50 protein-coding genes and 1 other annotated feature (1 of these 51 cut by a window edge) are annotated in these 57,671 nt (G+C 53.2%); of the genes, 35 read left to right on the top strand and 15 right to left on the bottom strand.

The window, feature by feature from the left end:
• The first annotated feature begins 19 nt into the window (after nt 1-19).
• From serB to SGR01S_RS10375, 4 genes are all read left to right on the top strand, one after another.
• Complete coding sequence (gene serB / locus SGR01S_RS10390) at nt 20-997, top strand: phosphoserine phosphatase (RefSeq protein WP_061807398.1); 978 nt, start codon at nt 20-22, stop codon at nt 995-997.
• Nucleotides 998-1,059: 62 nt separating this feature from the next.
• Complete coding sequence (gene radA, locus SGR01S_RS10385) at nt 1,060-2,445, top strand: DNA repair protein RadA (RefSeq protein WP_020825123.1); 1,386 nt, start codon at nt 1,060-1,062, stop codon at nt 2,443-2,445.
• 56 nt (nt 2,446-2,501) lie between these two features.
• Nucleotides 2,502-3,776, top strand: coding sequence for a multifunctional transcriptional regulator/nicotinamide-nucleotide adenylyltransferase/ribosylnicotinamide kinase NadR (gene nadR, locus SGR01S_RS10380; RefSeq protein WP_061807397.1), 1,275 nt, complete (start codon nt 2,502-2,504; stop codon nt 3,774-3,776).
• 126 nt (nt 3,777-3,902) lie between these two features.
• The gene (locus tag SGR01S_RS10375; RefSeq protein ID WP_061807396.1) at nt 3,903-5,375 is read left to right on the top strand and encodes a glycosyltransferase family 39 protein; all 1,473 of its coding nucleotides are present in this window, start codon (nt 3,903-3,905) and stop codon (nt 5,373-5,375) included.
• Here the strand turns inward: SGR01S_RS10375 and SGR01S_RS10370 are convergent.
• Nucleotides 5,369-6,370 (bottom strand): zinc-binding alcohol dehydrogenase family protein, encoded by a 1,002-nt coding sequence (locus tag SGR01S_RS10370; RefSeq protein ID WP_061807395.1) that lies wholly within the window; start codon nt 6,368-6,370, stop codon nt 5,369-5,371. The genes SGR01S_RS10375 and SGR01S_RS10370 overlap by 7 nt on opposite strands.
• Before the next feature lie 98 nt (nt 6,371-6,468).
• Here SGR01S_RS10370 and SGR01S_RS10365 point away from each other — a divergent pair, with 98 nt between their 5' ends.
• The gene (locus tag SGR01S_RS10365) at nt 6,469-7,380 is read left to right on the top strand and encodes a LysR family transcriptional regulator (protein WP_061807394.1); all 912 of its coding nucleotides are present in this window, start codon (nt 6,469-6,471) and stop codon (nt 7,378-7,380) included.
• A 30-nt stretch (nt 7,381-7,410) separates the two neighbouring features.
• On the opposite strand, the gene ettA is transcribed toward SGR01S_RS10365, so the two are convergent.
• The 5 genes from ettA to SGR01S_RS10340 form a co-directional block, all read right to left on the bottom strand.
• Nucleotides 7,411-9,078, bottom strand: a complete 1,668-nt coding sequence (ettA, locus tag SGR01S_RS10360) for an energy-dependent translational throttle protein EttA (protein ID WP_037420609.1) — start codon at nt 9,076-9,078, stop codon at nt 7,411-7,413.
• 269 nt (nt 9,079-9,347) lie between these two features.
• A complete protein-coding gene (gene yfiB / locus SGR01S_RS10355; RefSeq protein WP_037420612.1) occupies nt 9,348-9,845 on the bottom strand; it encodes an outer membrane lipoprotein YfiB in 498 nt (165 codons plus the stop codon).
• Nucleotides 9,846-9,882: 37 nt separating this feature from the next.
• Nucleotides 9,883-11,130 (bottom strand): diguanylate cyclase DgcN/YfiN, encoded by a 1,248-nt coding sequence (gene dgcN / locus SGR01S_RS10350; protein ID WP_061807393.1) that lies wholly within the window; start codon nt 11,128-11,130, stop codon nt 9,883-9,885.
• Nucleotides 11,127-11,741, bottom strand: coding sequence for a regulatory sequestration protein YfiR (gene yfiR / locus SGR01S_RS10345; RefSeq protein WP_037420614.1), 615 nt, complete (start codon nt 11,739-11,741; stop codon nt 11,127-11,129). Before yfiR ends, dgcN begins: the two co-directional genes overlap by 4 nt.
• Nucleotides 11,725-12,099, bottom strand: a complete 375-nt coding sequence (locus tag SGR01S_RS10340; RefSeq protein WP_130382482.1) for a hypothetical protein — start codon at nt 12,097-12,099, stop codon at nt 11,725-11,727. Before SGR01S_RS10340 ends, yfiR begins: the two co-directional genes overlap by 17 nt.
• Before the next feature lie 387 nt (nt 12,100-12,486).
• Between SGR01S_RS10340 and sltY the strand changes: the two genes are divergently transcribed.
• A complete protein-coding gene (gene sltY / locus SGR01S_RS10335; protein WP_037420619.1) occupies nt 12,487-14,415 on the top strand; it encodes a murein transglycosylase in 1,929 nt (642 codons plus the stop codon).
• A gap of 55 nt (nt 14,416-14,470) precedes the next feature.
• A complete protein-coding gene (trpR, locus tag SGR01S_RS10330) occupies nt 14,471-14,800 on the top strand; it encodes a trp operon repressor (RefSeq protein ID WP_037420622.1) in 330 nt (109 codons plus the stop codon).
• A gap of 17 nt (nt 14,801-14,817) precedes the next feature.
• On the opposite strand, the gene yjjX is transcribed toward trpR, so the two are convergent.
• Nucleotides 14,818-15,357, bottom strand: coding sequence for an inosine/xanthosine triphosphatase (gene yjjX / locus SGR01S_RS10325; RefSeq protein WP_061807392.1), 540 nt, complete (start codon nt 15,355-15,357; stop codon nt 14,818-14,820).
• A 110-nt stretch (nt 15,358-15,467) separates the two neighbouring features.
• On the opposite strand from yjjX, the gene gpmB reads away from it, so the two are divergent.
• Nucleotides 15,468-16,115 carry a 2,3-diphosphoglycerate-dependent phosphoglycerate mutase GpmB gene (gene gpmB / locus SGR01S_RS10320; protein ID WP_037420628.1) on the top strand — a complete coding sequence of 216 codons (648 nt, stop codon included), beginning with the start codon at nt 15,468-15,470 and terminating at the stop codon, nt 16,113-16,115.
• Here the strand turns inward: gpmB and robA are convergent.
• A complete protein-coding gene (robA, locus tag SGR01S_RS10315; RefSeq protein ID WP_037420631.1) occupies nt 16,112-16,981 on the bottom strand; it encodes an MDR efflux pump AcrAB transcriptional activator RobA in 870 nt (289 codons plus the stop codon). The two genes, gpmB and robA, sit on opposite strands and share 4 nt — an antisense overlap.
• A gap of 344 nt (nt 16,982-17,325) precedes the next feature.
• Here robA and creA point away from each other — a divergent pair, with 344 nt between their 5' ends.
• Nucleotides 17,326-17,805: a protein CreA gene (gene creA / locus SGR01S_RS10310; RefSeq protein WP_037420635.1), complete on the top strand. Its 480-nt coding sequence runs from the start codon at nt 17,326-17,328 to the stop codon at nt 17,803-17,805.
• 44 nt (nt 17,806-17,849) lie between these two features.
• Here the strand turns inward: creA and arcA are convergent, their stop codons facing one another.
• Complete coding sequence (gene arcA, locus SGR01S_RS10305; RefSeq protein WP_004949989.1) at nt 17,850-18,566, bottom strand: two-component system response regulator ArcA; 717 nt, start codon at nt 18,564-18,566, stop codon at nt 17,850-17,852.
• Between the two features lie 633 nt (nt 18,567-19,199).
• Between arcA and SGR01S_RS10300 the strand changes: the two genes are divergently transcribed.
• The 5 genes from SGR01S_RS10300 to thrC all read left to right on the top strand — a co-directional run bounded on the left by SGR01S_RS10300 (nt 19,200) and on the right by thrC (nt 24,933).
• Nucleotides 19,200-19,886, top strand: a complete 687-nt coding sequence (locus SGR01S_RS10300) for a tRNA/rRNA methyltransferase (protein WP_037420638.1) — start codon at nt 19,200-19,202, stop codon at nt 19,884-19,886.
• Nucleotides 19,887-20,080: 194 nt separating this feature from the next.
• Nucleotides 20,081-20,167, top strand: coding sequence for a thr operon leader peptide (thrL, locus tag SGR01S_RS23710; protein WP_073963430.1), 87 nt, complete (start codon nt 20,081-20,083; stop codon nt 20,165-20,167).
• Nucleotides 20,106-20,224 (top strand) — a sequence feature (Thr leader region). (Overlaps the previous gene by 62 nt.)
• Nucleotides 20,225-20,249: 25 nt before the next feature.
• The gene (gene thrA / locus SGR01S_RS10295) at nt 20,250-22,709 is read left to right on the top strand and encodes a bifunctional aspartate kinase/homoserine dehydrogenase I (protein WP_037420641.1); all 2,460 of its coding nucleotides are present in this window, start codon (nt 20,250-20,252) and stop codon (nt 22,707-22,709) included.
• Nucleotide 22,710: 1 nt separating this feature from the next.
• Nucleotides 22,711-23,640: a homoserine kinase gene (thrB, locus tag SGR01S_RS10290; RefSeq protein ID WP_037420644.1), complete on the top strand. Its 930-nt coding sequence runs from the start codon at nt 22,711-22,713 to the stop codon at nt 23,638-23,640.
• A gap of 3 nt (nt 23,641-23,643) precedes the next feature.
• Complete coding sequence (gene thrC, locus SGR01S_RS10285) at nt 23,644-24,933, top strand: threonine synthase (protein ID WP_061807391.1); 1,290 nt, start codon at nt 23,644-23,646, stop codon at nt 24,931-24,933.
• Between the two features lie 66 nt (nt 24,934-24,999).
• On the opposite strand, the gene yaaA is transcribed toward thrC, so the two are convergent.
• Both yaaA and SGR01S_RS10275 read right to left on the bottom strand, forming a co-directional pair.
• On the bottom strand, nt 25,000-25,773 hold the full coding sequence (gene yaaA / locus SGR01S_RS10280) for a peroxide stress protein YaaA (protein ID WP_061807390.1): 774 nt from the start codon (nt 25,771-25,773) through the stop codon (nt 25,000-25,002).
• Nucleotides 25,774-25,878: 105 nt separating this feature from the next.
• Nucleotides 25,879-27,303, bottom strand: a complete 1,425-nt coding sequence (locus SGR01S_RS10275) for an alanine/glycine:cation symporter family protein (protein WP_061807389.1) — start codon at nt 27,301-27,303, stop codon at nt 25,879-25,881.
• Nucleotides 27,304-27,683: 380 nt separating this feature from the next.
• Between SGR01S_RS10275 and tal the strand changes: the two genes are divergently transcribed.
• The 3 genes from tal (at nt 27,684) to SGR01S_RS10260 (ending at nt 30,807) form a co-directional block, all read left to right on the top strand.
• The gene (gene tal / locus SGR01S_RS10270) at nt 27,684-28,637 is read left to right on the top strand and encodes a transaldolase (protein WP_037420655.1); all 954 of its coding nucleotides are present in this window, start codon (nt 27,684-27,686) and stop codon (nt 28,635-28,637) included.
• 150 nt (nt 28,638-28,787) lie between these two features.
• Nucleotides 28,788-29,375 (top strand): molybdopterin adenylyltransferase, encoded by a 588-nt coding sequence (mog, locus tag SGR01S_RS10265; protein ID WP_037420658.1) that lies wholly within the window; start codon nt 28,788-28,790, stop codon nt 29,373-29,375.
• A 124-nt stretch (nt 29,376-29,499) separates the two neighbouring features.
• Nucleotides 29,500-30,807 (top strand): MFS transporter, encoded by a 1,308-nt coding sequence (locus SGR01S_RS10260; RefSeq protein ID WP_061807388.1) that lies wholly within the window; start codon nt 29,500-29,502, stop codon nt 30,805-30,807.
• Between the two features lie 47 nt (nt 30,808-30,854).
• On the opposite strand, the gene satP is transcribed toward SGR01S_RS10260, so the two are convergent.
• On the bottom strand, nt 30,855-31,454 hold the full coding sequence (gene satP, locus SGR01S_RS10255; protein WP_037420812.1) for an acetate uptake transporter: 600 nt from the start codon (nt 31,452-31,454) through the stop codon (nt 30,855-30,857).
• A gap of 61 nt (nt 31,455-31,515) precedes the next feature.
• Here satP and SGR01S_RS24175 point away from each other — a divergent pair, with 61 nt between their 5' ends.
• From SGR01S_RS24175 to nhaR, 5 genes are all read left to right on the top strand, one after another.
• Nucleotides 31,516-31,686: a hypothetical protein gene (locus tag SGR01S_RS24175; RefSeq protein ID WP_156479095.1), complete on the top strand. Its 171-nt coding sequence runs from the start codon at nt 31,516-31,518 to the stop codon at nt 31,684-31,686.
• A 92-nt stretch (nt 31,687-31,778) separates the two neighbouring features.
• A complete protein-coding gene (gene dnaK, locus SGR01S_RS10250) occupies nt 31,779-33,692 on the top strand; it encodes a molecular chaperone DnaK (protein ID WP_061807387.1) in 1,914 nt (637 codons plus the stop codon).
• Between the two features lie 106 nt (nt 33,693-33,798).
• The gene (gene dnaJ, locus SGR01S_RS10245; RefSeq protein WP_037420667.1) at nt 33,799-34,929 is read left to right on the top strand and encodes a molecular chaperone DnaJ; all 1,131 of its coding nucleotides are present in this window, start codon (nt 33,799-33,801) and stop codon (nt 34,927-34,929) included.
• Between the two features lie 235 nt (nt 34,930-35,164).
• The gene (gene nhaA / locus SGR01S_RS10240) at nt 35,165-36,331 is read left to right on the top strand and encodes a Na+/H+ antiporter NhaA (protein WP_037420670.1); all 1,167 of its coding nucleotides are present in this window, start codon (nt 35,165-35,167) and stop codon (nt 36,329-36,331) included.
• A 194-nt stretch (nt 36,332-36,525) separates the two neighbouring features.
• On the top strand, nt 36,526-37,425 hold the full coding sequence (gene nhaR, locus SGR01S_RS10235; RefSeq protein ID WP_037420673.1) for a transcriptional activator NhaR: 900 nt from the start codon (nt 36,526-36,528) through the stop codon (nt 37,423-37,425).
• A gap of 70 nt (nt 37,426-37,495) precedes the next feature.
• Here nhaR and rpsT read toward each other — a convergent pair whose 3' ends face one another.
• The gene (gene rpsT / locus SGR01S_RS10230) at nt 37,496-37,759 is read right to left on the bottom strand and encodes a 30S ribosomal protein S20 (protein ID WP_037420676.1); all 264 of its coding nucleotides are present in this window, start codon (nt 37,757-37,759) and stop codon (nt 37,496-37,498) included.
• Nucleotides 37,760-38,149: 390 nt separating this feature from the next.
• Between rpsT and ribF the strand changes: the two genes are divergently transcribed.
• The 5 genes from ribF to ispH all read left to right on the top strand — a co-directional run bounded on the left by ribF (nt 38,150) and on the right by ispH (nt 43,975).
• On the top strand, nt 38,150-39,088 hold the full coding sequence (gene ribF / locus SGR01S_RS10225; protein WP_061807386.1) for a bifunctional riboflavin kinase/FAD synthetase: 939 nt from the start codon (nt 38,150-38,152) through the stop codon (nt 39,086-39,088).
• Between the two features lie 155 nt (nt 39,089-39,243).
• On the top strand, nt 39,244-42,060 hold the full coding sequence (ileS, locus tag SGR01S_RS10220) for an isoleucine--tRNA ligase (protein ID WP_061807385.1): 2,817 nt from the start codon (nt 39,244-39,246) through the stop codon (nt 42,058-42,060).
• On the top strand, nt 42,060-42,569 hold the full coding sequence (lspA, locus tag SGR01S_RS10215) for a signal peptidase II (protein ID WP_037420684.1): 510 nt from the start codon (nt 42,060-42,062) through the stop codon (nt 42,567-42,569). Before ileS ends, lspA begins: the two co-directional genes overlap by 1 nt.
• Nucleotide 42,570: 1 nt before the next feature.
• Nucleotides 42,571-43,041: an FKBP-type peptidyl-prolyl cis-trans isomerase gene (fkpB, locus tag SGR01S_RS10210; RefSeq protein WP_061807384.1), complete on the top strand. Its 471-nt coding sequence runs from the start codon at nt 42,571-42,573 to the stop codon at nt 43,039-43,041.
• Complete coding sequence (gene ispH, locus SGR01S_RS10205) at nt 43,022-43,975, top strand: 4-hydroxy-3-methylbut-2-enyl diphosphate reductase (protein ID WP_061807383.1); 954 nt, start codon at nt 43,022-43,024, stop codon at nt 43,973-43,975. The genes fkpB and ispH overlap by 20 nt, the downstream gene beginning before the upstream one ends.
• A gap of 305 nt (nt 43,976-44,280) precedes the next feature.
• Here the strand turns inward: ispH and SGR01S_RS10200 are convergent, their stop codons facing one another.
• The gene (locus tag SGR01S_RS10200; protein WP_061807382.1) at nt 44,281-45,204 is read right to left on the bottom strand and encodes a LysR family transcriptional regulator; all 924 of its coding nucleotides are present in this window, start codon (nt 45,202-45,204) and stop codon (nt 44,281-44,283) included.
• A gap of 191 nt (nt 45,205-45,395) precedes the next feature.
• On the opposite strand from SGR01S_RS10200, the gene pvcA reads away from it, so the two are divergent.
• From pvcA to kefC, 8 genes are all read left to right on the top strand, one after another.
• On the top strand, nt 45,396-46,361 hold the full coding sequence (gene pvcA / locus SGR01S_RS10195) for an L-tyrosine isonitrile synthase (RefSeq protein WP_061807381.1): 966 nt from the start codon (nt 45,396-45,398) through the stop codon (nt 46,359-46,361).
• A 90-nt stretch (nt 46,362-46,451) separates the two neighbouring features.
• Entirely contained in the window at nt 46,452-47,315 is an 864-nt protein-coding gene (locus tag SGR01S_RS10190; protein ID WP_061807380.1) for a TauD/TfdA dioxygenase family protein, read from the top strand.
• 6 nt (nt 47,316-47,321) lie between these two features.
• Nucleotides 47,322-48,596 carry a glycosyltransferase gene (locus SGR01S_RS10185; RefSeq protein WP_502263831.1) on the top strand — a complete coding sequence of 425 codons (1,275 nt, stop codon included), beginning with the start codon at nt 47,322-47,324 and terminating at the stop codon, nt 48,594-48,596.
• Nucleotides 48,597-48,963: 367 nt separating this feature from the next.
• Nucleotides 48,964-49,785: a 4-hydroxy-tetrahydrodipicolinate reductase gene (gene dapB / locus SGR01S_RS10180; RefSeq protein ID WP_061807379.1), complete on the top strand. Its 822-nt coding sequence runs from the start codon at nt 48,964-48,966 to the stop codon at nt 49,783-49,785.
• Between the two features lie 470 nt (nt 49,786-50,255).
• The gene (gene carA / locus SGR01S_RS10175) at nt 50,256-51,404 is read left to right on the top strand and encodes a glutamine-hydrolyzing carbamoyl-phosphate synthase small subunit (protein ID WP_061807446.1); all 1,149 of its coding nucleotides are present in this window, start codon (nt 50,256-50,258) and stop codon (nt 51,402-51,404) included.
• A 16-nt stretch (nt 51,405-51,420) separates the two neighbouring features.
• Complete coding sequence (gene carB / locus SGR01S_RS10170) at nt 51,421-54,645, top strand: carbamoyl-phosphate synthase large subunit (RefSeq protein WP_061807378.1); 3,225 nt, start codon at nt 51,421-51,423, stop codon at nt 54,643-54,645.
• Between the two features lie 178 nt (nt 54,646-54,823).
• Nucleotides 54,824-55,381 (top strand): glutathione-regulated potassium-efflux system oxidoreductase KefF, encoded by a 558-nt coding sequence (gene kefF / locus SGR01S_RS10165; protein WP_061807377.1) that lies wholly within the window; start codon nt 54,824-54,826, stop codon nt 55,379-55,381.
• Nucleotides 55,374-57,227, top strand: coding sequence for a glutathione-regulated potassium-efflux system protein KefC (gene kefC / locus SGR01S_RS10160; protein ID WP_061807376.1), 1,854 nt, complete (start codon nt 55,374-55,376; stop codon nt 57,225-57,227). The genes kefF and kefC overlap by 8 nt, the downstream gene beginning before the upstream one ends.
• Nucleotides 57,228-57,269: 42 nt before the next feature.
• On the opposite strand, the gene SGR01S_RS10155 is transcribed toward kefC, so the two are convergent.
• Nucleotides 57,270-57,671: the 3' portion of a LysE family translocator gene (locus SGR01S_RS10155; protein WP_061807375.1), read on the bottom strand. The gene runs 213 nt beyond the window's last position; only the last 402 of its 615 coding nucleotides appear in the window; its start codon lies off the right edge, out of view — the gene reads right to left on this strand; it ends in the stop codon at nt 57,270-57,272.

The following is a 57,671-nucleotide window of genomic DNA, read 5'->3' as shown; positions in this document are numbered from 1 at the left end:
GTTTTTTCAGGAGTTAAGGATGTCGAATAGTCTGACCTATTGCGATCTCCCGGCAGAGATCTCTCAATGGCCGGGTCTTCCCCTTTCGCTGAGCGGTGACGAAGTGATGCCGCTGGATTATCGGGCGGGTCATACCGGTTGGCTATTATATGGCAGAGAACTGAACAAAACGCGCATCACCGACTTCCAGCGTAAGCTGGGTGCGGCGATGGTGATCGTGACCGCCTGGTGCGTCGAGGACTATCAGGTGGTGCGTCTGGCCGGTACTTTGACCGCACGCGCCAAGCTGCTGGCGGCAGAGAGCGGACTGGATGTGGCACCGCTCGGTAAGATCCCCCATCTGCGCACCCCAGGGTTGCTGGTGATGGATATGGATTCGACCGCGATTGAGATTGAATGCATTGACGAAATCGCCAAACTGGCCGGCGTGGGCGAGCAGGTGTCGGAAGTCACCGAGCGTGCGATGCGGGGTGAACTGGATTTTACCGCCAGCCTGCGCCAGCGTGTAGGCACGCTGAAAGGTGCCGACGCTAATATTCTCAAACAGGTGCGCGATGAGTTGCCGTTGATGCCGGGATTGATCAGCCTGGTGCGTAAATTACAGGCAATGGACTGGCATGTGGCAATTGCTTCTGGCGGTTTCACTTATTATGCCGAGTACCTGCGCGACACACTGAAATTAGTGGCGGTGGCGGCCAATGAACTGGAAATCCGGGACGGCAAGCTGACCGGTGAAGTTCTGGGGCCGATAGTCGACGCGCAGCTTAAAGCGGATACGCTGATTTCGCTGGCGGAAAAGCTGGGCATCCCAATACAGCAGACCGTAGCCATCGGCGACGGTGCCAACGATTTGAAAATGATTCAGGCTGCCGGGTTAGGTATCGCCTATCACGCCAAACCGAAAGTGTATGAGAAGGCGCTGGTGTCGATTCGCCATGCTGATCTGATGGGTGTGCTGTGTGTACTGACCGGCAGCCTGAAACACGAAGTTCGCTAAAATTGACCCTGATCCGGCGATAATGCCAGACAGCGGCAATGTGGTAAAAACAGAGGTAATACGTGGCAAAAGCAGCAAAACGGGCGTTTGTATGTAATGAGTGCGGGGCAGATTATCCGCGCTGGCAGGGGCAATGCAGCGCTTGCCACGCCTGGAACAGCATTACAGAAGTGCGTCTGGCTGCCGTGTCTTCTTCTTCTCGCAATGAACGTCTCAGCGGTTATGCCGGCGATGCCGGCATCAGCAAAGTGCAAAAGCTGTCGGATATCAGTCTGGAAGAGTTGCCGCGTTTCTCCACCGGTTTTCTTGAGTTTGACCGCGTGTTGGGTGGGGGAGTGGTGCCGGGCAGTGCGATCCTGATTGGCGGTAATCCCGGTGCTGGCAAGAGTACGCTGCTGTTACAGGTATTGTGCAAGCTGTCCGAACAAATGAAGACCTTGTACGTTACCGGTGAGGAATCCTTACAACAGGTCGCGATGCGCGCTCACCGTCTTGGTTTGCCGACCGGCGGTCTGAATATGCTGTCGGAAACCAGTATCGAACAGATCTGCCTGATCGCCGAGCAGGAGCAGCCAAAGCTGATGGTGATCGACTCCATCCAGGTGATGCACATGGCGGATATTCAGTCTTCGCCGGGCAGTGTGGCACAGGTGCGTGAAACCGCAGCCTACCTGACACGCTTTGCCAAAACACGTGGTGTGGCGATTGTGATGGTGGGTCACGTGACTAAAGACGGTTCTCTGGCCGGTCCGAAAGTATTAGAACACTGTATCGACTGCTCTGTGTTGCTGGACGGCGATGCCGATTCGCGTTTTCGTACCTTGCGCAGCCACAAAAACCGCTTCGGTGCGGTGAATGAACTGGGCGTTTTCGCCATGACTGAGCAAGGCCTGCGTGAGGTCAGCAACCCGTCGGCCATCTTCCTGAGCCGTGGTGATGAAGTTACCTCCGGCAGTTCGGTTATGGTGGTGTGGGAGGGAACACGACCGCTGTTGGTCGAGATTCAGGCGTTGGTCGATCATTCAATGATGTCCAACCCTCGCCGGGTTGCGGTTGGCCTGGAGCAAAACCGCTTGGCTATCTTGCTGGCCGTTTTGCATCGGCACGGTGGTTTGCAGATGTCCGATCAAGACGTCTTTGTTAACGTGGTCGGCGGGGTGAAAGTCAGTGAAACCAGTGCCGATTTGGCGTTGCTGATGTCGCTGGTATCCAGTCTGCGAGATCGCCCACTGCCGAACGATCTGGTGGTGTTTGGGGAGGTCGGTCTGGCGGGAGAAATTCGTCCGGTACCGAGTGGGCAGGAACGTATTTCTGAGGCGGCCAAGCATGGTTTCAAACGGGCTATCGTGCCGCACGCCAACGTGCCGAAAAAACCACCGGCCAACATGCAGGTGTTCGGCGTGAAGAAGCTGGCGGATGCACTGGACGTGCTGGAACAGTTTTATTAATTGCCACGCGGTGTGAAGATTATGCTATTTTGTTTAGCATACTAAACGGAGGGGCTATGCGGCAATTTGATTACCTGAAGGCGTCGATTAAGCAGAAGAGCTGCACTCTGCAGCAGGTGGCAGATGCCAGTGGCATGACAAAAGGCTATCTCAGCCAGCTATTAAACGATAAAATCAAAAGCCCGAGCGCCCAGAAACTGGAAGCGTTGCACCGCTATCTTGGCCTGGAATTTCCTCGTCGTGAGAAAAAAGTCGGTGTGGTGTTTGGTAAATTTTACCCTTTGCATACCGGCCATATCTACCTGATTCAACGCGCTTGCAGCCAGGTGGATGAACTACACGTGATCCTGTGCCACGACGAACCGCGCGATCGGGAGCTGTTCGAGAACAGCTCCATGTCGCAACAACCGACGGTCAGCGATCGGTTACGCTGGTTACTGCAAACCTTCAAGTACCAGAAAAACATCCATATTCATTCATTCGACGAACAGGGTATCGAACCCTATCCGCATGGCTGGAATGTGTGGAGCGATGGGATGAAAGCTTTTCTGGAACAGAAAGCCATCGTACCGAGCTTTATCTATTCCAGCGAAGCACAGGACGCCCCGCGTTACCGCGAACACCTGGCGATTGAAACTATCCTGATCGATCCCGAACGTTCATTTATGAATATCAGCGGTAGTCAGATCCGTCAGGATCCCTTCCGCTATTGGGACTATATCCCTACCGAAGTGAAACCATTCTTTGTCCGCACCGTGGCGATTCTCGGCGGCGAGTCGAGCGGCAAATCGACGCTGGTGAATAAGTTGGCGAATATCTTTAATACCACCAGTGCCTGGGAATATGGGCGCGACTATGTGTTCTCGCACCTGGGTGGTGATGAGATGGCGTTACAGTATTCTGACTATGACAAGATTGCTCTAGGTCAGGCACAATACGTTGATTTTGCTGTGAAATATGCCAATAAAGTGGCATTTATCGATACCGATTTTGTCACTACTCAGGCATTCTGTAAAAAGTACGAAGGGCGTGAACACCCCTTTGTGCAGGCGCTGATCGACGAGTACCGGTTTGATCTGGTGATTTTGTTGGAAAATAACACGCCATGGGTGGCGGATGGCCTGCGGAGCCTGGGTAATCCCAATGACCGCAAAGCCTTCCAGCAACTGCTGGAGGAGATGCTGCGTGCCAATAACATTGAGTACGTGCATGTGGAAGCCAGCGGCTATGACGAGCGTTTCCTACGCTGTGTCGACTTGGTAAAACAGTTGTTGGCAGCCGACGCCAGCCGTTTGATTACCGCGCCAGAAAATCAGCACGTCATTGGTTGATGTGCCCAATGTGTGATCACCCAGGCAGAAATAGCAGTTAAACGCTGGATTTCACTGTTGTTTAGTTAAGGTTCATTAACCATTTATTAAGTTAAGCGTTTCGTCGAAACAAATGCCCTAGAGACTATGACGCATCGCTTACTTGCTTTCTGGTTACTGTTCTATGCCGCTGCGTGGACACTTCTGACTGTTCATCTCGATCCAACCGTGCCTTATGATGCTGTCGAAGCATTAAACTGGGGCATCAATGCAGAGTGGGGCTCGCCGAAAAACCCGTGGTTAGTGGGGGTGGCGATGCACCCGGTGCTTTGGCAGCCCTGGTTGCCGTTGAATATTTATTGGTACGCGAGTCACTTCGTGGCAATCGCCATAGGTATGCTGGGCGTATGGCTTCTGGCGCGGCGTCTTAGCGGTAGCCCCCGGCTGGCTTGGTTGGCACTGTTGACGCTGAACCTTTCAGGCATCATTAATTTCGATATTATCCCCTATAACGATAACTATTTGCTGGTGATGCTGTGGCCGTGGATGATGCTGTTCTTTCATCTGGCGATTACTCGTTCGGCTAACTGGTGGCTGGCGTTTGCTGTCACGGCGGGTTTGGCGACGATGGCGAAGTATTCAACCTTTGCATTTGTTTATTTTGCTTTCCTGTCGACGCTGTTTGTACCGCATATTCGTCGCTGCTACAGGCAGCCTCAGTTTTACCTCGCAGTTGCTGTTTGGCTGGTTATCGTCGTGCCTAATCTGGTTTGGTTGTGGCAGCATGATTTTGCCGCATTCAAATGGGTCGACTCACAAGTCAAAATGCAGTTAAACCTGGATATGCTGCAATCGCTGCTGTTGGTGTTTTATCCGTCACTGTTCCTGTGGCTGATTTTACGACGAGCGGGGGCGGTGCTGGCATGGCCTGACGATACTTCGATGCGGGTACTGTTAGGCATTTATTTGTTGCCGTTAGGCATTATTACCTTCTGGTTTTCTTTCAATGTGGGCGGTCGATTGACCGAGTGGCTGCAACCTTTCTTCGTGCTGGCTCCCGCGTTGTTGGTGGGATGCGTGAAACAACCGCCTCACCGTTCATTGCGCGGCGCTGCAGTGGGAATGATGTGTGCAGCACTCGTTATTTATCTGGGTTATGCCGCCATCATGTTAGGCAACGTGCGTAACGCTGGGCAAAAGATGGTGGGTATCAAGGCGTTCAGTGCCGGGGTTGAACAGCGTTGGTTGCAACAGTACGGAACGGAATTGAATTATGTGGGGGGCGCTTATTTATCACAATGGATGACGGTGTATGCCGTTTCCCGCCCGCAGACGATTACGCGTTGGTCCAATCATGAGCGGCCAAACATTTATAACGCCCATATCAATTATGCGCAGATTGCACAGCACGGGGCCGTGCTGTTTGGTCATTTGGGGGAATCCTGCGAGCAAACGGATTTCGATGGGGCTCTGGCCAGTTGGCCCAGGATACGTATTGACGTGCAGCAGAGCTTGCAGTATCAAGCCGATCCCAACGCTACGCCGCAGCCGGTGTGCATTGCTTTTGTTCGACCGGAAAAGGCGCGTGACGCCTTAACGCCACGCGCTTTGCCTCAGTAAACAATTACCAATTTGCCCTGCATATGGCCGTCGCGCAGTTTTCCATGCGCGGCGGTCAGGTTGTCTACCGTCAACCCATGCAGCGTCTCGCTCAGGGTGGTCGTTAACTTCCCTTCGTCCAGCAGCTGTGCGACTTGCTTAAGGATCTCACCTTGCTGGGCAATGTCCGGCGTGGTGAACATGCTGCGGGTAAACATCAATTCCCAGTGCAATGCAGCACTTTTCAACTTTAGGGCGCTCTGATCCAGCGGTTGCGCATTTTCTACGATAGTGCAGATATGGCCCATCGGTGCGATCAGATCCGAAATGGCTTTCCAGTGACCATCGGTGTCGTTCAAACACAAAATATAATCCACATTTTCAATCCCTTGCTGTGCAAGGTTGGCCTTCAGATCGCGATAATCAACGACCAGATCGGCGCCGCGTTCCAGACACCAGGCTGCTGATTCTGGACGTGAAGCCGTTGCAATCACTTTTACCTGGCTGCGCTGTGCGGCAAAGGGGATCGCCAGGGAGCCAACACCACCGGCACCGCCGATAATCAATAAAGTTTTGTCTGGCGCTGCGTCCTGAATTTTCAGGTGTTCGAACAGCGCTTCCCATGCGGTCAGCGCTGTCAGTGGCATGGCTGCGGACTCAGCCCAGTTCAGGCTACGAGGTTTGTGGGCCGTGATACGCGAATCAATCAACTGATGAGTACTGTTGCTGCCCGGGCGGGTGATATCACCTGCGTACCAGACGTCATCGCCGGGCTTGAAACCGCTGACATTGCTGCCGACTTCAACCACCACACCGCTGGCATCCCAACCGAGAATACGTGGCTGTTGCAGGCCGCTTTTTTGCAGGCCGGCATGGACCTTGGTATCCACCGGGTTGACCGACACCGCTTTGACCTCTACCCACAGATCGTAAGGACCTGGTGCCGGTTTTTCTGGGCTGATTTCAATGAAGTTTGCCGGGTTTTTCGGGTCTACGGCAATGGCTTTAATTGGCATGACTGTGCTCCTTTCAAGTGAATAACCACAGTGTAGACCTCTTGGTGGTGAGTGATAAGATGGACAATAACTAACTAAGTGTTCGTTTGAGGTGAACAATGCGGTTTAAACAGTTACAGGACATGGCGCTGTTTGCACTGGTGGCTGAGTGTGGCAGCTTTACCGCTGCTGCCAGGCGTGCAGCATTGCCTAAGTCCAGCGTCAGCCAGCGGATCAGCCAATTGGAGCAAACGCTGGGCCTGCGGTTACTGAACCGCACCACCCGCCAGCTCAATCTGACCTTTGCCGGTGAACGTTATTTGGAACATTGTCAGGAGATGTTGTCCGCTGCCGAACGGGCCGATCTGGCTCTGCAACGGTTGCGTGATAACCCCAGCGGTCGGTTACGTATATCGACCCCCGCAGGCTTAGGGGCAACCCTGTTGCCGCGATTGACTGCGGATTTTCAACGTCAATATCCAGATGTCTCATTGGAGGTGTCGGTGTCTGATGCCATGGTAGATATGGTGCAGGAAGGGTATGACGCAGCACTGCGGACCGGCAAACCGCAGGACTCTTCACTGATTGGCCGTCGTTTGGGCCATGCGCCCCGCTATTTGTTGGCATCATCGGCTTATTTGGCGCAGCATCCACCAATCCTTCACCCGCAGCAGTTGCAGCAGCATCGCTGTATTGCACACAGTTCTTGGCCAGCCTGGAACCTGCGCCGGAGTGATGAGTATTTCCGTTGGCAACTGCCGACGCGGCATATTACCGATAATCTGTTGTACGCGCGTGAATGTGCGATTGCCGGGGCTGGGATAACCCTCTTACCAGCATTTCTTAGCCGTGAGGTGGTAGCGCAGAAACAGTTGGTGGAAGTGTTGCCGGAATGGCAGGCAGAAGGGAATGAGCTGTATCTGGTCTATCCGAGCCGCAAGCTGAATTCGCCGGCGCTGGCCTGTTTTATCGACGTGGTGTTGCAGCATCCGGTGTTTGACGATTATGCCCGCGAGCTGGCGTGGGAATAAAAAAAGCGCCGCATGCGGCGCTTTCCGGGATTACTTGGCGATTCGTTTGTACTTGATACGATGTGGCTCAAGTGCTTCGGCACCAAGAGTACGTTTTTTGTACTCTTCGTATTCGGTAAAGTTACCTTCGAAGAACTCCACATTGCCTTCATCCTGGTAATCCAGAATGTGGGTGGCGATACGGTCAAGGAACCAACGGTCGTGCGAGATAACCATCGCGCAGCCTGGGAACTCAAGCAGGGCGTTTTCTAACGCGCGCAGGGTTTCGATATCCAGGTCGTTGGTCGGTTCATCGAGCAGCAATACGTTACCGCCAACTTGCAGCAGTTTGGCCAGGTGCAGACGGCCACGCTCACCACCGGACAGTTCGCCAACACGCTTGCCCTGATCAACACCCTTGAAGTTAAAGCGGCCGACGTAGGCACGGCTTGGCATTTCAGTGTTGCCGATACGCATGATGTCCTGACCACCGGAGACTTCTTCCCAGACGGTTTTGGCGTTATCCATGCTGTCACGGAACTGATCGACCGAGGCCAACTTGACGGTATCGCCCAACACGATGCTGCCGGAATCAGGCTGTTCCTGACCGGACATCATGCGGAACAACGTAGACTTACCGGCGCCGTTCGGACCGATAATGCCCACAATGGCCCCTTTTGGTACCGCGAAGGTGAGATCATCAATCAGCACACGGTCGCCGTAAGACTTACGCAGGTTGCTGACTTCAACGACTTTATCGCCCAAGCGTGCGCCAGGTGGGATAAACAGTTCGTTGGTCTCGTTACGCTTTTGGTATTCAGTGCTGTTCAGCTCTTCAAAGCGGGCCAAACGAGCCTTGCCTTTAGACTGACGGCCTTTAGCGCCCTGACGAACCCACTCCAGCTCTTTCTCAATGGATTTGCGACGAGCGGCTTCGGAAGAGGCTTCCTGTGCCAGACGAGCGTCTTTTTGCTCCAACCAAGAAGAGTAGTTACCTTCCCATGGAATACCTTCACCGCGGTCAAGCTCGAGGATCCAGCCGGCCACGTTGTCGAGGAAGTAACGGTCGTGCGTGATCGCCACAACGGTACCTTCGAAGTCGTGCAGGAAGCGTTCCAGCCAAGCCACGGATTCAGCATCCAGGTGGTTGGTAGGTTCGTCGAGCAGTAACATGTCAGGTTTTTCCAGCAGCAGACGGCACAGTGCTACGCGGCGACGCTCACCACCGGAAAGGTTGGCGATTTTTGCGTCCCATTCTGGCAGGCGCAACGCATCAGCGGCACGCTCAAGCTGGGTATTTAGGTTGTGACCATCATGAGCCTGAATGATCTCTTCCAGGCGGCCCTGTTCAGCGGCCAGCTTGTCAAAGTCAGCGCCTTCTTCAGCGTACAGTGCGTACACCTCATCCAGGCGTTTCAGAGCACCAACCACTTCCGCCAGCGCTTCTTCGACTGACTCGCGGACGGTATGCTCCAGGTTCAGCTGTGGTTCCTGTGGCAGATAGCCGATTTTAATCCCTGGCTGCGGGCGAGCTTCACCTTCGATATCGGTATCGATGCCGGCCATGATGCGCAACAGGGTGGATTTACCCGAGCCGTTCAGACCCAGCACACCAATTTTGGCGCCAGGGAAGAAGCTCAGAGAGATATTTTTCAAGATGTGACGCTTCGGCGGAACCACTTTGCCGACGCGATGCATGGTATAGACGTATTGAGCCACGTTGCTCTAGCCTCTCTATATCAGTTTTTATAGGATGTCTGGCTGCGGAGTGTAGCCCGTTTCGAAAGCGGATCCCAGACATCACTCCGCGATCGCTAAGTATAACTCTTTATACGACCGTAAAGGCGTATCCCCCTCCATCTTTCAATATCACCAGCGCGCGGGTTACCTTCACGCATCCCCGGTCAATGCGTTTACTCAATGTCCGGGGATCCGCGGTGTTATCGTCTTGCTGAAAGTTGAAATTTAGCAGGGATGAAAAGGGTGGATTACGGCGTGACGACGATCGCGACGCGGCGGTTTTCCGCACGACCGCTGGAAGTACGGTTATCGGCAACAGGATCGCGTTTGCCCATGCCACGCGTTTCAATGTTGGCGCGAGGAATACCTACGCTGGCCAGCAAATCGGCGACGGCATCGGCACGGCGCAGCGACAGTTGATCGTTATAGCTGTCTTCACCGTAATTATCGGTATGACCATCCAGACGGAACTGGGTAATACCGACGCTCATCAGTGCGCGACCCATTTTTTGTACCGTTTCGGTACTTTCCGGGTTCAGTTTGCCGACGTTATTGCCAAACAGTACTTTGTCGGACAGGCCAAACTCCCAGCCGTTATCCGTCAGTTTGAATCCCTGTGATTGCAACAAAGCAATCTGCTCAGGCGTTAGGCCCTGCGGTTTGCTCTGGCAGCCAGCGAGGGCTAGCAAGGCGATAAACATCATCGTCAGCAGTGAAAAACGGCGTTTTAGTGTTTGCTGTATCATAATCAAAATCCCTAGTTTTATTTTTTTAGCCGGGGCTTTATTTCTGTATGGCCAGCCGCCAGCCTCCGTTATAACGATGCTTTGCCTGGTACATGGCATCGTCAGCTTCGTGCAAGAGTCCCTGAGGCGTTACCGCATGTTCAGGGTAAAGCGCAATACCGATACTCAGAGAGGAAATCACCGTCTCGTTGTTCGGCAAAATTACCGGTTGAGTCATACAGTCGATAATATTATCGGCAATTTGCAGCACATCTTCCGTAGTGTGGACCGGCGCCAACAGTACGGCGAACTCATCACCTCCTAAACGTGCCACCAGATCGCTTTCCCGCAGCTGCGCGCGAATACGCCCGGCAATCGTGGTCAGCACCACATCGCCTGCCGCGTGGCCGTAGCTGTCATTGACTTCCTTGAAGCGATCACCGTCTATAAACAGCACCGCCAGTTTTTCTTTTGGCTTAATGTCTCCTAACGCGCGGCTCAATCGGCCTTCAAAGAATGCGCGGTTTGGCAAGCCGGTTAGGCTGTCATGGGTTGCCCGGTGTGTCAGTGAGTCATTTTCCTGTTTCAGGTGCGCCTGCCAGGCTTCCAGCTCGTCAAGCAGGCCATTAAAGTCACTGCTTAACTCATGCAGTTCGGCAATGGGGGCAGAAGGCACCCGCAGACCAAATGTACGATCGCGTCGCACCGCATGCGCCACGTTGGCAATGTCGTCAAGTGAGCTGACAATCCCCAGCAACATGCGGCGGGAAAGGACCAATGAGCACAGCGTACTGAGCACCAGACAGGCGAGCATGCCCACCATACCGCGCAGCAGGAAGCGCAGCAGACTACCGCCGTGCCCGCTAAGCCATACTTTACCGACCACTTTGCCTTCATGGGTAATCGGCAGTATCACCGGTTCGGGTAGCGCCCAGTGAGCAACGACTTGCTCCATGCCATGCAAAGGACCGTCTTTGGGATGACGCCAACTGGCGAGCACCTTGCCGTTGTTGTTCAGGATCCTTGCTTCTGACACCTCCTCATTGGAGGCGATCAGTACCAGCGCTTCGTGTGCGGCGCTGCGGTCTTCAAACACTACCGCAGCTTCGACGGTATAGCTGATGGAGCGTGCGATCAGGTGCAAGTTGTGGTTGGCATAGGCGCGTAGCGCAAACAGCGCGACCAGCGTCAGGAAAATCCCGGCGGTGCCGACAGCAATCAACGCCAGTGCAAGATGAACTCGTTGCAACACCCTGCCCAGCGTAGGTCGTGACTGACCCGATCTATTCTTGCGCAACCACTTCATAGCGGAGGCGCCTGTTTGCGTGCGAGTTGAAGCACGTTAGGGTGAACGCGCACGCCGCTGCGTGCCAGTGCGTCAAGGTTCACTTTAAAGCTGGCGGTGTCACCTTCGATCTGCAGGCAAAACGCGCTGCCGGCAGAACATTCACCGTCGTTCTCACTGATACTGAGAATGGAGCGTCCGCTAATGCGTTGCATAAAATTCTGTTTCTGGCTGGCGCTGATATTACCCAGATAGATCACATCACAGCCGGTGCTCAGCAGTGGGCTATCGAAAGGAATACGCTCAGCTTTTATTGGCCGAGGGGCGCTCAGCAGAATGGGATCGAACAGGCCCTTGGCATATTGGGTTGGTGCCGTCACGCATAACCGTATTGGATTGGGTTCACTGTGCCAGCGGGCGTAGCTGATAATGCCAACGACGACTGTGGTCACAGCATGGGTGCGATTTTTATAGGGATCGACAGTCTCGGGGCGGGCTAAACTGGGAAAAGCCAGCAGAGTGGCAAGAAACAGCGACAATAGACGGCCATAATTCAGGCGTGCGCAAATGAAACTCATAAATGAGTTTTTTGCGCAGGTTGCCAATAACGCGGCATTATTCGCCATCTTCATCTGCCATTCCTGCCCACGTCCGCGCACTGTTGCGGCAACGTAACAATGAGAAGCCTGACCCGGTTGAAGGGATAATTATCTTGCTGAAAACTGTCAATCGCACTGCCTGATGAACACTATCTAACCCATAATTGGCGCGGATTGTATTATAAGATATCTCGGTTGCGCGCTTTATGTGCCGTTTTCTCGGAATTATCTTATCTTTTTTTAACAGTATAAAAACGTCCACCTGAGTTTGCCAGGCGTTTTCAGCAAAGTTGGCGCAGCAGGTCAGGGATTCAGCGGTTTGCGCAACATCTCTCTTTCGTAGTTCTGATAGTGGAATTCTATGGTGGCTAATAATTTCAAATGACTTCATCTTATTATCGGCGTAGCCATTAATAATGGCCGAGCGCGTCATTTTTCAGTGATAACACCAGGCCAAAATGATTAATACGGCAGAAATTGCCGCCAGCTTTATTTTATTTGTCAGCGACGGTAAACCTTTTTTACCTGTAGCCCATCGTGGCGATAAACTTCTTCTACAGTAGTGAATGGATAAGCGATCGTGCTGTCTATGATAGATGGCTGAGTCGGTCGCTCAGCACATCCTTTTGTTCTGGCGTGATGATGATGATTTTCCACGACAGAACGTGAAACACTCGGAGAGCCGATTTCCCTCGTCCGTTGGCTGCTGGCGTAGCGCGGCAACGGGGGGGGGAATTGTCTCTGGCAACACATGAGCATTAGCGAGGAAAGAGTCAGTATGGTCAAGGTAGACAAGTGGCGGTTTTTAGCTGTGGGCCTGTGCCTGACGGCATTCTCAAGCGCCGCATTGGCGGATTCTCTGGACGCCCAGCGTCAACGTTACCTGCAGATTAAGCAGGCGTGGGACAGTAATCAAATGGACGTCGTGGCACAACTGATGCCGACGTTGCGTGATTATCCACTTTACCCCTATCTGGAATACCGTGAGCTGACGCAAGATCTCAGCCAGGCTGGGTTCTCTGAAGTGAATGACTTCATTAAGCAGCACCCGACACTACCGCCTGCCAAATCGTTGGCTCCGCGTTTTGTTAATGAGCTGGCACGGCGCGAAGACTGGCGCAGTCTGTTGGCTTTCAGTCCACAGGCGCCGAAACCTATCGCTGCGCGTTGTAATTATTACTACGCCAAATGGGCCACGGGTGATCAACAGGCGGCCTGGAGTGGTGCTGGTGAGGTTTGGATGAGCGGCAAGTCGTTGCCGGGCGCCTGTGACAAGCTGTTCAGCGTTTGGCAGGGGGCAGGTAAGCAAACGCCGTCGGTGATCCTGGAGCGTATGAAGCTGGCACTGAAAGAAGGCAACAGTGGATTGGTGAACAGCCTTTACCGCCAGTTACCGTCAGATTATCAGACGATGGGCGATGCGTTGGTGCGCCTGCAAAATGATCCCGCGACGGTGGAGTCCTTCGCCCGCAGCGTGGGGCCGACTGACTTTACCCGGGCAGCAACCAGCATCGCTTTTGAACGTCTGGCACGTCAGGATGTGGAAAACGCCCGTGCGATGATCCCAACCCTCGCCCGTTTGCAGAAAATGAGCGACAGCGAACGACTGGGGCTGGAAGAAGCGGTGGCATGGCGCCTGATGGGCAGTGATGCCACCTTTGAACAGACACAATGGCGCGATAAGGTGATCCTGCGCAGCCAATCTCCCACGTTACTGGAACGCCGTGTGCGCATGGCGCTGGGCAATGGCGATCGCCAAGGCGTAGCGACCTGGTTAGCCCGTTTGCCAGAAGAGTCACGTAATAAAGATGAATGGCGTTATTGGCGTGCGAGTATTTTGTTGGACGAAGGCAAACGCAGTGAAGGGGAAGAGATCCTGCGTCGCCTGATGACTGAGCGTGGCTTTTATCCAATGGTAGCGGCGCAAAAATTGAATACAACCTACCCTGTTATGGTCGCCGTGGCAGCGAAGCCGCGCGCCTCGTTGGTGGACGGGCCGGAAATTGCCCGTGTGCGTGAACTGATGTACTGGAATATGGACAATCTGGCACGTAGCGAGTGGACCTCCTTCGTGGCCAGTCGCAGTCGCCCAGAGCAGGAAGCGCTGGCGCGTTATGCTTTCGAGCAGAAATGGGCTGATCTCAGTGTGCAGGCGACTATCGTCGGTAAACTGTGGGATCACCTGGAAGAGCGTTTCCCGGTTGCCTGGCCACAAGAGTTTCGTGCTGCCACTGATGACAAAGGGATAACGCCGAGCTATGCCATGGCGATTGCCCGCCAAGAGAGTGCCTGGAACCCAAAAGCGCAGTCACCGGTGGGGGCGAGCGGTTTGATGCAGGTGATGCCGCGAACCGCGCAGCATACCGTTGAGATGTACAATATTCCGGGTTACTCAAGCCCAAGCCAATTGCTTGACCCGCGTGTCAACATTACCATCGGCACCAGTTATCTGGAGTACGTTTACCAGCAGTTTGGGCGTAACCGTATTTTGTCATCTGCGGCTTATAATGCCGGTCCTTCTCGCGTAAATACGTGGCTGGGCAACAGTGAAGGGCGGGTTGATGCTGTGGCGTTTGTCGAAAGCATCCCTTTCTCGGAAACCCGTTCTTATGTGAAGAATGTGCTGGCTTACGATGCATTTTATCGCTATCTCATGCACCGGCCAGCCAAAGTGCTGACCGATGCTGAGTGGCAGAGGCGTTATTGATTTTGACGGCGCTATGGTATGCTGCTGTACTAGTTAAATAGTATGGTGGCTTGCCATGACGCAATTATCACTTAACGACCCGGCTCTTTCAGAACAAGGTAATGAGGATTGGCTGCGCTTTGTTGCGCTGCTGCAAAACTCGTTTGCACAAGATCTGCATCAACCTCTGATGCAACTGTTGCTGACGCCGGATGAACGTACGGCTTTAGGCACGCGGGTGCGGATTATCCAGGAACTGATGCGCGGTGAGATGAGCCAGCGTGAGCTGAAAAACGAACTGGGGGCAGGCATTGCCACTATCACTCGGGGTTCAAACAGCCTGAAGGCGGCAACACCGGCGCTAAAGCAATGGCTGGAACAGCAGTTGTTGGGCGATACGCAGTAGCGTAACGCCCAACAGGGTTACTTCTGCGGTGCGCTGTTGTGGTTTTGGTAGATTGGGTTGTGGAAGGGCACCAACGCCAGTAGCAGCGCCTGATGGTAAACACTGGTGCGGCTCAACCGTCCGTCGGTAAAGATACCGATAGCGCCGCCCTGGCGTTTCACTTCGGCATTGCCGGTGATGGTCGCCATCTCACTTCCCAATTCGCGGCCGGCGCGAATTCCCTGTAAAATCGTCTCTGGTAACATCAGGCTGGCTGAGCGCGACTCGCCACGGGTGTATGGGTTTTCCACCGTCATCCAGGCGAAAGTCATATTCTCTTCGATACCAGCTTCCACGCCGACCCAAAAGTCGGCTTCTGGGCGTACTTGCCGCGCTTCCATTACACGCTGGCGTGCCCCGGTGCGGGTTTCGTGATTACCTATGGGTTGCAGTGAGACGCCGCTGGCGACGTCGACTGATTCAATGCGGCATTGGCCCGCGCCAAAGGTGTCATCAAAGGCCAACTCAATAGCCTTGATCTTTGCCGGGTTGGTAGTTGCAGCGACAACATGATACATAACGGGTTTGGCATCCTTAAGCTAAGAGCCTATTCAAACGTCAGACTTTTGCGAAAGCGGTTTCTGACGAAGATAAACTCAGGTTTCACGCAGTATAACGGAAAAGCAAAATGTTACAGGTATACCTCGTTCGCCACGGCGAAACGGAATGGAATGCGGCTCGCCGTATCCAAGGCCAGTCCGACAGCCCGTTAACCGCTAACGGTGAACATCAGGCTCGTCTGGTTGCCCAGCGCGTCAGCAAACAAGGTATCACGCATGTGATTACCAGCGATCTGGGGCGCACCCGACGCACCGCACAAATCATCGCAGAGGCTTGTGGCTGCGAGGTGATTAACGATCCACGTTTGCGTGAGTTGCATATGGGGGTGCTGGAAGAGCGCCTGATCGACAGTCTGACGCCGCAGGAAGAGCAGTGGCGTAAGCAGATGGTCGATGGTACTGCGGACGGGCGCATCCCTCAAGGTGAATCCATGAGTGAGTTGGGCGAACGTATGCGTGCGGCATTAGAAAGCTGTCTGATGTTGCCTGAGGGCAGCAAACCGCTGATCGTCAGCCACGGTATCGCTTTGGGGTGTTTGATCAGCACCGTGCTCGGATTGCCGGCTTATGCTGAACGTCGCTTACGCCTGCGTAACTGTTCGCTGTCGCGTGTCGACTATCAGCAGAGCCCATGGTTGGCTTCTGGCTGGATTGTCGAAACCGCGGGCGATGTCACGCATCTGGACATGCCCGCGTTGGACGAACTGCAACGTTAACGGCGGATCGGGATCAAGTAGTCGCAGTTGATCTCGGTCGGCGGCTGAGGTGGCCTACGGTCACCTTTTGGATAAAAGCGCTCAATGTCGTGCCCTTTACGGCGCGTAAGTTTGAGCGCCGGCAGGCAGGTGCCATACACAGTCAGAATAAAGTCCTGTAGGCCAGAGGCCGGGCCTTCATAGCTGAACATGGCATACTCGCCACCTTGCAGTACGAGCGGCTGTCCTGCCTGAATTTTTGCCGGCACGTGATCTGGTTCCAGCGCTGTGGTGTACAGCACTTCCTGTTCGTCATCCTTTTCCTGGCTTGGGCGCGAATGATGCAACCCGTACAACACCGGTGGCAGCGTGTCTGCTTCGCCCAGATACTGGCGCCAGAACTGTGAACGCAGCTCGGTACGGAAGTTGGAAATTTGCTCTAATGTGCAGGAATAGCTTTGCGTCAGGCCAATCAGATGCTGTTCCGGCAGTGAGACAAACTCTGGCTGCGGCAGGGTAAAGGCCCCCAGGCGAATTGGCGGGCAAATACCGAATGCGCTCCAGTCTTCTGCACGACGATATAGCGCTGGCGTTTGCGCAAACTGTTTTTTAAATGCGCGTGTGAATGTCTGCTGCGAGTCGAAGCGATACTGTAAGGCAATATCCAGAATAGGTCGGCTGGTTAAACGCAGCGCTACCGCAGCTTTGGATAATCTCCTTGCCCGGATATAAGCGCCGATGGCGTTACCGGTAATATCTTTGAACATCCGTTGTAAATGCCACTTGGAGTAACCCGCTTTAGCCGCCACGTTGTCCAGCGACAAGGGTTGGTCCAAATGGCTTTCCAGCCAGCTAAGCAGATCACGAATGATACCGGCTTGATCCATAGATCTTCCTCGTAGAGCTTTAGGGTAGGGACCCGAACTGTTTATTCATTACGCTGGTGCTTGCGCTATCAGACCAATCCATGAGCCATTTTGCGTAGCACTCTTTACCTCTTGCAGCGGGTTGCGCGAGAGTTGGATAGGGGCACACCTTAAACGGGCGAAAAGAAATAACGACGCCGCATAATAGCAATTTTTTTCCTCCGAGACTCCCAAAGATTTTTTTCACGCTCTGTGCTAAAAAGATCGGTGCGGACCAGAAAGAACCCTATTCTGTGACCTAAAACATAAACAATATTGATTGCCTGCGCCTATTTCTTTAGGTTCTGGCTATTGGAGTTAAGTGAATGAAAAAAGGATGGATATTTTTGTTTGGTTTAGTTTGCGCAACAGTAAACAGTGCGCAGGCCGAACAGGTTGGGTCAGTGGATACGGTATTCAAACTCTTTGGTCCAGACCACAAAATTGTAGTGGAGGCGTTCGATGATCCTGATGTCAAAAATGTAACTTGTTATATCAGCCGGGCAAAAACCGGTGGTATTAAAGGTGGGCTGGGATTAGCGGAAGACACTGCGGATGCGGCCATTTCTTGTCAGCAGGTTGGGCCGATTGAGCTGAACGATAAAATTAAGAACGGTAAGGCGGAAGGCACCGTCGTGTTCCAGAAGCGGACATCGTTGGTGTTTAAGAAGCTGCAGGTAGTGCGTTTTTACGACGCTACACGCAATGCATTGATTTATCTGAGCTATTCAGACCGTGTAGTGGATGGTTCACCGAAGAACGCGTTGAGCGCGGTGCCAATCATCCCATGGGGTGAGGCAAAATAAGATTTGGGGTTCGATAGAACCCCAAATATTTTAACGCGGGAGACTTACTCTTCCAGATCGCCGCAGAAACGGTAACCTTCACCGTGAATGGTGGCGATAATTTCTGGTGTGTCTGGCGTTGATTCGAAGTGCTTGCGGATGCGACGGATGGTCACGTCCACGGTACGGTCATGCGGCTTCAGCTCACGGCCGGTCATTTTCTTCAGCAGTTCGCCACGGGATTGGATCTTGCCCGGGTTTTCGCAGAAGTGCAGCATGGCGCGGAATTCACTGCGCGGCAGTTTATACTGTTCGCCTGCCGGGCTGATCAGTGAGCGGCTATTGATGTCCAGCTCCCAACCGTTGAATTTATAGCTTTCAACCAGGCGACGTTCTTCGCCGACGCTGCCCAGGTTCATGGTACGTGACAGCAGGTTGCGTGCGCGAATGGTCAGTTCACGCGGGTTGAACGGCTTGGTGATATAGTCATCAGCGCCGATTTCCAATCCGAGGATCTTATCAACTTCGTTATCACGGCCGGTCAGGAACATCAGCGCAACGCTGGCCTGTTCACGCAGTTCGCGTGCCAGCAGCAGGCCGTTTTTGCCTGGCAGATTGATGTCCATGATAACCAGATTGATATCATTTTCAGACAGGATGTTGTGCATTTCTGCACCATCATTGGCTTCATGAACAACGTAGCCTTCCGCCTCGAAAATGCTCTTCAGGGTGTTACGAGTGACTAACTCGTCTTCGACAATCAGAATGTGCGGGGTCTGCATATTTGCTACCTAAAATTGCCAACAAAATAGAAAATAGGAAGTACAGAAGTCTTTGTTTTCTTGGTGGAGGGCAGAGATTAGCGCTCACGTTCCCTCTTAACAAATGACTACAGTACGTAAACTCGTTCTTGATGCACTTTCCATCTCATGTCAACAAGATCGCTAGCTTGGTGGGGGTGCTATTCCCTACAACCCCAAAGGTGCCAAAACGGCGCATATCCTAACCCTATTAACAGCAATATAACAGTGCGTACCGAATTCATCACCCAACAAAACTAAGCTTTGTTGACATATATCAAATTCAATTGTAGCACGTTAACAGTTTTGTGAAAAACACTTACAGAAATGCCAGCTTAAGTCACAGATGCATAAATTCTGTGTACGATTCAGCATTGTTGTGCCTAATGGGATAGAATTATCGGCTTATTGATAAAGGGGTTCTTTTAACACTTTGATTAATAAGAGCAGTAAATCATAAGCAGCAATAATATGTATTACGCTCTATTTATCAGGCCAATAACTCATTTAACCCTATCTCTCGTGGCTGTCGGGATTATTGTTGCACGCTTGTAAATATAATCAGACTATCCTGAACAGTCAAAAACTCGCAATCCCTCATTTTGTGGAGTATTGATGCAGCTTCATATTGTTTTAGTGGCTCCGGCACGGCCGGAAAACGTCGGCGCTGCGGCGCGGGCGATGAAAACCATGGGCTTCACTTCGTTACGCATTGTCGATAGCGAAGCGCACCTGCAACCAGCGGCGCGCTGGGTCGCCCATGGGGCAGGGGATATCCTTGACGGCGTGCAAACTTTTTCAACGCTTGAGCAGGCGTTGGCGGATGTTGATTTCACAGTGGCGACCACCGCTCGCAGCCGTGCACGATTCCACTATTACTGTACGCCCCAGCAGTTGCTTGGTCAGTTGGACGAACGCCGCCAGTGGGTCAGTCAGGCTGCGCTGGTGTTTGGCCGTGAAGATTCCGGCCTGACCAACGAAGAACTGGAATTGGCCGATCTACTCACCGGTGTGCCAATGCAGGCAGATTACCCTTCCTTGAATCTTGGCCAGGCAGTGATGGTGTATTGCTATCAATTGTCTGCGCTGATGAACGTTAGCGCACCGCAGGAGCCGGTGGCTAATGAAGGCCAGCTTAAAGCACTGCGTCAGCGTGCCGACGGGCTGCTTGGCGCGTTAGGGGTCAGTGATGACCAAAAATTGCGTGACTGGTTGCATCAACGGCTCGGTGCTTTGCAGCAGCGGGATACGGCGATGCTGCATACTTTGTTGCATGACATCGAAAAAAAACTGACAAAGTGATACCCGCAAACATGGCTTATTATGCAGTGTAATCCACTGCAAAATTGCTGCCTGTCGGTATTTTTGTTCTGTCATTTGGCTTTTCAGCTCTCTCATTGCTCAATAGCCCCTTTGGGTGATAAATAAGCAAAAATAAGAAATAATTTGACTTGGGATAGCGATTGCTTTAACCAATAGAGGGGACAGAGTATTTAATGAGACAGACAGAAAAAATGCGAAACATCAGCCTGAACACAACAATTATTACCACCACCGATACCACAGGTAACGGGGCGGGCTGACGCGTACAGGAAACAAAAGAAAAAAGCCCGCACCTAACCAGTGCGGGCTTTTTTTTCGGCTTAAATTCGGGAGAGATAAGAAATGCGAGTGCTGAAATTTGGCGGAACCTCGGTAGCGAATGCAGAACGTTTTCTGCGCGTCGCCGACATCATGGAAAGTAATGCACGTCAGGGACAGGTGGCCACGGTATTGTCCGCTCCGGCTAAAATCACCAACCACTTGGTGGCGATGATTGACAAAACGGTAGCAGGGCAAGACATTCTGCCAAATATGAGCGATGCAGAACGCATCTTCGCTGACTTGCTGAGTGGCCTGGCGCAGGCGTTGCCTGGTTTTGAATATGATCGTCTCAAAACATTGGTTGATCATGAGTTCGCTCAACTCAAGCAGGTGCTGCACGGTGTTGCACTGCTCGGACAATGTCCGGACAGCGTGAATGCGGCCATCATCTGCCGCGGTGAGAAGCTCTCCATCGCTATCATGGAAGGTGTGTTTCGTGCCAAAGGTTTCCCGGTAACGGTGATCAACCCTGTCGAGAAATTGCTGGCTCAGGGGCACTACCTGGAATCTACGGTAGACATCGCCGAATCCACACTGCGTATCGCCGCGTCGGCGATCCCGGCGGATCACATTGTGCTGATGGCCGGTTTCACCGCGGGTAATGACAAAGGCGAACTGGTCGTGCTGGGCCGTAATGGTTCTGATTACTCCGCTGCCGTGCTGGCTGCTTGTCTGCGTGCCGACTGTTGTGAGATCTGGACTGACGTCGATGGTGTCTACACCTGTGACCCGCGTACTGTGCCGGACGCCAGGTTGTTGAAGTCGATGTCGTATCAGGAAGCAATGGAGCTTTCTTACTTCGGCGCCAGCGTACTTCATCCCCGCACTATCGCCCCGATTGCCCAGTTCCAAATCCCTTGCCTGATTAAAAATACCGCCAACCCGCAAGCCCCAGGCACGTTAATCGGCGGTGAAAATTTGGATACCGATACCCCGGTTAAGGGCATCACCAATCTGAATAACATGGCGATGATCAACGTCTCCGGTCCGGGGATGAAGGGCATGGTCGGCATGGCTGCACGGGTGTTCGCCGTGATGTCGCGTGCGGGTATCTCGGTGGTGCTGATTACCCAATCCTCTTCTGAATACAGCATCAGTTTCTGTGTGCCACAAAATGAGTTGCAGCGCGCGCGTCGTGCACTGGAAGACGAGTTCTATCTTGAATTGAAAGATGGCCTGCTGGAGCCGCTGGACGTCATGGAAAAGCTGGCGATTATTTCGGTAGTCGGCGATGGCATGCGCACCCTGCGGGGCATTTCGGCCAGTTTCTTCTCAGCACTGGCACGCGCCAACATCAACATTGTTGCTATCGCACAGGGGTCTTCAGAGCGTTCTATCTCGGTCGTGGTGAGCAATGATTCCGCGACGACCGGTGTTCGTGTCTGCCACCAGATGCTGTTCAACACTGATCAGGTGATTGAGGTGTTTGTCATCGGCGTCGGTGGCGTTGGTGGTGCCTTGATCGAGCAGATTTACCGCCAGCAGCCGTGGTTAAAACAAAAGCATATTGATCTGCGCGTGTGTGGTATCGCCAATTCCCGTGCCATGTTGACCAACGTGCACGGTATTGCCTTGGAAAGCTGGCGCGATGAGCTGGCCGGTGCGCAAGAGCCGTTCAACCTTGGCCGTTTGATCCGTCTGGTGAAAGAATATCACCTGCTGAACCCGGTCATTGTCGACTGTACCTCCAGCCAGGCGGTTGCCGATCAGTATGCGGATTTCCTTGCCGATGGATTCCACGTGGTGACGCCGAACAAAAAGGCCAATACCTCGTCGATGAATTACTACCAGCAATTACGCACTGCCGCAGCCGGTTCGCGTCGTAAGTTCCTGTACGACACCAACGTTGGCGCTGGCTTACCGGTGATCGAGAACTTGCAGAACCTGTTGAACGCGGGCGACGAATTGACGCGTTTCTCCGGTATTCTCTCCGGTTCGCTGTCGTTTATTTTTGGCAAGTTGGATGAAGGGATGTCGTTGTCGGCTGCAACTCAGCAGGCTAAGGAAAAAGGGTACACCGAGCCGGATCCGCGTGATGATCTGTCCGGTATGGATGTGGCGCGTAAGTTGCTGATCCTGGCCCGCGAAGCGGGTTACAAGCTGGAGTTGGCTGATATCGACGTCGAGTCGGTGTTGCCGCCGTCCTTTGATGCCTCTGGTGATGTAGATACCTTTATGGCGCGCCTGCCGGAGCTGGATAATGAATACGCCCGCAACGTGGCCAATGCCACCGAGCAGGGTAAGGTGCTGCGCTATGTGGGCGTGATCGAAAATGGTCGCTGCCAGGTACGTATAGATGCGGTAGACGGCAACGATCCGTTGTATAAAGTGAAGAACGGCGAGAACGCCTTGGCTTTCTACAGCCGTTACTATCAGCCGTTGCCGCTGGTGCTGCGTGGCTATGGCGCCGGTAACGATGTGACCGCAGCGGGCGTCTTTGCTGACTTGCTGCGCACACTGTCATGGAAGTTGGGAGTTTAATATGGTTAAGGTGTATGCGCCGGCCTCAATTGGTAACGTAAGCGTCGGTTTCGACGTTCTGGGGGCCGCGGTGTCCCCGATTGACGGTACTTTGCTGGGCGATTGCGTCAGCGTAGAGGCTGCCGAAACGTTCAGTTTGCAGAATGCCGGCCGTTTCGTCAGCAAACTGCCGGACGACCCGAAAGAGAATATCGTTTACCAATGCTGGGAGCGTTTCTGTCAGGAAATTGGTCAACAGATCCCGGTGGCGATGCGGCTTGAAAAGAATATGCCGATCGGCTCCGGGCTGGGCTCAAGCGCCTGTTCGGTGGTCGCTGGGTTGATGGCGATGAATGAATTTTGCAACCGCCCATTGGATAAAATGACGCTGTTGGGCCTGATGGGCGAGCTGGAAGGCCGCATCTCCGGCAGCGTACATTACGATAATGTGGCGCCTTGCTATCTCGGCGGCCTGCAGTTAATGCTGGAAGAAGAAGGCTTCATCAGCCAGGAAGTGCCATGCTTTAAAGACTGGCTGTGGGTGATGGCCTACCCGGGCATTAAGGTATCCACCGCCGAAGCGCGTGCGATCTTGCCCGCGCAGTATCGTCGTCAGGACTGTATCAGCCACGGCCGTTATCTGGCGGGTTTCATCCATGCCTGCCATACCCAGCAACCGCAATTGGCCGCCAAACTGATGCAGGATGTGATTGCCGAGCCGTATCGCACCCGCCTGTTGCCGGGCTTTGCCGAAGCGCGCAAAGCCGCGCAGGACATCGGTGCGTTGGCTTGCGGTATCTCCGGCTCTGGCCCGACGCTGTTCGCCGTTTGCAACGACAGTGCGACCGCACAGCGCATGGCTGACTGGCTGACTCATCACTATCTGCAAAACGACGAAGGTTTTGTTCATATTTGCCGTCTGGATACCGCAGGCGCACGACTACTGGGATAACGCATGAAACTGTACAACCTTAAGGATCACAACGAGCAGGTCAGCTTCGCACAGGCGATCAAACAGGGCCTGGGTAAACAGCAAGGGCTGTTTTTCCCGCTGGAGCTGCCGGAATTTGAACTGACGGAAATCGACCAGTTGCTGGAACAGGATTTTGTCACGCGCAGCAGCCGTATTCTGTCGGCGTTTATTGGTGATGAAGTTTCTGAAGAAGCATTGCATAAGCGTGTGGCGGCGGCCTTTGAATTCCCTGCGCCAGTCGCGCAAGTCGAAGACGACATCGCCTGTCTGGAGCTGTTCCATGGCCCAACGCTGGCGTTCAAAGACTTCGGCGGCCGCTTTATGGCGCAAATGCTGGCAGAAGTGGCGGGCGATCAGCCGGTGACTATTCTGACTGCGACTTCCGGTGATACCGGCGCTGCGGTAGCGCATGCGTTCTACGGCCTGAAGAATGTACGCGTGGTGATCCTGTATCCGCAGGGCAAAATCAGCCCGCTGCAGGAAAAACTGTTCTGCACCCTGGGTGGCAACATCCATACCGTGGCGATCGACGGTGACTTCGATGCTTGCCAGGCGCTGGTGAAACAGGCATTCGACGATCAGGAATTGAAAGAAGCACTGCATCTGAACTCGGCTAACTCTATTAATATCAGCCGACTGCTGGCACAGATTTGTTATTACTTCGAAGCGGTAGCGCAACTGCCGCAAGAAGCACGCAATCAGTTGGTGATCTCGGTACCAAGTGGCAACTTCGGTGATTTGACTGCCGGCCTGCTGGCCAAGTCATTGGGTCTGCCGGTGAAGCGTTTTATCGCCGCGACCAATGCCAATGACACCGTGCCGCGCTTCCTGACTAACGGCCAGTGGCAACCACACGCCACCGTGGCGACATTGTCGAATGCGATGGACGTTAGCCAGCCGAACAACTGGCCGCGGGTAGAAGAACTGTTCCGTCGTAAGATCTGGCAGTTGAAAGAGCTGGGCCACGCAACGGTCAGTGACGAAACTACCAAAGACAGTATGCGCGAGCTGGCACAATTGGGCTATCTCTCCGAACCGCACGCGGCAATCGCTTATCGCGCATTGCGCGATCAGTTGCAGGAGGGGGAGTTTGGCCTGTTCCTGGGTACCGCGCATCCGGCCAAGTTCAAAGAGAGCGTAGAAGAGATCCTGGGTCAGGAACTGCCACTGCCGAAGGCGCTGGCGCTGCGTGCTGATTTGCCGCTGTTGTCGCATAACCTGCCCGCCGGTTTTGGCGAACTGCGCAAGTTCCTGATGGCCTTGCCAGCCTAATCCTGCTGGGGACATAAAAAAGCGAAAAGCCGTCATTGCGACGGCTTTTTTTATGGCTGAGACGGATTACTGCTCGGGGCGTTTGAACACCAGCTCGTTGCCTTTGGAATTGGCCTCATCAAAGGCATAGCCTTCTAGGTTGAAATCAAGCAGTTGTTCACGCTGCGTCAGGCGGTTTTTGATGATAAAGCGGCTCATCAACCCGCGTGCTTTCTTGGCGTAGAAGCTGATGACTTTGTATTTGCCGTTTTTCTCGTCGAGGAACACCGGTTTAATCAGCTCACCGTGCAGTTTGGCCGGTTTCACTGATTTGAAGTATTCGTCGGAAGCCAGGTTGACCACCACGTCGTCACCCTGCTGTTCCAATGCCTCGTTGAGCTTTTTAGTAATTTGCTCGCCCCAGAAACTGTACAGATCCTTGCCCTTGGCATTTTCCAGTTTGATGCCCATCTCCAGACGGTAAGGCATCATCAGATCAAGCGGGCGTAACACGCCGTACAGCCCGGACAGCATGCGCAGATGTTGTTGGGCGAAATCAAAGTCATCTTCGCTGAAATCCTGTGCGTGCAGGCCGGTATAAACGTCGCCTTTAAAAGCCAGCAGGGCCTGGCGGGCATTGTCCGGGGTGAATTTTGGTTGCCAGTCGCCAAAGCGAGCGGCGTTCAGGCCGGCCAGTTTATCGCTGATGCCCATCAGCTTGGAGATTTGTACCGGCGTCAGATCGCGGCAGATTTTGATCAACTGCTTAGATTTGTCCAACAGTTCCGGCTGTGTAAAGCGTTCTGTCGCCAGCGGGCTTTCATAATCAAGAGTTTTTGCAGGTGAAATAATAACGAGCATGGCCAGATCCTGTTTATCCAAGAACGACTACTGTAGCAAAAAGCGCGGCAAAAAGGGTCAATGGGTCTGATAGGCAGGGCGCATGTGATGATGCGCCCACCTAAATTAATTTTTGTCCCATACGCCCGGTTCAAGCTGGGATTTCAGTTCGGGGAAGCGGTTGGCGTCGAAAGTGGGTAATTTCCCCAGTGTTCGCTGACGGTGGTAATCATTCGCCAGTTTCAGCGCCACACGTGACAGCAGCAGGATTGCAGTCAGGTTGGTAATGGCCATTAAAGCCATAGAGGTATCGGCCATTTTCCATACCACCGGGAGCTCTGCCAATGCGCCAAACATCACCATGCCCAGCGCGGCGCAACGGAAAATCAGCAAACCTGCCGGGTGGTTGTGCTCCAGGAACAACAGATTGCTCTCGGCATAGGCATAGTTGGCAATAATAGAGGTAAAGGCGAAAAAGAAAATGGCGATGGCGACAAACGGCGAGCCCCAACTGCCCACGGCGGCGGAAAGTGCCCGCTGCGTCATGTCGATACCGCTGATGTTGGCTACCGGTTGGTCCAATACGCCAGAGGACAGAATGATTGCGGCGGTCGCGCTGCAAATCACAATGGTATCAATAAATACCCCGAGCATTTGCACATAGCCCTGAGAAGCCGGGTGTGGCGGATAAGGTGAAGCGGAGGCCGCGGCATTGGGTGCGGAACCCATGCCTGCCTCGTTGGAAAACAGACCGCGCTGAACGCCCTGAGTCATCGCCTGAGAAATGCCATAGCCGACAGCGCCTGCTGCTGCTTCTTGCAGCCCGAAAGCGCTTTTAACCACCAGAGACAGGATTGCTGGCATATGCTCAATGTTATGGCCAATCACCCACAGGGCTAGCAACAAATAAGCGGCTGCCATCACAGGGACGACCAACTCGGCCACGCGGGCGACGGAACGAATGCCGCCGAAAATCACGATGCCGCTCAGGACTACCAGGCCGATACCGACATACAGCGGTTTCACGTGGAAGGCGACGGCGGACGCCTGAGCGATAGAGTTGGCTTGCACGGCGTTGAACACCAGGCCAAAGGCGATGATCAAAAAGATTGAGAACAATACGCCCATCCAGCGCATGCCCAGACCTTTCTCCATATAATAAGCTGGGCCACCGCGATAGTTACCCTGACGGTCTTTGGTTTTGTAGAGCTGCGCCAGGCTGCTTTCTACAAAGGACGTGGCCATGCCGATAAACGCCACTACCCACATCCAGAAGATAGCCCCAGGGCCACCGGCGGTGAGGGCGATCGCTACTCCCGTAAGGTTGCCGGTACCAACGCGGGCGGCGAGGGTGGTACAGAGTGCTTGAAAAGAGGAGATGCCAGCGCTGTCGCTCTTGTTGCTGTGTTTGAGCACCGAGAACATATGGCTGAAATGGCGGACCTGAATAAAACGGGTACGCAGCGTGAAATAAATGCCTGTACCAAGCAGCAAATAAATCAGTACCGAACCCCACAAAATATTATTTATAAAATTCATCAGGTCCGTCACGGATCCCTCCTTGTTGAATTTGTTGCGCACCACGCCGTATCCACCGCGGGTGAAAAGACATTGCTTGAATTTTTACAAGAGCTTAGCTGAAACCAGCCTGGTTCTGAGCAATTGAGATTTTTCTCAGATTTTGTCACCCATTGCACTAATTTTCGCGAATTTAACATAATTTATTCAATCGATAGCACGTTATTGCCTTTTCATCAGCTCGAGAATGGCGAAAGATAGCGGCGTAAACGGTTGCTCGCTCAAGGATAAAACTAGCGTCGCCAGGCCGTGATTTTCCAGCCTTGCACCGGGCCTTACGCATGTTATTATCAGGGCAGGGCATGGTTGAACGATGCCAAAAGTTCATGCACACACGATGAGATAATGCCAACATGACCGATAAATTAACTTCCCTGCGCCAACTGACTACCGTGGTTGCAGATACGGGCGATATCGCGGCAATGAAGCTGTATCAACCGCAAGATGCTACGACCAACCCTTCGCTGATCCTCAATGCAGCCCAAATTCCTGAATACCGCAAACTGATTGACGAAGCCATTGCCTGGGCACGCGAGCAGAGCAGCGATCGCGAACAGCAGATTGCCGATGCCGCCGACAAGCTGGCCGTTAACATTGGTCTGGAAATCCTGAAGCTGGTCCCGGGCCGCATCTCCACTGAAGTGGACGCACGCTTGTCTTACGACACCGTTGCCAGCGTTGCCAAGGCCAAGCGCCTGATCAAACTGTACAACGATGCCGGCATCAGCAACGATCGCATCCTGATCAAACTGGCTTCTACCTGGCAGGGCATCCGTGCCGCGGAGCAGTTGGAAAAAGAAGGCATCAACTGTAACCTGACACTGCTGTTCTCCTTCGCTCAGGCGCGTGCTTGTGCTGAAGCCGGTGTGTTCCTGATTTCTCCGTTTGTTGGCCGTATCCTCGACTGGTACAAAGCCAATGGCGACAAGAAAGAGTTCGCACCAAACGAAGATCCAGGTGTGGTTTCCGTTACTGAGATTTACCAGTATTACAAAGAGCACGGTTACAAAACCGTGGTGATGGGCGCTAGCTTCCGTAACGTTGGCGAAATCATCGAACTGGCTGGCTGTGACCGCCTGACCATCGCCCCTGCACTGCTGAAAGAGCTGGCAGAGAGCGAAGGCACGCTGGAGCGTAAACTGGCTTACACCGGCGAAGTGAAAGCGCGTCCTGCGGCGTTGACTGAGCCTGAGTTCTACTGGCAGCACAACCAGGATCCAATGGCAGTTGAGAAACTGACCGACGGTATCCGCAAGTTTGCCGTAGACCAGGGTAAGCTGGAAAAAATGATCGCCGATCTGCTGTAATTTCCGCAATCAGCGCAGAAAAAGGTGGCTTAGGCCGCCTTTTTTTATGCCCGCAGATCCCGCTGGCGGGTAGACACTTTATACTCTCTGGATTCATAACAGGGCGGGAAATGAACTCGTCCGAACCCCATCAGGCTGTAGAGGTTACGCATGGACATATTACGTATTGGTTTGGTTTCCGTTTCTGACCGCGCTTCTGGCGGTGTTTATCAGGATAAAGGCATACCGGCGCTGGAAGAATGGTTAACCGCAGCGTTGGCGACGCCGTTCAAATTGGAAACCCGGCTGATCCCCGATGAGCAAACGCTGATCGAACAAACCCTGTGTGAGCTGGTGGATGAAATGGGCTGCCATCTGGTGCTGACTACCGGCGGTACAGGTCCGGCACGGCGTGATGTGACTCCAGATGCCACCTTGGCGATAGCGGATCGCGTGATGCCTGGCTTCGGTGAGCAAATGCGTCAAATCAGCCTACACTATGTGCCAACGGCAATTCTTTCGCGCCAGGTGGGGGCGATCCGCAAGCAAGCGTTGATCATCAACCTGCCGGGTCAGCCCAAGTCGATCAAAGAAACGCTGGAAGGGGTTAAGGACGAACAAGGTAAGGTGGTGGTGCACGGTATCTTCGCCAGCGTCCCTTACTGCATACAATTGCTTGAGGGGCCTTATGTGGAAACTCATGCCGCGGTGGTAGCAGCATTTCGCCCGAAGAATGCACGTCGCGAGATAAACCTCTAAATTTCAGCGTTGTGTGGGATAAATCCCAGCCGATCTGGTGTGAAAAAAATTTGCCGTTATAGTAAGGATTCGTTTACAGAAAGCCGCTGGCTTTTATTTTAACAGTCTCCTCCGACGGTACCCTATGCCTCACGATAATAATCGCCGGTTAAACCGGCAAGACTACAAAACGCTGACGTTAGCTGCTCTGGGCGGTGCGTTAGAGTTCTATGACTTCATCATTTTTGTCTTCTTTGCCGCGGTCATGGGCGAGTTGTTCTTCCCAGCAGATATGCCGGAATGGCTACGTCAGGTGCAGACCTTCGGCATCTTTGCCGCAGGTTATCTGGCACGTCCGCTGGGTGGCATCGTGATGGCGCACTTTGGCGATCTGGTCGGTCGCAAAAAAATGTTCAGCCTGAGTATTTTACTGATGGCGTTGCCAACGTTGGCGATGGGTCTGTTACCGACCTATGCCAGCATCGGCATTGCCGCACCACTGTTGCTGCTGCTGATGCGGGTGCTGCAAGGCGCGGCGATCGGCGGCGAGGTGCCGGGGGCCTGGGTGTTTGTTGCCGAGCACGTGCCGCGTCGTCGCATCGGGTTTGCCTGCGGTACGCTGACTGCCGGTCTGACCGTTGGCATCCTGCTGGGGTCGTTGGTGGCGACGGTAATTAATACCACACTCAGCCAACAAACCATTATTGAAGGCGGCTGGCGTATCCCGTTCCTGCTCGGCGGTATTTTCGGTCTGGTGGCAATGTATCTGCGCCGCTGGTTACAGGAAACGCCGATCTTCATCGAGATGCAGGCACGGAAAGCCTTGGCGGAGGAGCTGCCGCTGAAGTCCGTAGTACTTAACCATCGCAAGGAAGTCGTGGTGTCGATGCTACTGACCTGGCTGCTGTCTGCCGGCATTGTGGTGGTGATTCTGATGACGCCGACCTATTTGCAAAAACAGTTTGGCATCGCCCCGGCGCTGTCGCTGCAAGCTAACAGCATTGCCACCATTATGTTGATTGCCGGTTGTATTATCGCTGGGCTGTCGGCGGATCGCTTTGGTGCCAGCAAAACCTTTATTGTTGGCAGCATGTTACTGGCTGGCTGCAGTTGGTTGTTTTATCGGACGGTGGGAGAACACCCGGAAATGTTGTTCGCCTGCTATGCGCTGGTGGGCTTCAGCGTGGGTGTCGTAGGGGCTGTACCCTATGTAATGGTGCGGGCTTTCCCAGCGGAAGTGCGGTTTACCGGGATTTCGTTCTCATATAATGTCGCATACGCTATTTTTGGGGGTTTAACCCCAATATTTGTAACGTTGATCATGAAGTTAACCCCGTTAGCACCCGCTTACTATGTATTGGCGTTGTCGGGTATTGGGTTGCTGCTGGGAATATACCTGCACCGTGACCTGAACAGTGAAACCAAGGTACAGCGGGCCCGCTCTTACAGCTAAAAAAAGCCCTGCAATAATTGCAGGGCTTTTTGTTTCAGTGGCGGTGATTATGCCGCCGCGCGAATCGGCTCTACATTGTTGACGTTGGGTTCGCCAATCGGCAGAACCTTACGACCAAATTGCTCGTTGAGCACTTCTGCCATTGCCAGATAAATGGCACTGGCTCCGCAGATAATTCCTTCATAACCCGCAACGTTCAGCAGCGCATGATTGCCCGTGATATTGCCAATCGCCAGCAAGGCGAACAGCAGTGTCAGGCTACCGAACACGAACTGCAGCACACGGTTGGCGCGCAGAGTACCGAAGAACATGAACAGTGTGAAGACGCCCCACAATGCCAGATAAATACCCAGTACGCTGGCGTCGGTCGGTTCGGCCAGACCCAGGCGTGGCAGCAGAAGCAGACCGACCAGGCTCAGCCAGAAGCTGCCATAAGAGATAAAGGCAGTCATGCCGAAGGTGTTGCCCTTCTTGTATTCCAGCAGGCCGGCCATAATTTGGGCCAGTCCGCCGAAGAAAATCCCCATACTGATAATGGCGGAATTCAATGGGAAAAAGCCCGCGTTGTGCAGGTTCAGCAAGACGGTGGTCATCCCGAAGCCCATCAGGCCGAGAGGGCCGGGATTCGCCAACTTGTTGGTGTGCATAAGTCCTCTGCAATAACAGAAAATTAACGGAAATAGCGAAGTAAATTCATAAATGGTCTGAATGGCCGAAAAATCGATAACTTCCATCAGAGCGCGCGGCATCATAATGATCCCCGGAACAGGAAACAATGATCTGAGTGACGATAAAAAAGAAATTTTTTTCGCCTTGCCCCTTGATGCTGAGTTGGATGGCCCCATCTTATTTGCAACCGCAGTTGCTGACCGCGGCTAAGACTGAAATGTTGGGCAGTTGAAAAACAAAAATTTGCCCGCATATAGGTTAGCAACCTGACCGAATATGAATTTATTAGTGGAGACGTTTAGATGGGCAAAATTATTGGTATCGACCTGGGTACTACCAACTCTTGTGTAGCTATTATGGATGGTGGTAAAGCGCGCGTGCTGGAGAACAGCGAAGGCGACCGTACTACACCTTCGATCATCGCATATACCCAGGATGGTGAAATTCTGGTTGGCCAGCCTGCTAAGCGTCAGGCTGTTACTAACCCACAAAACACCCTGTTTGCGATCAAGCGCCTGATTGGCCGTCGCTTCCAGGATGAAGAAGCACAGCGTGATAAAGACATCATGCCGTACAAAATTGTGGCTGCTGATAACGGCGACGCATGGGTTGAAGTAAAAGGCCAGCGTGTAGCACCACCGCAGATTTCTGCTGAAGTGCTGAAGAAAATGAAGAAAACGGCTGAAGATTACCTGGGCGAACCGGTAACTGAAGCGGTTATCACTGTTCCTGCATACTTCAACGACGCACAGCGTCAGGCGACTAAAGACGCCGGTCGTATCGCAGGTCTGGAAGTAAAACGTATCATCAACGAACCGACTGCTGCTGCCCTGGCTTACGGCCTGGACAAAGAAGTTGGCAACCGTACCATCGCGGTTTATGACCTGGGTGGCGGTACTTTCGATATCTCTATTATCGAAATCGACGAAGTTGACGGCGAAAAAACCTTCGAAGTTCTGGCAACCAACGGTGATACCCACCTGGGTGGTGAAGACTTCGACAGCCGCTTGATCAACTACCTGGTGGAAGAGTTCAAGAAAGAACAAGGTTTCGATCTGCGCAATGATCCGTTGGCGATGCAGCGTCTGAAAGAAGCCGCTGAGAAAGCGAAGATCGAACTGTCTTCCGCTCAGCAGACCGACGTTAACCTGCCGTACATCACTGCAGATGCGAGCGGTCCAAAACACATGAACATTAAAGTGACCCGTGCAAAACTCGAGTCGCTGGTTGAAGATCTGGTTGCGCGTTCTATCGAGCCACTGAAAGTAGCTCTGAAAGATGCAGGCCTGTCGGTTTCCGACATCCAGGACGTGATCCTGGTGGGCGGCCAGACCCGTATGCCAATGGTTCAGAAGAAAGTTGCTGACTTCTTCGGTAAAGAACCACGTAAAGACGTTAACCCGGACGAAGCCGTTGCGGTGGGTGCTGCGGTACAGGGCGGCGTGTTGGCCGGTGATGTGAAGGACGTTCTGCTGCTGGACGTTACCCCGCTGTCGCTGGGTATCGAAACCATGGGCAGCGTGATGACTCCGCTGATCACCAAAAACACCACTATCCCGACCAAGCACAGCCAGGTGTTCTCTACCGCTGAAGACAACCAGTCTGCGGTAACCATCCACGTGCTGCAGGGTGAGCGTAAACGCGCTAACGATAACAAGTCACTGGGCCAGTTCAATCTGGACGGCATCCAGGCTGCTCCACGCGGTATGGCGCAGATCGAAGTTACCTTCGATATCGACGCCGACGGTATTCTGCACGTGTCTGCTAAAGACAAGAATACTGGCCGTGAGCAGAAAATCACCATCAAGGCTTCTTCTGGTCTGAACGAAGAAGAAATCCAGAAAATGGTGCGTGATGCTGAGCTGAACGCCGAAGCGGACCGTAAGTTCGAAGAGCTGGTGCAGACCCGTAACCAGGCTGACCATCTGATCCACGGTACCCGTAAGCAGTTGGAAGAAGCGGGCGACAAACTGCCGGCAGAAGACAAAACGGCTATTGAAGCTGCGCTGAAAGATCTGGAAGCTGCGATTAAAGGCGAAGATAAAGCCGAGATCGAAGCGAAGACCCAGGCTCTGGTGCAGGTTTCTGGCAAACTGCTGGAAATGGCTCAGGCGCAGCAGGCTCAGCAAAGTGCTGATGCTGGTGCTGACAACGCGGCGCAGAAAGACGACGACGTGGTTGACGCTGAGTTCGAAGAAGTTAAAGACAAAAAATAATCGCCCTTAAGCGGGCACGTAACGGCCGAGAGGCCGTTACTGGAAACCAGCACGGGCGTCGAGGCAACTCTGCGCCCGTGCACGCATGTTAAGGGTTACAGAAATAATGGCGAAGAAAGACTATTACGAGATTCTCGGCGTCTCCAAGACGGCGGAAGAGCGTGACATAAAAAAGGCGTATAAGCGCCTGGCGATGAAATACCATCCTGACCGTAACCAGGATCAAGACGCCGAAGCCAAGTTTAAAGAGATCAAGGAAGCGTACGAAGTCCTGACCGACGATCAAAAACGTGCCGCCTACGATCAGTACGGCCACGCAGCCTTTGAACAAGGCGGTATGGGCGGTGGTGGTGGGTTTGGCGGCGGCGGTGCCGACTTCAGCGATATCTTTGGCGACGTGTTTGGCGATATCTTTGGTGGTGGTCGCCGTCAGCGTGCCAGTCGCGGTTCTGATCTGCGTTACAACATGGAGCTCTCCCTTGAGGAAGCGGTTCGTGGTGTAACCAAAGAGATCCGTATTCCGACGCTGGAAGAGTGTGGCGTTTGTCACGGCAGCGGTGCTAAACCAGGCAGTTCGCCAGTGACTTGCCCAACCTGTCACGGTCAAGGCCAGGTGCAAATGCGCCAGGGCTTCTTTACCGTGCAGCAGGCCTGTCCACATTGCCATGGACGCGGTCAAATTATCAAAGACCCGTGCAACAGCTGTCATGGCCACGGTCGGGTAGAGAAAGCCAAAACGCTGTCGGTGAAAATCCCGGCTGGCGTTGATACTGGCGACCGCATCCGCTTAGCGGGTGAGGGTGAAGCCGGTGAGCATGGCGCACCAGCGGGCGATCTGTACGTTCAGGTTCAGGTGAAAGCGCACCCGATCTTCGAGCGTGAAGGGAATAACCTGTACTGTGAAGTGCCAATCAACTTCGCAATGGCAGCATTGGGCGGTGAGATCGAAGTGCCAACGCTGGATGGCCGCGTGAAGCTGAAAGTACCGTCAGAAACCCAGACGGGCAAACTGTTCCGCATGCGTGGCAAGGGTGTTAAATCAGTACGTGGTGGCAGCCAGGGCGACCTGTTGTGCCGCGTGGTGGTGGAAACTCCTGTTAACCTGAACGACAAACAGAAGCAATTGCTGAAGGAACTGGAAGAAAGCCTGGGTGGCCCTTCTGGTGATAAAAACAGCCCCCGTTCGAAGAGCTTCTTCGACGGTGTGAAAAAGTTTTTTGATGACCTGACGCGTTAAGCTACTGTTCTGTCAGAGTACTGCATAACCCCGGCGTCAAAACCGGGGTTTTTTATTGGTTATTGTGTGCCAATAACCCTATATAAAGTGTGATGCTTATCGTAAATTACTCGGTTTTTACGATTGTTAAAGCATTTATAAACGTGTTTTATCGAGCTAAATCGCCGTCTATACTCATTCCATTACTTTGTTTGCGAGGCCATTTCTGCTTCGCGCATCTCTGGAGAGACGTATTGTGACCAATATCATTCGTCAATTTTTACGTCAGGAAGCCGCAGGCGGCATTATCCTGATCGTAGCCGCGATTATCGCGTTGATCATGGCCAATACCCCAGCCCAGGGGATTTATCATGCTTTCCTCAATTTACCTGTCATGGTGAAAGTGTCCTCACTGGAAATTGCCAAGCCGTTGCTGCTGTGGATTAACGACGGCCTGATGGCGATCTTTTTCCTGGTGGTTGGGCTGGAGGTCAAGCGTGAACTGATGCAGGGTTCATTGGCCGGACGTGACAAGGCGGTGTTTCCCGCTATTGCTGCGTTGGGCGGCATGTTGGCACCGGCATTAATTTACCTGCTGTTCAACGGCGCTGATGAGGTTACTCGCCAGGGCTGGGCAATTCCGGCGGCAACTGATATTGCGTTTGCCCTTGGGGTAATGGCGCTGTTGGGGAACCGCGTACCCACCAGCCTGAAGGTGTTCCTGCTGGCGCTGGCGATTATCGATGACCTGGGTGTGATCGTGATTATCGCACTGTTCTATACCCATGAAGTGTCGATGGCGGCGTTGGGTGTAGCTGCCGCGTCTGTTGCGGTGCTGGCATTTATGAACTGGCGTGGCGTAGGGAAAACCTCGCTTTATATGATTGTCGGCCTGGTGCTGTGGGTGGCTATCCTCAAGTCCGGGGTACACGCGACCCTGGCGGGTGTAATTATTGGCTTCATGATCCCGTTGAACGTGAAGAAAGGCCCATCTCCTTCGGAGACTCTGGAGCACGAGCTGCACCCATGGGTGGCGTTCCTGATTCTGCCGCTGTTCGCTTTTGCCAATGCGGGTGTTTCATTACAGGGCGTGTCACTGAGTGGGCTGACCTCACTGCTCCCTGTCGGTATCGCAGCGGGCCTGTTCATCGGTAAGCCGTTGGGTATCTTCACCTTTAGCCTGCTGGCGGTGAAGTTGGGCATTGCCAAACTGCCTGAAGGAATTGGTTTCAAACAGGTGTTTGCCGTTTCCGTGCTCTGTGGTATTGGTTTCACCATGTCAATTTTCATCGCTTCGCTGGCATTTGGCGATGCGGATGTCGTACTAAGCACGTATTCGCGGCTGGGTATCCTGATTGGGTCAACCACGGCGGCGGTGGTCGGGTACGGTCTGTTGCGCATGTCGTTACCACGAGTCAGATAACCCCTTTAGGGGATCCTCTGTTCGTAAGTACAGATTACAATAGCTGGTCGGAGCTGCGCAGTATAAAATATGCGCAGCTTCGACCGTTCTGTTTGGGACGAATGCAGCAACAGGTTGTCTGAAACAGGGAAAGGACATTAGTCGCTCGTCACGGTCGATCGTTTAACCTGACGAAATGTTAAGGAGAGCACCTCGTGAGGATGTCGCATATTAACTTTAATCACCTTTACTACTTCTGGCAGGTCTGCAAGGAAGGTTCGGTGGTCGGCGCCGCTGAAGCATTGTTTCTGACGCCGCAGACCATTACCGGCCAGATCAAAGCACTGGAAGAACGTTTGGACGGCAAGCTGTTCAAGCGTCAGGGGCGTGGGCTAGTGCCTTCTGAATTGGGGCAGCTGGTTTTCCGCTACGCCGACAAGATGTTTATGCTCAGCCAGGAAATGCTGGATATTGTCAATTATCGCAAGGAATCTAACCTGCTGTTCGACGTTGGGGTCGCGGATGCGCTGTCCAAACGTTTGGTGAGTCAGGTTCTGGAGACCGCGGTAGTGGTGGATAATGAGCAAATTCATCTGCGTTGCTTTGAGTCGACGCACGAGATGCTGCTCGAACAGCTCAGCCAACATAAGCTCGACATGATCTTGTCAGATTGCCCGGTGGACTCCAGCCAGCAAGAAGGGTTGTTTTCGCTCAAGCTGGGTGAATGCGGTATCAGCTTCTTTTGCCGCCAGCCGGCGCCGGACTTACCGTTCCCCGCTTGTCTTGAACAGCGCAAGCTGCTCATTCCAGGCCGGCGTTCGATGCTGGGGCGTAAGCTGCTTAACTGGTTTAACACCCAGGGTATCCAGGTAGAGATCTTGGGCGAATTTGATGATGCGGCCCTGATGAAGACCTTTGGCATGTACCACAACGCGATCTTCGTTGCACCGACGCTGTATGCGCAAGATACCTATAACGATGATGACGTGGTGGAGATTGGGCGCATTGATAGCGTGCAGGAAGAGTACTACATCATTTTTGCCGAACGTATGATCCAGCATCCCGCGGTACAACGGGTGTGCAACAAGGATTTCTCTGCACTGTTTACTTACTAGAGCGGTGAAAACAGCAGACGTAAAAAAACCGGCCTGAGCCGGTTTTTTTATCAAGCAGATAACGTAATGCTTATTGCATTGCGTTGATACGCGCAGTCAGATTTGACTTATGGCGTGCTGCTTTGTTTTTGTGGATCAGGCCTTTAGCTGCCTTGCGGTCCACGATTGGTTGCATCACGAGGAATGCGTTTTTTGCAGCTTCTTTATCGCCAGTTGCGATAGCAACTTCTACTTTCTTGATGTAGGTACGCATCATAGAGCGGCCGCTAGCGTTGTGCTTACGACGTTTCTCAGACTGTACGGCGCGTTTCTTAGCTGATTTGATATTAGCCAAGGTCCAACTCCCAAATATATTCTATTGAGGACAATTCGAAGGCCGAGGAATATCCCCTTTTAGTCTTCGTTTGTCAACGGATTTGTGCAAATAAGCGCCGTTTGTACGGGCGGCACTTGCTACGTTGTGATGGGGCAGGATTTTACCAGCTTCGGTCATGGGAATACAGTGTTTCGCGAGAAAATTCGCCAATGAGTTGCTGTATTGGCCGCAAGCTGTTGGTCGTGGTCGATAATCAGCTTCATGTTGCCGGATAAACTGCGGTTAGGGCGTTTCACCTGCAGATTATCTCCGGTATGGTATGTCTATTACACAAAGGCACCAATCGCGGGTTAACCTTAACCGCTGTACAAGGTATAATCCGGCGATTTCCACTGTTTTGAGCCAGCTATGGAGCTAATTCGCGGCATTCACAATATCCGGGCACGCCACCATGGTTGTGTGCTCACCATCGGCAACTTTGACGGCGTACACCGCGGTCACCAAGCGTTGCTGGAGCAGCTGAAACAAGAGGGGCAACGCCTCGGGCTGCCAGTGATGGTCATGATCTTTGAGCCGCAACCGCTGGAAATGTTTGCAGCGGACAAGGCACCGGCCAGACTCACGCGTTTGCGTGATAAGGCCAAATATCTGGCGCAAGCGGGCGTTGACTACCTGCTGTGCGTCAAGTTTGACCCGCGTTTTGCCGCCAACACGGCACAGGCGTTCGTTGCCGAATTGCTGGTGGAAAAACTGGGCGTGAAATTCCTGATGGTCGGGGATGATTTTCGCTTTGGCGCGACGCGTCAGGGCGATTTTCCGCTATTGCAAAAAGCCGGGATAGAATACGGTTTTGAAGTGATCAGCACGCCGACCTTCCGTGAAGGCGATCAACGTATCAGCAGTACGGCGATTCGCAATGCACTGCGTGATGATGATCTGGCGCAGGCTGAAACGCTGTTGGGTCATCCGTACAGCATTTCAGGCCGAGTAGTACACGGTGATGAACTGGGCCGCACCATCGGCTTCCCTACGGCCAACCTGCCGCTGAAACGCCTGGTTGCACCGGTAAAAGGGGTCTATGCGGTGGAAGTGTATGGCCTGGGGCCTGAACCGCTACCTGGCGTAGCCAATATTGGTACGCGACCAACCGTTGCCGGCGTGCGCCAACAGCTGGAAGTCCATCTGTTGGATGTCACAATGGATCTTTACGGGCGCCATATTGACGTGGTGCTCCGCGCGAAATTGCGCAATGAACAGCGTTTTGCTTCGCTCGATGCCCTGAAGCAGCAAATCGCCAATGATGTGGTGACGGCCCGGAAGTTTTTCGGGTTAAAAACACTGGTTTAATCGTTTACCCTCAATAATTCGAGTTGCATCGCGGCGGCAACCGCACGAATCCGAAGAGCTTGCACAGGCAAGTGATTCGGATGAGAAAGGGCGGCCAACAAAGATGCAGCTTGAAGTGTGGGGGGTAAATAGCCGAAAACGGAAACGAGAATCTCATGAGTGACTACAAGAATACCCTGAACTTGCCGGAAACAGGGTTCCCGATGCGTGGCGATCTGGCCAAGCGCGAACCTGGCATGCTGCAACGTTGGTATGAACAGGATCTGTACGGGATTATTCGTACTGCCAAAAAGGGCAAAAAAACCTTCATTTTGCATGACGGCCCTCCGTATGCGAACGGCAGCATTCACATTGGTCACTCGGTTAACAAGATTCTCAAAGACATTATTATCAAGTCGAAAGGGATGTCCGGCTTCGACTCGCCTTATGTCCCAGGTTGGGACTGCCATGGCCTGCCGATCGAACTGAAAGTCGAACAACTGTACGGTAAGCCGGGCGAGAAACTCACCGCGGCGGAATTCCGTGTCAAATGCCGTGAGTATGCCGCTGAACAAGTTGAAGGCCAGAAGAAAGACTTCATCCGTCTTGGCGTGCTGGGCGACTGGGATCACCCGTATTTGACCATGGACTTCAAAACCGAAGCCAACATCATCCGCGCGCTGGGCAAGATCATCAGCAATGGTCATCTGCTGAAAGGCGCAAAACCGGTGCACTGGTGTACCGATTGCCGTTCTTCGCTGGCAGAAGCGGAAGTGGAATATTACGACAAGACTTCACCGTCTATCGATGTGGCGTTCCACGCGGTTGACGCGGCAGCGGTAGCGGCCAAATTTGGTGTGACCAGCTTCAATGGCCCGATTTCTTTGGTGATCTGGACCACGACCCCATGGACCTTACCTGCTAACCGTGCAATTTCATTGCATCCGGAATTTGCTTATCAACTGGTGCAGGTCGAAGGTCAGTGCCTAGTGCTGGCGGCTGAACTGGTAGAAAGCGTGATGAAACGCGCCGGTATCAGCGCGTGGACCGTACTGGGCAGCTGCAAAGGTGCCGATCTTGACCTGATGCGTTTTGAACACCCATTCATGGGCTTCGACGTACCGGCGATCATGGGTGAGCACGTCACGCTGGACGCGGGTACCGGTGCGGTGCATACCGCAGGTGGCCACGGCCCGGATGACTTTGTTATCAGTCAGAAATACGGTTTGGAAATTGCCAACCCGGTAGGGCCGAACGGTTGTTATCTGCCGGGTACTCATCCGCTGCTGGATGGCAAGTTTGTGTTTAAGGCCAATGATCTGATCGTTGATCTGCTGCGTGAGAAAGGTGCATTGCTGCATGTGGAAAAACTGGTTCACAGTTACCCATGCTGCTGGCGTCACAAAACGCCGATCATCTTCCGTGCAACGCCTCAGTGGTTCATCAGCATGGATCAAAAAGGCCTGCGTAAGCAGTCGCTGGAAGAGATCAAAGGCGTGCAGTGGATCCCAGAGTGGGGCCAGGCGCGCATCGAAACCATGGTCGCTAACCGCCCGGACTGGTGTATTTCACGTCAGCGTACCTGGGGTGTGCCGATGTCACTGTTTGTGCATAAAGACACAGAACAACTGCACCCACGCAGCGTAGAGCTGATGGAAGAAGTGGCAAAACGTGTTGAGCAAGATGGTATTCAGGCCTGGTGGGATCTGGACGCAGCCGACATTCTCGGCGCGGATGCTGCCGACTACGTGAAAGTGCCAGATACCCTGGACGTGTGGTTCGACTCCGGTTCGACCCACTCTTCCGTAGTCGACGTTCGCCCTGAGTTCAATGGTCATGGCGCCGACATGTATCTGGAAGGCTCTGACCAACACCGCGGCTGGTTCATGTCATCACTGATGATCTCAACCGCCATGAAAGGTAAAGCGCCGTATAAAGAAGTGCTGACTCACGGTTTCACCGTGGACGGTCAGGGCCGTAAAATGTCCAAGTCCATCGGCAACACCATCAGTCCACAAGATGTGATGAACAAGCTGGGCGGCGACATCCTGCGTCTGTGGGTAGCCTCTACCGACTACACCGGTGAAATCGCGGTATCTGACGAGATCTTGAAACGTTCTGCTGATTCTTATCGCCGCATCCGTAACACAGCGCGCTTCTTGCTGGCGAACCTGAACGGGTTCGAACCGAGCACGGATTGCGTTGCACCGGAAGACATGGTGGTACTGGATCGCTGGGCAGTAGGTCGTGCTCTGGCGGCACAACAGGATATCGAACAGGCTTATGCCAACTACGATTTCCATGAAGTAGTGCAACGCCTGATGCAGTTCTGTTCTGTCGAGATGGGCTCCTTCTACCTGGATATCATCAAAGATCGCCAGTACACCGCGAAGAGCGACAGTGTCGCCCGTCGCAGCTGCCAGACTGCTTTGTTCCATATCGCAGAAGCATTGGTACGTTGGATGGCGCCGATCATGTCGTTCACTGCCGATGAAATCTGGGCTTTCCTGCCGGGCAAACGTGCGCAGTACGTGTTCACTGAAGAGTGGTACGACGGCCTGTTTGGTTTGGCTGAAGGCGAAGGCATGAACGATGCTTTCTGGGCTGAACTGCTGAAAGTGCGTGGCGAAGTGAACAAGGTGCTGGAACAGGCACGTGCAGACAAGCGTCTTGGTGGCTCGCTGGAAGCCGCAGTAACGCTGTATGCCGATAGCGAACTGGCTGAACGTCTCAACAGCCTGCAGGATGAGTTGCGCTTCGTGCTGCTGACCTCTGGCGCGCGCGTTGCACCTCTGGCTGATGCGCCAGTAGATGCACTGACGTCAGAACTGGTGAAGGGCCTGAAAATTGCCTTCAGCACCGCTGAGGGTGAGAAATGCCCGCGTTGCTGGCATTACACCACCGATATCGGTTTGGTGGCGGAGCATGCAGATCTCTGCGGCCGCTGTGTTATCAACGTAGCCGGCGACGGCGAAAAGCGTAAGTTTGCCTAATGAGTAAACCTATTTGTTCGACCGGCTTGCGCTGGCTGTGGCTGGTAGTCGTCGTGTTGGTACTGGATTTTGCCAGCAAGCAGTGGATCCTCGGTAACTTTGTGCTGGGCCAGTCTCAGCCATTGATCCCGTCGTTCAATCTGTTCTATGCGCGCAACTACGGTGCTGCGTTCAGTTTCCTCGCCGATCATGGCGGCTGGCAGCGTTGGTTCTTCGCCGGTATTGCGGTGGCTATCGTGGCGGTGCTGTTGGTGATGATGTACCGCAGCAGTGCACAGCAGAAGCTGAACAATATCGCCTATGCTTTTATCATCGGCGGTGCGCTTGGTAACCTGTTCGATCGCTTATGGCACGGTTTTGTTGTCGATTTTATCGACTTCTACGTAGGCGATTGGCATTACCCGACTTTCAACCTTGCAGATAGTTTTATTTGCGTAGGGGCGGCGATGATCGTGCTGGAAGGCTTCTTGTCGCCGGCGAACAAAAGCGCAAAGAGCAAAGGTGAGTAATATGACGGCTCAGGTTAACAGTAGCAGTGAAGTGCTGGTGCACTTCACGCTGAAACTGGAAGATGGTTCGACCGCAGAATCCACCCGCAGCAGTGGCAAACCGGCACTGTTCCGTTTGGGTGATGGCAGTTTGTCCGAGCCGCTGGAAGCACAGTTGCTTGGCCTGAGTGCGGGCGACAAATGTGCTTTTACCTTACAGCCGGAAGCGGCATTTGGTGCAGAGAACCCGGATCTGGTCCAGTTCTTCTCGCGTCGCGATTTCGCGGAAACCGGGGTGCCGGACGTCGGCACAATTATGCTGTTTACCGCTGTCGATGGTAGCGAAATGCCAGGCGTAGTACGTGAAGTGGCGGAAGATTCGATTACCGTTGATTTCAACCATCCGCTGGCGGGCCATCCGGTAACCTTCGATATCGAAGTGCTGGAGATCGATCCGCAGCAGGAGGAGACGCATGCAAATATTGCTGGCTAACCCACGCGGCTTCTGTGCTGGGGTTGATCGTGCGATCAGTATCGTTGAACGTGCGCTGGAAATTTACGGCGCGCCTATCTATGTACGCCACGAAGTGGTGCATAACCGCTATGTGGTAGATAGCCTGCGTGAGCGCGGGGCGGTGTTCATTGAGGAAATCACCGAAGTGCCGGATGGGTCTATTTTGATCTTCTCGGCGCACGGTGTTTCTCAGGCGGTACGAGCAGAAGCCAAAGCACGTGATTTGACCATGCTGTTTGATGCAACTTGCCCACTGGTAACCAAAGTACATATGGAAGTGGCGCGAGCCAGTCGCCGTGGTACCGAGGCGATCCTGATTGGTCATGCGGGCCATCCAGAAGTGGAAGGCACCATGGGCCAGTACAGTAACCCTAAAGGGGGCATGTACCTGGTCGAGTCGCCAGATGATGTGTGGAAGCTGCAGGTGAAGGATGAGAGCAACCTGTGCTTTATGACACAAACCACATTGTCGGTGGATGATACGTCTGACGTGATCGATGCATTGCGCAAGCGCTTCCCGAGCATTATCGGCCCGCGTAAGGACGATATCTGCTACGCCACCACTAACCGTCAGGAAGCAGTACGTAACCTGGCTGGTGATGCGGATGTGGTTCTGGTTGTGGGGTCGAAAAACTCGTCTAACTCTAACCGTCTGGCGGAGTTGGCTCAGCGTGTCGGCGAGCCGGCATATCTGATTGACTCCGCGGCTGACATTCAGGAAGCCTGGCTGAAAGGTGCCCGTAATATTGGTGTTACCGCCGGAGCATCCGCACCTGACGTGTTGGTTCAGGATGTGATCAGTCGTCTGAAGGCGCTGGGTGGTGCTAACGTGCAGGAAGTCAGTGGACGCGAAGAGAACATCGTGTTTGAAGTGCCGAAAGAGCTGCGGGTTGATATCAAGCAGGTTGAATAAGCATCAGCTACAAATAAGATAACGGGGAGCCTAGGCTCCCCGTTTTGCTTTTGGGGGCGGTGCCAGGAAATAAAAGTATAACGTTGAGTAGGGAAATGGGGCTAATTCAAATTTTCTGCTATTTAAAGTCAAATTTGTTCTGACAATTTGAATTAATGATAGAGGAAATACTTATATAGGAAGTGAGAGAGTTATTAAGGATAATATCATTAGTCTGCAATCTAAATGAGCTCTGGTGCTGGTCAGCAATGGGCTGAAAAGTTAAATAACTAAATTAAGTGGTGTTACGGAAACTTCTTATTTCATTAAGTTCTGAACTGCTCTAAAGAATGCTTCTCTTTTTTCTGTAAATGGATTTTCATATGCTCTAATAAACGGCGAACTTTTAATGGTTGGCTGTCCCTTCTTGGCATAATGGCATAGCAATTAATATCGGGTAATCGCCACTCGGGTAACACTTCCACCAAATCACCGTTGTGTAATTCACGCTCAACATTGACAAAGAAATTACGGATGATTCCTTTGCCAGCCAGTGCCAATTCTTTCATCGCCATGCCGTTATTGGTAAATAAACGTCCGGTCATTCGCAACCGATGTTCTGCACCGTCATGGTGGAGCAGGCGAACAAACTGCGGATTGCCCAAGGGAGTAAAAGTGACCCATTGGTGGTGGGTTAGTGACTGAGGACTATCGGGTATGCCGTGGCTGGCAAGGTAGGTTGGAGAGGCACACAGGACTTCGCGAAAGCGTGCCAGCCGGGTCGAGACGTAACTGGAGTCGGCTAACACACCACCACGAATTGCCAGATCAATGCGTTGGCCTATCAGGTCGATTTTTTCGTCATGAATCTCCAATCTCAGTGTGATCCGTGGGTGTTCGTCCAGGAAGCTTTGCAGCGCCGGCACCAGATAATGGGTGGCAAACTCCGTGGAGGTGGCGACGCGCAATTCCCCCGCCAGTTCGCCGCGCAGGGCAGCGATACGCTGCTGTCCCCGTTCGGCTGCATGGATCATCAGTACACAATCCTCATAAAAACACAGTCCGGCCTCGGTCAGGCTCAATGAACGAGTAGAACGTAGAAGTAATTGAATGCCCAGTTCGGTTTCCAGCAAGCGGATATGCTGGCTGACGGCGGAAGTAGTAATGCCTAATTCTTTGGCTGCCATGCTGAACGCGCCGCAATCGACAACTTTAGAAAAAATGGCCATGCGTTTTAGAATATTACTCATAGTTTGTTAAGTTCAACTTAACCAAGATTGTGAATTATACGGGCTAATAATATAGCATTTTCTCTTCTATATTGCCTGAAGCAGATAAATCGTGAGGGCAGACTTATTTCCCGAGCGTCATCTCTCTTTTTGATAAGTCTTATTGCGTTTGCGAATAAATTGCCTGCGCCACATCTGAACAGGAGTTAATTGTGGATAGTGCTCGTATTAATACAATATCGTTAAAAATCCTTCATGAGCTATTGCAATATCGACGTCGGTTCCCAGGATTGGAAACCTCAAACAATGAGGAAGAACATGCCGTTTCTCAGGTACAATTACCGCGTATCCGTGCATTTATTGAAAACCAACAGCGTATTGAATTTGTACTCCCGGCCTTCCCAACAAAATCACCTAATACTAATAAGGTGATTGGTTCGGTGCCCGATATGGCAGAACGGCTGTCGCTGATATTCCTTAATTCTCTCTGCCAGCGTATTCAGCTTTATTACCCGCCAGGTGCGCATATCGTCATCTGTTCTGACGGTCATGTTTTCGGTGATTTGATCCGCGTCAGCGACGACGCCATTAACCATTATCAGCGCGAAATTGAAAACTTGTTACACGAAGTTGGGGCGACTCACCTGAGCGTGTTCAACCTGGGCGACGTGGAAGGGTTGGCCGAACATACCGGTGATTACGATCTCCTGCGTCAGTTGCTGGTCGACGGCTATGCCGAATCGGAAACGACGATCAAACAACAGTTGATGCAGGATGAACAAGGGTTACAGCTGTATCGTGCCATCACCCGCTTTTTGTATGAAGACAGTCAACTTCCTGATTACGTTGGTTCCAACGCGGCGCTGCAAAAAGATGCCAAACAACGTGCGTGTGGCGTGATACAGCGTAGCTGGGCTTGGGGCAATTTGTTGGCCCAGCATTTCCCATCGGCGATACGCTTGTCTATTCATCCGCAGCCTTCGGACAGCCTGAAAATGGGCATCCATATGATGCCAACAAAAGATGATTGGCTGACCCCGTGGCACGGTGTAGCGGCGAACATCAACGGACAGTTTGTATTGATGAAGCGCAAGGATGCTCAACAGTTAGCGGGTGAGCTGGTAACGATCCGCGGGACACCCAGCCATTACCTGATCGAACAGCCTCAAATGGCGTAATAGGCCACATTACGCCCGCAATCTTGGCGGGCGTCTTTTAACGGCACGGTTGCCGTGTGAGCAGCAAATTCGATTCAAGGAGAGTTACTGATGGACAATCAAACACTGAACTGCCGCATTGAACTGAATACCCCCTTTGGTGCGGTACTGACCCCTATGCACTCTGGGCAGCACATCAGCGAACTGCCGGTAGCTGCACTGCGGGCATTAGCGCAGCAGCATCATCTGCTGGTGTTGCGCGGCTTTGACTCCGGCTTTAACGACCCACAGGTACTGACTCATTATGCCGAGGGGTGGGGAGACATTATGATGTGGCCGTTCGGTGCTGTGTTGGACGTGAAAGAACACCCGGACGCCAAGGACCACATTTTCGACAGCAGTTATGTGCCACTGCATTGGGATGGTATGTACAAGCCGACCATTCCAGAATTCCAGCTGTTCCACTGCGTCGCTGCACCTTCACAGGATGAAGGCGGGCGGACTACCTTTGTAGATACCACACGCTTGCTGGCCAATGCCGATGAATCACTATTGGCCCAATGGCTGACGGTATCGATCTCCTACCGTATTAAGCAGGTGGTGCACTATGGCGGTGAGGTATGTTCGCCACTGGTGGTGACGCATCCAAGCGGCCATGGGCAGATCATGCGTTACAACGAGCCACCGACCGAGGGCAAGAAATTCCTGAATCAGCATGCTTTGGAATACCACGGCGTGCCGCAAGATCAACAGGAGGCTTTCCATCAGACGTTGCAGCAGCACCTGTACGATCCGCGCCACTATTATGCCCATCAATGGCAGCAGGGTGACGTGGTCATAGCTGACAACTTCTCATTATTGCACGGCCGTGAAGGTTTCACGGCCCGTTCCGCACGCCATTTGCAGCGCGTGCATATTCAGAGTAACCCGGTGTGCGCCAATCTGGCGCTGAAGCCGGCTAACGCAGAGGTTTAACCCGTTATGGCATGTATTCTGATGACCGCGGTGGCAACGCCGGGTCATGTTTATCCGATGCTGAGCATTGCTCGACACCTGATTGCGCAAGGGCATCAGGTTCGGGTGATGACCGGTGCCCTGTTTCGTGAACGTGCCGAAGCAGCTGGCGCGCAATTTATCGCCTTTGATGAGCGGGTGGATTTTGATTACCGCTATCTTGAACAGCACTTTCCAGAGCGTGCTGCGTTGCCTCCCGGTAATGCACAGATGGCGTTAGCGCTGAAAGATTTTTTTGCTGCGCCGATCCCACTATTGGATCAGCAATTACGCATCGCGATTACGGCTGAGCCCACGGATTTGTTGATGGTGGAAAACTGCTTCTATGGCGTGTTGCCACTGCTGCAGACGATGGATCGTCCCCCGGTGCTCGGCATTGGCGTGACACCGTTGTCGTATTCTTCAACGGATTCGATCTTCTACGGGCCGCGTATACCCCCCGCATTATTGCCTCGTGATCTGCTGCGTGAGCAACTGGTGGATGATGCGACCCGTTTGCTCATCGATGAAGTGCAACAGCGTTTTGATGTTGCGATGGCTCAATCCGGCGGTAAGCCACTGCAACAAGCGTTTACTGATGCATTGATTGGCGGCTGTGATCGCTTTTTGCAACTGGCCACCCCGGCGCTGGAATATCCCCGTGACGATTTGCCTGACAGCGTGCGCTTTATCGGTCCATTACGCCATGTAGCGACGGCGGAGCAGACTCCAGACCTCTGGGATGAGTCAGATCGTCGTCCGTTGGTGATCGTCTCGCAGGGCACGCTGGCGAATGTCGATCTGCACCAGTTGATTGTGCCAACACTGAAGGCGCTGTCGCAGTTACCAGTGCGGGTTTTGGCGACCACTGGCGGGCGTTCGGTCGAAGCACTGTTGGCGTTGTTGCCTGCCAACGCCAAGGTACAAGAGTTTATCTCTTTCGATCACTGGTTGCCGCAGGCGGCGCTGCTGATCACCAATGGCGGTTACGGTTCGATCAACGCCGCGTTGGATCACGGTGTCCCCTTGATTGTCGCCGGTACGGGGGAGGATAAACTCGAGGCAGCTACGCGGGTGGTCGCTGCGGGCTGTGGGGTAAACCTACAGACCAGCAATCCGGATGAAGCGCAGTTGAGGCAGGCTGTGCAGCAGATTCTGGCACAACCACTGTATCGACAGCGTGCGGCGCTGGTCCAGGCTGATTATGCTCGTCATGATGCGCTGGCGATGATCGCTGAGGAAGTGGTGGCATTAACCGGGTGAACAACCCGTTTCATGACCTTTTAGGCACCCTTCGTGGTGCCTTTTTTATGCAGTTTTATCCAGTCAAAACTGCATGATTATGTACAATCGCGAATGGGTGTTTATTGCAGCGAATGTTAACCCATTGACAGCATTACTGATGAAAAGCAGGGAATATCATAATTTTCTAATTATGAAATGAATCCTCTGGTGGTGATAAGGTGTGGCAGTTAACCTGAACCAATATCCCCACTATATTTGAAGTGGCATCTGTGTTGGCTGTGTTCACTCACCCGTAAGAGTACGTTCATCGGGGAAAACGCCTTTGCAGCCTGGGTGTCGCTCTGATTATCTCGGGTGCTGATATCACAATGACAAGAGAGCATGTATGACTGATTCACAAATCCGCATTGCGATTGCGGGTTCCGGCGGCCGTATGGGTCGTCAATTGATCCAGGCGGTACAACAGACGCCTGGTGTGGTGCTGGGTGCGGCGATTTCACGCCCGGGTTCAAGTCTGATCGGTGTTGATGCTGGTGAACTGGCAGGCATCGGTACGTTGGGCGTGGCTGTTAGCGACAGTCTGGAAAGCGTTGTCGATGATTTTGATATTCTGATCGACTTCACTCGTCCGGAAAGCTCCCTGGTGTATCTGGCTTTCTGCGTCGAGCATAAAAAAGCTATCGTGATCGGCACCACCGGTTTTGACGATGCGGGCAAAGATGCCATCCGCGCTGCTGGCGAGCAGATTGGTGTCGTGTTTGCTGCCAACTTTAGTGTGGGCGTTAATCTGGTGCTGAAACTGTTGGAAAAAGCTGCCCAAGTGATGGGTGACTATACCGATATTGAAATTGTAGAAGCACATCACCGCCATAAAGTGGATGCCCCGTCAGGGACCGCGCTGGCGATGGGGGAAGCGATCGCCGGTGCGCTAGGGCGTGATCTTAAGGAGTGCGCCGTGTATGCACGTGAAGGTTATACCGGCGAGCGTGACCCAAAGAGTATCGGCTTTGCCACTATTCGTGCTGGCGACATTGTTGGTGAACACACAGCCATGTTTGCCGACATTGGCGAGCGGGTGGAAATCACCCATAAAGCCTCCAGTCGCATGACTTTTGCCAGTGGCGCAGTTAAAGCCGCTATATGGTTGAATGACTGTGATAAAGGTCTGTTTGATATGCGTGATGTACTGGGTCTTGACCAGTTGTAATTAATTTATACACCATCGTGATGTGGTTGTATTAATCATAACCATATGATTAAAGGGCAATAATTTTATTGTCCTTTTTTTTAACATGAAAAATGATGTCTTCGTCATAATTATTGTTAGTGACGTGTATTTGTTTGTGTTTTTGTGGGTTTTTTCGTTCGTAATAGGCTTTGGTGATGTTTTCAACCCGATATTGGGTCTTCATTATTGCTATTTTCTGTCATCCCATCCCGCAACCGTTTACCAGCCCGAGTTTAGCGGTGTTTTTATGGCGACTGAGGCTATTAAACGCCGAGAAGTGCAAAAATAAGAGAAAAAATGGCGCTTTGGGTAGACAAGTGAAGCACTCATCATTAAAATGCGCCCAATTTGCCAAAAATTGACCTTGAGGGCGGTTTTTGCATTGATTTAGATCGCGATATCTGAATTAATATGCAAATATTGTGATTGATTATTCCTTGGAGGGTGTTTTGATTAAGTCAGCGCTATTGGTTCTCGAAGACGGAACCCAATTCCACGGTCGGGCCATCGGGGCAGAGGGTACGGCAGTGGGGGAAGTGGTCTTCAATACGTCGATGACCGGTTATCAAGAAATCCTCACTGATCCTTCCTACTCCCGCCAGATCGTTACTCTTACTTATCCCCATATCGGCAATGTCGGCACCAATGCTTCCGACGAAGAATCCTCCGCAGTACACGCCCAAGGCCTCGTCATTCGTGACCTCCCACTGATTGCCAGCAACTACCGCAACGAAGAAGGCCTGTCTGATTACCTGAAGCGTCATAACATCGTGGCGATTGCCGATATTGATACCCGCAAGCTGACTCGCCTGCTGCGTGAGAAGGGTGCTCAGAACGGTTGCATCATCGCCGCTGACACACCGGATGCTGCTTTGGCGTTAGCGAAGGCGAAAGCCTTCCCAGGCCTGAAAGGCATGGATCTGGCTAAAGAAGTGACCACCCAGGAAGCTTACAGCTGGCAGCAGGGTAGCTGGACACTTGAAGGCGAACTGCCGGAAGCCAAAACAGCTTCTGAACTGCCATTCCACGTTGTGGCATATGATTACGGCGCCAAGCGCAACATCCTGCGTATGCTGGTGGATCGCGGCTGCCGTCTGACGGTAGTACCGGCACAGACCCCGGCAGATGATGTATTGAAGATGAATCCGGATGGTATTTTCCTGTCCAACGGCCCAGGTGACCCAGAGCCCTGTGATTACGCTATCACGGCGATTAAACAGTTCCTGGAGACCGACATTCCGGTGTTTGGCATCTGCCTTGGCCATCAGTTACTGGCACTGGCTAGCGGCGCAAAAACCGTGAAGATGAAGCTTGGTCACCACGGCGGCAATCACCCTGTGAAAGACCTGGATAACGACTGCGTCATGATTACTGCGCAGAACCACGGTTTTGCGGTGGACGAAAATAACCTGCCGGCCGAACTGCGCATCACGCATAAATCCTTGTTTGACCACACGGTGCAGGGCATTCACCGCACCGATAAAGCAGCGTTTAGCTTCCAGGGTCACCCTGAAGCCAGCCCGGGCCCACATGATGCCGCGCCGCTGTTCGATCACTTTATCGAACTGATCGAGACTTACCGTTCTAACGCCAAATAATCAGGAGCAGTAAAAAATGCCAAAACGTACAGACATAAAAAGCATCCTGATCCTCGGCGCTGGCCCGATTGTTATCGGCCAGGCGTGTGAGTTCGACTACTCGGGTGCCCAGGCGTGTAAAGCGCTGCGCGAAGAGGGTTACCGGGTAATTCTGGTGAACTCCAACCCGGCCACCATCATGACCGACCCGGAAATGGCAGATGCGACCTACATCGAGCCAATCCACTGGGAAGTGGTGCGTAAAATCATCGAAAAAGAGCGTCCAGATGCCGTGCTGCCGACCATGGGCGGTCAGACCGCACTGAACTGTGCACTGGAGCTGGAACGTCAGGGCGTGCTGGCCGAGTTTGGCGTGACCATGATTGGCGCGACCGCTGACGCGATCGATAAAGCTGAAGATCGTCGCCGTTTTGACGTAGCAATGAAGAAAATCGGTCTGGACACCGCGCGTTCAGGCATCGCACACAACATGGAAGAAGCGCTGGCGGTTGCCGCTGACGTTGGCTTCCCATGCATCATCCGTCCTTCCTTTACGATGGGGGGCACCGGTGGCGGCATCGCTTATAACCGCGAAGAGTTCGAAGAGATCTGCGAACGCGGTCTGGACTTGTCACCAACCAAAGAGCTGTTGATTGACGAGTCGCTGATTGGCTGGAAAGAATACGAGATGGAGGTGGTGCGCGATAAGAATGATAACTGCATCATCGTCTGCTCGATTGAAAACTTCGACGCCATGGGCATCCATACCGGTGACTCAATCACCGTAGCACCGGCGCAGACGCTGACCGACAAAGAATACCAAATCATGCGTAACGCCTCGATGGCGGTGCTGCGTGAAATCGGCGTGGAAACCGGCGGCTCCAACGTGCAGTTCTCGGTTAACCCGAAAACTGGCCGTTTGATCGTCATCGAAATGAACCCGCGCGTGTCCCGTTCTTCGGCATTGGCGTCGAAAGCTACTGGCTTCCCGATTGCTAAAATCGCCGCCAAGCTGGCGGTGGGGTATACGCTCGATGAACTGATGAACGACATCACGGGTGGTCGTACGCCTGCATCGTTTGAACCGTCTATCGACTACGTTGTGACTAAAATCCCTCGTTTCAACTTCGAGAAATTTGCCGGTGCTAACGACCGTTTGACCACGCAAATGAAATCCGTTGGAGAAGTGATGGCCATTGGCCGCACCCAACAAGAGTCGCTGCAAAAAGCCCTGCGCGGTCTGGAAGTCGGTGCCACAGGTTTTGACCCGAAAGTCAGCCTGGATGACCCGGAAGCGTTGACCAAAATTCGTCGTGAGCTGAAAGATGCGGGCTCTGACCGTATCTGGTACATCGCTGACGCCTTCCGTGCCGGCCTGTCAGTTGACGGTGTATTCAACCTGACCAACGTTGACCGCTGGTTCCTGGTACAGATTGAAGAACTGGTGCGCCTGGAAGAGCAGGTGGCCGAAACCGGCATCAACGGCCTGACCCAAGAGTTCCTGCGTACCCTGAAGCGTAAAGGCTTCGCTGATGCACGTTTGGCCACTTTGGCTGGCGTCGCCGAAAGCGAAATCCGCAAACTGCGCCACGGTTATGGCCTGCATCCGGTTTACAAACGTGTGGATACCTGCGCAGCAGAGTTCGCCACCGACACCGCTTACATGTACTCCACCTATGAAGAAGAGTGTGAGTCCAACCCGACCAATGACCGTCCGAAAGTGATAGTGCTGGGCGGTGGTCCGAACCGTATCGGCCAAGGCATTGAGTTCGACTACTGTTGCGTACACGCCTCGCTGGCGCTGCGTGAAGATGGTTACGAAACCATTATGGTCAACTGTAACCCGGAAACCGTGTCTACCGACTACGACACCTCTGACCGCCTGTACTTCGAGCCGGTGACGCTGGAAGACGTGCTGGAAATCGTGCGCATCGAGAAACCGAAAGGCGTGATCGTGCAATACGGCGGCCAGACTCCGTTGAAGTTGGCGCGTGAGCTGGAAGCAGCAGGTGTGCCGATTATCGGTACCAGCCCGGATGCCATTGACCGTGCCGAAGACCGTGAGCGTTTCCAACAAGCGGTGCATCGTCTGGGCCTGAAACAGCCGGCTAATGCCACTGTTGCCACCATCGAACAAGCGGTGGAGAAAGCGGCGGGCATCGGTTATCCGCTGGTAGTGCGTCCATCCTATGTGCTGGGTGGCCGTGCGATGGAAATCGTGTATGACGACATCGACCTGCGTCGTTATTTCCAGAACGCGGTCAGCGTTTCTAACGACGCGCCAGTGCTGCTGGACCGCTTCCTGGATGACGCGGTAGAAGTCGACGTCGACGCCATTTGCGACGGCGAGCGGGTGCTGATTGGCGGCATCATGGAACACATCGAACAGGCGGGCGTGCACTCCGGTGACTCCGCTTGCTCACTGCCGGCGTACACCCTGAGCAAAGAAATTCAGGATGTTATGCGTCAGCAGGTTGAGAAATTGGCGTTTGAGCTGCAAGTTCGTGGCCTGATGAACGTGCAGTTTGCTGTGAAGAATAACGAAGTCTACCTGATTGAAGTCAACCCACGTGCAGCACGTACCGTGCCGTTCGTCTCCAAAGCGACAGGTGTACCCTTGGCCAAGGTGGCTGCGCGTGTGATGGCAGGCAAAACACTGGCTGAGCAGGGCGTGACGGAAGAAGTTATCCCGCCGTACTACTCAGTGAAAGAAGTGGTGTTGCCGTTCAACAAATTCCCAGGCGTTGACCCGATTTTAGGGCCAGAAATGCGCTCTACCGGGGAAGTGATGGGCGTTGGGCGCACCTTCGCAGAAGCCTTCTCCAAGGCGATGCTTGGTAGCCAGTCAGGCATGAAAAAACAGGGCCGTGCACTGCTGTCAGTACGTGAAGGCGATAAAGCCCGCGTGGTGGATTTGGCCGCAAGCCTGCTGAAACAGGGTTTCGAGCTGGATGCAACTCACGGCACCGCAGTGGTATTGGGCGAGGCGGGGATTAACCCACGTCTGGTCAATAAGGTGCATGAAGGTCGTCCGCACATTCAGGACCGTATCAAGAATGGCGAGTACACCTACATCGTTAACACCACGGCCGGTCGTCAGGCGATTGAGGATTCCAAGCTGATTCGCCGCAGTGCACTGCAGTATAAAGTGCATTACGACACGACCCTGAACGGCGGCTTTGCCACCGCGATGGCGCTGAAGGCAGATCCAACCGAGCAAGTCACTTCGGTACAAGAGCTGCACGCACGCATCGGTAAGTAATCTCCCATTGCCATAACATCAGGGCGCCGCAGTTAACTGCAGCGCCCTTTTTTATCTCTTTCAGTCAATTTGTTGTGTCGCGTTAAAAATTTCCGCTATCAATCAATACGTAAACTGTCACTCTTGTGATTGGTATATGCTTGAAGTATTGGCAAGGAACGAAGGAACGACGACAACCATGATCCTGATTATTTACGCCCATCCGTATCCACGGCATTCCCATGCCAACCAACGTCTGTTACAGGCGGTAAAGGATCTTCCCGAGGTGGAAGTCCGTTCGTTGTATGAGCTGTATCCCGATTTCAACATCGATATCAATGCTGAGCAGCAAGCCTTGGAGCGCGCCGATCTGGTGGTGCTGCAACACCCGATACAGTGGTATAGCCAACCGCCGCTACTGAAACTGTGGATTGATAAAGTGCTGGAGCATGGCTGGGCTTATGGCCATGAAGGCGATGCTTTGGTGGGGAAAGATGTCCTCTGGGCCGTTACCAGTGGTGGGGATGAACACCATTTTGAACTGGGTGATTACCCCAATTTTGCAGCATTGGCACAACCACTGCAGGCGACAGCATTGTATTGTGGCATGAACTGGCAGCCCTACTTTGCCGTGCATAACACCTTTACTTGCAATGAACCGGCGTTGATTGCTGCCGGTGAGGCTTACCGCCAGCGTTTAGTTGCATATCTGATGGAACACAGTGAACCGGCGGAGCAGGGAGTTGAGCATGGATAATCACAACATGATGATTGAGGGGCTGATCTATCTGGGATCGGCTGCGCTGTTCGTGCCGATTGCGGTACGACTCGGCCTGGGATCGGTACTCGGCTATCTGATTGCCGGCTGTATTATTGGTCCCTGGGGATTGAAATTGGTGTCCGACGCAGAGTCGATCCTCACCTTTGCCGAGATCGGCGTCGTGCTGATGCTGTTTATCATTGGGTTGGAGTTGGATCCGAAACGATTGTGGACGTTGCGGGCGTCGGTATTTGGCGGCGGCATTATTCAGATGGCGGCTTGCGGGCTAGCGCTGAGTGCTTTTTGTTATTTTCTCGGCCTGGACTGGAAGGTTGCGCTGCTGATTGGTCTGACACTGGCATTGTCCTCCACCGCTATTGCCATGCAGGCGATGAGTGAACGTAATCTGACACCATCGCCAATTGGTCGCAGCGCGTTTGCAGCATTGTTATTCCAGGATATCGCGGCGATCCCTTTGGTAGCGATGATTCCGCTATTGGCCAGCAGCGGTACTGCGACCACGTTGGCATCATTCGCCCTGTCGGCGGCCAAGGTGGTTGGGGCATTGGCGACGGTGGTACTGCTTGGTCGCTATGTCACTCGACCGCTGCTGCACTTTGTTGCCCGTTCCGGTATGCGTGAAGTCTTCAGTGCCGTGGCACTGTTCCTGGTCTTTGGTTTTGGCATTCTGCTGGAAATGGCCGGGCTGTCGATGGCGATGGGGGCTTTCCTCGCAGGGGTGATGTTAGCGAGTTCTGAATACCGCCATGCATTGGAAAGCGATATTCAGCCATTCAAAGGGTTGTTACTCGGGCTGTTCTTCATCGGCGTCGGCATGTCTATCGACTTCGGCACTTTGTTCCACCATCCGCTGCTGATCGCATCGCTACTGTTGGGCTTTATGCTGATCAAGGCAGCGTTGCTGTGGCTGATTGGACCGTGGCTGGGTGTGCCGAAACGTCAGCGTGGCATGTTTGCCATCTTGTTAGGTCAGGGCAGTGAGTTTGCTTTTGTCATCTTTGCGGCTGCGCAACTGGCTGGAGTTTTACCGCCAGAATGGGCCAAGTCGCTGACACTGGCTGTGGCTCTGTCGATGGCGATGACACCGTTGTTGTTAGTGGTGGCCTCACGGCTTGAGAAGAACGCGCCGAAAGACGAACGCCCGGCGGATGAGATTGACGATGAGAATGCCAGCGTAATCATCGCCGGATTTGGTCGTTTCGGTCAGATCGCCGGCCGTTTATTGCTGGCCAATGGCGTGCATACCGTGGTGTTGGACCACGACCCGGACCATATTGAAACACTGCGTAAATTCGACACCAAAGTATTTTATGGCGATGCCACCCGTGCCGATCTACTTGAGGCCGCGGGGGCTGAGCATGCCAAGGTGTTGATTAATGCTATCGATGACGTAGAGGCCAACTTGCAGTTGACCGAACTGGCCAAACGGCACTTCCCGCATCTGAAGGTGGTGGCGCGTGCACGTGACGTCGATCACTGGTATCAGCTGCGGCAGTTGGGGGTGGAAAGCCCGGAACGTGAAACCTTTGAAAGCTCGCTGCGTATCGGTCGTGAAACACTGGAGCTGCTGGGGCTGGATGCCTACGAGGCGCGTGAGAAAGCAGATACCTTCCGGCGTTATAACCTGAAGATGCTGGAAGAAACACTGGAAAATTATCAGGATACTGAATTCCGCCTTGCGAGCCTACAACGTGCCAAAGAGATGCTCAGTGCTGCTATCGAGCAGGACCAAAATCGACTGGCTCGGGTACAGCAAAGTGGTTGGCGTGGCAGTATTGATGGCAAAGCGCCGGAGGATGAAGTGGTGGAAGCCAAAGGATAAATCGAGTGGGCGCAGCGCGGTGCTGCGCCCTGTAACGGAGAGTTAACTCAGTGCGACTTTGATACCTAGTGCAATCAGCATACCGCCCAGCACTTTGTCGACGATCTTCTGAGTCTTTTCCAGCCCACGGCGTACTGGCCCGCTTTGAATAAGGAAGACCAGCGCCGGCCACCAGAGGGCAGACAGCCCCAGGATAATTCCCGCGTACCACAGCTTTTCGCCCAGCCCGGAGTTGATCTGCAATACCTGAGTGAACACGGCCAGGAAGAATAACGTGGCTTTTGGGTTGAGCAGATTGCACAGGTAGCCTTGTACAAAGGCACTTCTCAGGCTCACCTGCTGTTGTGGCAGATTGCTGACATTCATCTTGCTGCCGCCGCGTGAAAGCAACGCCTGAATCCCAACCCAGATCAGGTATACCGCCCCAGCGTATTTCAACACGTT

Origin of the sequence: Serratia grimesii NBRC 13537 (assembly GCF_001590905.1) — a bacterium.
Taxonomy (GTDB): domain Bacteria; phylum Pseudomonadota; class Gammaproteobacteria; order Enterobacterales; family Enterobacteriaceae; genus Serratia; species Serratia grimesii.
This window is presented reverse-complemented; position numbering and strand designations above follow the sequence as displayed.

Coding starts and splice junctions, on each gene's coding strand:
- serB (WP_061807398.1), top strand. CDS start 20: ATGTCGAATAGTCTGACCTATTGCGATCTCCCGGCAGAGATCTCTCAA.
- nadR (WP_061807397.1), top strand. CDS start 2,502: ATGCGGCAATTTGATTACCTGAAGGCGTCGATTAAGCAGAAGAGCTGC.
- SGR01S_RS10375 (WP_061807396.1), top strand. CDS start 3,903: ATGACGCATCGCTTACTTGCTTTCTGGTTACTGTTCTATGCCGCTGCG.
- SGR01S_RS10370 (WP_061807395.1), bottom strand. CDS start 6,370: ATGCCAATTAAAGCCATTGCCGTAGACCCGAAAAACCCGGCAAACTTC.
- SGR01S_RS10365 (WP_061807394.1), top strand. CDS start 6,469: ATGCGGTTTAAACAGTTACAGGACATGGCGCTGTTTGCACTGGTGGCT.
- yfiB (WP_037420612.1), bottom strand. CDS start 9,845: ATGATACAGCAAACACTAAAACGCCGTTTTTCACTGCTGACGATGATG.
- dgcN (WP_061807393.1), bottom strand. CDS start 11,130: ATGAAGTGGTTGCGCAAGAATAGATCGGGTCAGTCACGACCTACGCTG.
- yfiR (WP_037420614.1), bottom strand. CDS start 11,741: ATGAAGATGGCGAATAATGCCGCGTTATTGGCAACCTGCGCAAAAAAC.
- SGR01S_RS10340 (WP_130382482.1), bottom strand. CDS start 12,099: ATGAAGTCATTTGAAATTATTAGCCACCATAGAATTCCACTATCAGAA.
- sltY (WP_037420619.1), top strand. CDS start 12,487: ATGGTCAAGGTAGACAAGTGGCGGTTTTTAGCTGTGGGCCTGTGCCTG.
- trpR (WP_037420622.1), top strand. CDS start 14,471: ATGACGCAATTATCACTTAACGACCCGGCTCTTTCAGAACAAGGTAAT.
- yjjX (WP_061807392.1), bottom strand. CDS start 15,357: ATGTATCATGTTGTCGCTGCAACTACCAACCCGGCAAAGATCAAGGCT.
- gpmB (WP_037420628.1), top strand. CDS start 15,468: ATGTTACAGGTATACCTCGTTCGCCACGGCGAAACGGAATGGAATGCG.
- robA (WP_037420631.1), bottom strand. CDS start 16,981: ATGGATCAAGCCGGTATCATTCGTGATCTGCTTAGCTGGCTGGAAAGC.
- creA (WP_037420635.1), top strand. CDS start 17,326: ATGAAAAAAGGATGGATATTTTTGTTTGGTTTAGTTTGCGCAACAGTA.
- arcA (WP_004949989.1), bottom strand. CDS start 18,566: ATGCAGACCCCGCACATTCTGATTGTCGAAGACGAGTTAGTCACTCGT.
- SGR01S_RS10300 (WP_037420638.1), top strand. CDS start 19,200: ATGCAGCTTCATATTGTTTTAGTGGCTCCGGCACGGCCGGAAAACGTC.
- thrL (WP_073963430.1), top strand. CDS start 20,081: ATGAGACAGACAGAAAAAATGCGAAACATCAGCCTGAACACAACAATT.
- thrA (WP_037420641.1), top strand. CDS start 20,250: ATGCGAGTGCTGAAATTTGGCGGAACCTCGGTAGCGAATGCAGAACGT.
- thrB (WP_037420644.1), top strand. CDS start 22,711: ATGGTTAAGGTGTATGCGCCGGCCTCAATTGGTAACGTAAGCGTCGGT.
- thrC (WP_061807391.1), top strand. CDS start 23,644: ATGAAACTGTACAACCTTAAGGATCACAACGAGCAGGTCAGCTTCGCA.
- yaaA (WP_061807390.1), bottom strand. CDS start 25,773: ATGCTCGTTATTATTTCACCTGCAAAAACTCTTGATTATGAAAGCCCG.
- tal (WP_037420655.1), top strand. CDS start 27,684: ATGACCGATAAATTAACTTCCCTGCGCCAACTGACTACCGTGGTTGCA.
- mog (WP_037420658.1), top strand. CDS start 28,788: ATGGACATATTACGTATTGGTTTGGTTTCCGTTTCTGACCGCGCTTCT.
- SGR01S_RS10260 (WP_061807388.1), top strand. CDS start 29,500: ATGCCTCACGATAATAATCGCCGGTTAAACCGGCAAGACTACAAAACG.
- satP (WP_037420812.1), bottom strand. CDS start 31,454: ATGCACACCAACAAGTTGGCGAATCCCGGCCCTCTCGGCCTGATGGGC.
- SGR01S_RS24175 (WP_156479095.1), top strand. CDS start 31,516: ATGGCCGAAAAATCGATAACTTCCATCAGAGCGCGCGGCATCATAATG.
- dnaK (WP_061807387.1), top strand. CDS start 31,779: ATGGGCAAAATTATTGGTATCGACCTGGGTACTACCAACTCTTGTGTA.
- dnaJ (WP_037420667.1), top strand. CDS start 33,799: ATGGCGAAGAAAGACTATTACGAGATTCTCGGCGTCTCCAAGACGGCG.
- ribF (WP_061807386.1), top strand. CDS start 38,150: ATGGAGCTAATTCGCGGCATTCACAATATCCGGGCACGCCACCATGGT.
- ileS (WP_061807385.1), top strand. CDS start 39,244: ATGAGTGACTACAAGAATACCCTGAACTTGCCGGAAACAGGGTTCCCG.
- lspA (WP_037420684.1), top strand. CDS start 42,060: ATGAGTAAACCTATTTGTTCGACCGGCTTGCGCTGGCTGTGGCTGGTA.
- fkpB (WP_061807384.1), top strand. CDS start 42,571: ATGACGGCTCAGGTTAACAGTAGCAGTGAAGTGCTGGTGCACTTCACG.
- ispH (WP_061807383.1), top strand. CDS start 43,022: ATGCAAATATTGCTGGCTAACCCACGCGGCTTCTGTGCTGGGGTTGAT.
- SGR01S_RS10200 (WP_061807382.1), bottom strand. CDS start 45,204: ATGAGTAATATTCTAAAACGCATGGCCATTTTTTCTAAAGTTGTCGAT.
- SGR01S_RS10190 (WP_061807380.1), top strand. CDS start 46,452: ATGGACAATCAAACACTGAACTGCCGCATTGAACTGAATACCCCCTTT.
- SGR01S_RS10185 (WP_502263831.1), top strand. CDS start 47,322: ATGGCATGTATTCTGATGACCGCGGTGGCAACGCCGGGTCATGTTTAT.
- dapB (WP_061807379.1), top strand. CDS start 48,964: ATGACTGATTCACAAATCCGCATTGCGATTGCGGGTTCCGGCGGCCGT.
- carB (WP_061807378.1), top strand. CDS start 51,421: ATGCCAAAACGTACAGACATAAAAAGCATCCTGATCCTCGGCGCTGGC.
- kefF (WP_061807377.1), top strand. CDS start 54,824: ATGATCCTGATTATTTACGCCCATCCGTATCCACGGCATTCCCATGCC.
- kefC (WP_061807376.1), top strand. CDS start 55,374: ATGGATAATCACAACATGATGATTGAGGGGCTGATCTATCTGGGATCG.